The sequence below is a fragment of the Halosimplex carlsbadense 2-9-1 genome (assembly GCF_000337455.1).
Classification (GTDB): Archaea; Halobacteriota; Halobacteria; order Halobacteriales; family Haloarculaceae; genus Halosimplex; species Halosimplex carlsbadense.
This window is the reverse complement of record NZ_AOIU01000031.1, coordinates 112,047-169,717: the sequence shown is the minus strand read 5'-3', so window position 1 is coordinate 169,717 and position 57,671 is coordinate 112,047. Positions and strand designations below refer to the sequence as shown.

The following is a 57,671-nucleotide window of genomic DNA, read 5'->3' as shown; positions in this document are numbered from 1 at the left end:
CCAGGGGTTGCGCGAACGTGAGCCGTCGAACGGGCTTTCTCTGAAGGGGGTTACGCCGGTCGCGGCGCACCACCTCGACGACCATCATCCGGTTGCAGTTCGGGCACGGTCGCGAAGCTTAGAGCGGAGTCGTAGCCGACCCGCCGCGCAAGTGACCAATAGTTCGACCATGGGATCCCCGTTCGGTCGTCGATCGTCGGTCTAGGTGCGGTCGATCTGGGCCGGAACGGTGCCCACTCACCATTTGGACGAATCCTGTCTCGGCCGGGCCGACCGGAACCCGCCGCCGTAGCGATTCACGGCGTGAGGAGAACCCCGGCACCGAGAGTCGCTCGGACCACTCGCCGGATGAACTCATCCAGACGGCGCGACTGCTGTCGGCGAAATTGACGAGAACGTATCGTGCTGGGCGAGGGCCAGGCCGAAATGGCTCCCGAACCAGAGGTCGTCAGACGCTGTACATCACATATCGATATAGGCAAAGGCAAGCGAGATGCGGTCGGACGGTGTCGTCTTTCCCGGCTAGACCGTCACGCCGGTCCTGCTTTCGTAGATTGGCCTCGTCGATAGAGTGGTTCGAGAGTAGGACGCCCTGACACCGCCGTTTCGGAGGGATATTGACGGTCCAGTCGAAGAACCGTGGATAATTGATCCGTGAGTGTGGGAGTAGATTGATTGTGGACGGGTGCAAGTAAGCAGGTAATGAGCGAGAGTGACGTAGATACCTCGCGGACGGCAGTCAGGACGTACGTCCCGGCCTACCAGCGCGAGGAGTGGGACGAACACGCCGACGAACTCGGGATGAGCCGCAGCGAGTTCGTCCGAACCATGGTTCAGGCGGGCCGTCGCGGCTTCGACGGTGACGAGGCGGGTAACGCTGGTCCCGCTGGAACCGAGACGCCGTCGGAGACAGATTCCGAAGGGGCGTCTTCGAGCGCCGACTCCGGGGGTTCGGACCTCGAAGACAGGGTCGTCGAGGCGTTGCGGTCGGGCGACTACCTGTCGTGGGACGAGCTACTCGAAGCGGTAACCGACGATATCGAAGCGGGACTGGAGGACGCACTCCAGACGCTTCAGTCGGACGGCCGAGTCGCCTACAGCGGCCGCAACGGCGGGTACACCATCGATGAGTAGGGCCGAACGCGGGGCGACCGATACCGACGACCCCGTGGCGTACTTCCTCGACGATATCACGTTCCAGGGCAAGAGTCAGCGGACGAGAGACGCCTACGAGCGCGTCCTCAGAGAGTTCGAAGCGTACCTGACCGAACGGGGGCTGGGTCTCGACGAAGCGAACCACCGGGACTGCATGGCGTGGATCCACCAGCTCCGCGGGTCGGTCGGCGAGAGCACCGTCGCGACGTACGCTTCCTATCTCCACCGCTTCTACGGCTACATGACCGAAGTCGGGACGTTCGAGGAGAACCCGATGGCGCTCGTCCTGGAGGAGATCGACGAGTCGATCAACGTCGACCCGGAGCGACGCGACATCACCGTCCCCGCGATGCGGTCGTTCGTGGCCGACGTGACCCATCCACTGGACAGAGCGATCATCGTGACGCTGCTGAAGACGGGCGTTCGAGCCGGTGAACTGTGCAACCTCGACCGACGGGACCTGGCACTGTCGGAGAGCCCGTTCGAGTGGTCGCATCGGCCACAGCTCGACGGCAAGCCCGACTCCATCTACGTCGACGACGCACCGAGCGCGGGCCAGGAGTACAACGGACAGCCGCGGACCGCCTCGAACAAGCGCAAGCGGGCGACGACGATTCCCGTCGACGAGGAACTCGCCACCGTCCTCGTGGAGTGGCTGGCCGTGCGACCGGACCCGCGGTCCGGCGCCGACCCGCTGTTCGTCAGCACGACCGACGAGTGGGGCAAGCGGCTCACCCCGGACATGGTCCACCACATCGTCGAGACGCACGCCCGCGACCAGGGCTGGTACCGGGACGGTGGCGGCGCCGAAGAGAACGTCACACCCCACTACTTCCGTCACTTCTTCACGACACATCTCCGCGACCGCACCGGCGACCGCGGTATCGTCAAGTACCTCCGCGGCGACGTCGCTCAGGACATCATCGACACCTACACCCACGACTGGGGCGACCGCGTCCGCGAAGTGTACTCCGACCACATCTATCGGCTCCTCTGAGCCGTCATCGCCCCCGCGATCTTTCTATCTCGTACTGATCTCGTCACGTGTCCTTCACCGTCACCGTCCGATGCCGAACGAATAAATAGTATGTCGCTATACGAAAATGGCCGATCGACGGGGCGCGTTCCGCCGCTCGTCGGCGCCTCGAACGGGGGTCGTAGACCGGTGTCTGGTCCGTTTCGAACTGCGGGCCCGTGGCTTTCCTGGCCCCGGTGAGGCCGACACCCGATCGCTCGGTCCGATCGGAATTACACGCGTAGTACTGTCATGCCTGCTAGTCCGGACCGTCCATCCCAGATGATTCGAACTGCCGTTCCGTTTAGACGAACGCTGGTTACTCCTACGAAGACGTTCGTAACGATGTGTATTGTCTCGGCCTGAGCGACGATACCCGGTCTGTCCGCGCTCTGCCGGGCGCGTTAGGTCACCGAAGTGTCGAGTTTCCGTTCACCTGAACAGAACGGGTTCGAAACCGGATCGGCGGTGGTCGGGTGATCGGGCGGCTACGAGGGGATCGGCGTTTCGATGACGGCGACGGAAAGAGAGAGAGTCCGGCGATCCCGGACAGAAGTCCGCACTCAGCTACGAAGCGAACGCCGGGGAGCGGGTCTACGTGTTCATGTAGACCGTCTTGATCTCGGTGAAGAAGTCGAGACCGGCGTCGCCCTGCTCGCGGTAGGTGTTGGTCGAGGAGTCCTTCACGCCGCCGAAGGGCACGTGGAGTTCGAGACCGGTCGTCTTCTCGTTGACCTTCGCGACACCGGCTTCGGTGCGCTCGATGAACTCGTGTGCCTCGTTCAGGTCGTCGGTGACGACCGAGGAGGACAGACCGAAGTCGCTGTCGTTGCTGGCCTCGATGGCCGCCTCGAAGTCGTCGACCTCGGTGACGGCGAGGACCGGACCGAAGACCTCCTCCTGGAAGATGCGCATGTCGCGCTCGACGTCGCTGAAGACGGCGGGAGTCACGTAGTACCCGTCGTCGTACTCGTCACCCTCGAGACGCTCGCCGCCGGTCTCGTGGGTCGCGCCCTCGTTTGCGGCCACGTCGACGTATTCGAGCGTGGATTCGAGTTCGCTCTGGGTCACGTGGGGGCCCATGCCGGGGTCCTCGACACCGGGACCGATGTCGATGGACTCGGCGTACTCGACGATGCCCTCGACGAACTCGTCGTAGACGTCCGTGTGGACGATGGCGCGGGAACAGGCGGTACAGGCCTGGCCGGTCACGCCGAACGCGCCGGCGCCGACGATGTCGACCGCTTCCTCGACGTCCGCGCTGTCCGTGATGATGGCGGGGTTCTTGCCGCCCATCTCGGCCTGCGCACGGGCCATGTTGTCGGTGGCCGCGTCGTAGACGTGGTGGCCGACCTCGGAGCTCCCGGTGAAGGAGACGGCGTCGATGCCGTCGTTGGAGGTCAGCTCGGCGCCGACGTCGCTGCCGGAGCCGGGGACGAAGTTGATAACGCCGTCGGGCAGGCCCGCGTCTTCGAGCGCGCGGACGATACCGCCGGCCGGGCCGGGCGCCGCGGAGGCGGGCTTGATGACGATGGAGTTGCCCGTCGCCAGGGCCGGCGCGATCTTCCAGGCCGGGATGGCGATGGGGTAGTTCCACGGCGTGATGAGACCGGCGACCCCCAGCGGCTCGCGCTTCGTGTAGACGGAGGTGCGACCGCCGCTCGGGCCCTTGCGCTTGCCGGCGTTGTCGGCCGCCTTCGAGGCGTAGTAGTAGAAGATATCGATGGCGCGCTGGACCTCACCGCCGGACTCCGAGAGCGTCTTGCCCTCTTCGCGGCTCAGCAGTTCGGTCAGCTCTTCCTTCCGCTCTTCGAGGATCTGACCGGTCTCGCGGAGGATGGCGCCGCGGTCGGGCGCGGGCATCGCTTCCCACTCGCCCTGGGCCTCGCTGGCCGCGGCGATGGCCTTCTCGGCGTCCTCGGTGGACCCCTTCGCGTACTCGTTGACCGTCTCGGTCGTGTCGGCGGGATTCTCGACCGCGAAGGTGGACCCGTCCTCGGCCGGGACCCACTCGCCGTCGATGTATAGGTCGGTCGTGTCTGTCATGCACGCTAACGGTCGGCTGGCGCCCACTTACGAGTTTCCATACAGGACACGGCCTGCCACTATCTCGATCGGCTCGGTCGCCCGAACGACCGGCGTGACCGGTCCCGGGCGGATGTGGGAAACTTTAAGCGAGTTACGTCTGGACCTATACTCGTCATGGTCGACTTCGACAAGATCAGCGATCCGAACGCTGAATACACGATGCGGGACCTCTCCGCCGAGACGATGGGCGTCGAGAACGAGCGCGGCGGCACACGCGACGCCGAGATCACCGACGTACAGACCACCATGGTCGACGGCAACTACCCGTGGATCCTCGTGCGCGTCTACACCGACGCCGGCCCGGTCGGCAACGGTGAGTGTTACTGGGGCGGCGGCGACACCGCCATCATCGAGCGGATGAAGCCGTTCCTCATCGGCGAGAACCCCCTCGACATCGACCGCCTCTACGAGCACATGATCCAGAAGATGTCGGGCGAGGGCTCTATCTCCGGGAAGGTCATCTCCGCCATCTCCGGCGTCGAGATCGCGCTGCACGACGTGGCGGGCAAGCTCACCGACCTGCCGGCCTACCAGCTGCTCGGCGGCAAGTACCGCGACGAGGCTCGCATCTACTGCGACCTCCACACCGAGGACGAGGCCGACCCGCAGGCCTGCGCCGAGGAGGCCGACCGCGTCGTCTCCGACCTGGGCTACGACGCCATCAAGTTCGACCTCGACGTGCCCTCCGGTCACGAGAAGGACCGCGCCAACCGCCACCTCCGCCCGGGCGAGATCGAGCACAAGGCCGAGATCGTCGAGGCGACCACGGAAGCCGTCGGCGACCGCGCCGACGTGGCCTTCGACTGCCACTGGTCGTACGCCACCGGCAGCGCCAAGCGCCTCGCCAAGCGCCTCGAAGAGTACGACGTCTGGTGGCTCGAGGACGTCGTTCCGCCCGAGAACCACGACGCCCAGCGCGAGGTCACGCAGTCGACCGCCACGCCGACCGCGACCGGCGAGAACGTCTACCGCACCCACGGCAACCGCGACCTCATCGAGAACGAGGCTATCGACATCATCGCCCCCGACATCCCGCGCGTCGGCGGCATGCGCGAGGGTCGCAAGATCGCAGCCATGGCCGACATGTACTACATCCCCGTCGCCATGCACAACGTCTCCTCGCCCATCGGGACGATGGCCTCTGCGCAGCTCGCGGCCGCCATCCCGAACTCCCTCGCCGTCGAGTACCACTCCTACGAGCTCGGCTGGTGGGAGGACCTGGTCGAAGAGGACAACCTCATCGAGGAGGGCCGCATGGAGATCCCCGAAGAGCCCGGCCTCGGCCTGACCTTCGACTTCGACACCGTCGAGGCGAACATGGTCGAAGGCGAGACCCTGTTCGACGAAGCGTAAGCTTCGGCGAGCACGCTGAGCCAAGCTCAGCGGAGTTCGACGAGGCATAAGCCTCGTCGAGCCGAGAATCTTCGATTCGACTCGTTCGACGAAGCGTACGCTTCGCCGAAATCGCAGCGTCCGATTTACCGGCCGATCCGAACGCCGGCCGAGTCGTGCTTTACGTCTCGACGCGCTCGCGCCTTCGAGCGACTGCACACGAGCGCGTTTCACTCGGTCGAACGCCGCCGCCGCGAAACGGCCGCATTTCCCGTTCGCGAACGAAGCGAACGGAACGATACAGAACGGAGTTCGTCCGAACAGAACAAGTAAGTACGACGCCGCGAATCGTCGAGTATGGACGAGCCGAAACATCCGGTCACGACGGTCGACAGGACCTTACAGATCGTCGAGATCATCCAGGAGCTCGACGGCGCGGGCGTCTCGGAGGTCGCCGACCGGGTCGACGTGGGCAAGAGCGCGGTTCACAACCACCTCAACACGCTCGCCAACCGCGAGTACGTCGTCAAGGAGGGCGAGGAGTACCACATCGGGCTCGCGTTCCTGGGGCTGGGCGCCTACGCTCGCAAGCGCAACGAGATCTTCGACGCCGCTCACGCCGAGGTCGACAAGCTCGCCGACGAGACGGGCGAACTCGTCAACCTCCTCGTCGAGAAGAGCGGCCAGGGCATCTACCTCTACCAGGCCCAGGGCGACAACGCCGTCGAACTCGACACCTACGAGGGCAAGCGCGTCAACCTCCACTGCACCGGCCTCGGCAAGGCCATCCTGGGGTTTCGCCCCGAGGACGAAGTCGAGGTGATCCTCGACGAACACGGCATGCCCGCCGAGACCGAACACACCATCACCGACCCCGACGCCTTCTTCGAGGAACTCGCCGAGGTCCGCGAGCAGGGCTACGCCGTCGACGAGGAGGAACGACTCAACGGCCTGCGCTGCGTCGCCGCGCCCATCACCGACGACGACGACCGCGCTATCGCCGCCATCAGCGTCTCCTGCCCCGTCCACCGCGTCGACGATGACCGCTTCTACGAGGACCTCCGACAGGCCGTCCTCGGCGCCGCAAACGTCGTCGAACTCGAACACAACTACTCCTAGAACCCATCTTTTTCCGCGCGGGGTTTCCTCGCGCGCCGACGGCGCGCTGTGGGAACCCCGCACGCAAAAACATGGGTGAAAAAGGCCGATCTCGCGCTCCGCGCGAGTTCGGGGAACCGGCGCCTGCGGCGCCGGATGCTGAGACCGCAACCAAGAGAATACTTCGCCACAGCGAACGACAGAGAATAGAAAGAGAACGTCCGCGCGCCGCAGGCGCGCGGTTCACCGGTCACAAGGGAGCGAAGCGACCGCAGTGACCGGCCTTTTTCACCCATGTTTTTCGCGGGTGGGTTCCCCGCAGGCGCGCGGAGCGCGCCGAGGAAACCCGCCCGCGAAAAAGATGGTCTTACATCATGCCGCCCATGCCGCCGCCCATCCCGCCCATGCCGCCGGGCGGGCCGCCCGCACCGCCTTCCTCTTCGTCCTCGCCACCGACCGAGAGGTCCCCGGCGGAGACAACGTCGTCGATGCGGAGGATCATCGTTGAGGCGTCGACCGCGGAGTTGACGGCCGTGGTCTTCACGCGCAGCGGCTCGACGACGCCGTCCTCGAACATCTCGACGAGTTCGCCCGTGTCGGCGTCGATGCCGACGTTCACGTCGCCCGCGTCGTGGCGCGCGGTCATGTCGACCAGCGCGTCGATGGCGTCGTGACCGGCGTTCTCGGCGAGGGTGCGCGGTCCGTCCTCGAAGGCCTCGGCGAAGGCCTCGACGGCCAGCTGCTCGCGGCCCTCGACGGAGTCGGCCTCCTCGCGGAGCGCGAGCGACGCCTCGATCTCCGGGGCGCCGCCGCCCGGCAGGACGTTGCCGTCCTCGATGGCGGCGGAGACGACGCCGATACTGTCGACGACGGCCCGCTCGACCTCGTCGAGGACGTGCTCGGTGCCGCCGCGCAGGAGGATCGTGCCGACGCCCTCCTCGGGGAGGTCACCGAAGACGACCGTCGACTCGTGGTCGGCCTGCCGGCGGACGGTCACGTCGCGGATGACCCGCTCGTGGACGCTGCCGGCGTGGCCGAGATGCTCGGAGGTGAGCAGCTTCAGGTCGCCGACGCGCTCGGCGCCCGTCGCGGCCGCGACGCGCTGGCGCTTGTCGTCGTCGACGCGGCGGAAGGCCGTGATGCCGTTCTCGACGAGCAGCTCGGCGGCGTACTCGTCGATGCCGCCGTCGGCGAGGACCACGTCGGCGCCCGCCTCGACGATCTTGTCGACCTTGTCGGCCAGCTCGGACTGCTCGCGCTCGACGAAGCCCTGCAGGTCGGTCATGTCGCCGACCGACGCTTCCGCGCCGACCTCGCTCTCGGAGACCTCGATGTCGCCCTCGTAGACGAGGACGTTCGCGTCCTCGAGGTTGCGGCTCATGTTCTGGTGGACCGGTTCGATGTCGAAGAGGATGCCGTCGACGAACTCGGAGTCGTCGATCGAGGCGCCGTAGAACTGGCGCACGTCGACGGCGTCCTGGTCGACGGTGCCGTCCTCGCGGACGGCCGCTCGCACGGCGCTGACGACCATCGACGAGAGCAGGTCCTTGGCGGTCTCGGCGCCCTTTCCGGTCATCGCGGTGCCGGCGACCTGTTCGAGTACCTCGGTGTCGTCGGGGTCGACCTCGGTCGCGATGTCCTCGAACACCTCGGTGACCGTCTCGGCCGCGTGGCGGTAGCCCGCGACGATCGAGGTCGGGTGGATGTCCTGTTCGAGCAGTTCCTCCGCGTTCGCGAGCAGGGCGCCGGCGAGGATGACGGCGGAGGTAGTACCGTCGCCGACCTCCTCCTCCTGGGTCGTCGCGACGTCGACGATCATGTCCGCAGCGGGATGGTCGACGTCCATCTCCTCCAGGAGTGTCACGCCGTCGTTCGTGATGACGACGTTGCCGCCCTGGTCGACGAGCATCTTGTCCATCCCTCGGGGGCCGAGGGTCGTTCGGATCGTCTCCGCGACTGCACGCCCTGCCTCGAGGTTCATCGACCGGGCGTCCTCGCCCGACGTGCGCTGGCTTTCGTCGGAGAGGACCACCATCGGTCCGTCGGCCATCTGTCGTGCCATGTGTACGCACAACCGCGTCTGGCGGAAATAAGATTTGCTTTCCGTGCGAGCGCGGCGACGGTCGACGGCGAACCGCCGAAAAAAGCGAACGTCCGACTCAGTCGCTGAACGTCGAGGAGTTCTGGGCGTCGTACTCGTCCTGGTCGGCGTCGGCCAGTTCCGCGCTGTTCCAGTACTCGTGGGTCTCCAGGGCGCGGAAGCAGGCGGCGTCGCTCTCGCCGGCAGTGTCGAACCGCTCGGGTTCTTCCTGCGTACAGACCTCGCGGGCCTCCGGGCAGCGGGTGTGGAACTTGCAGCCCGAGGGCGGGTCCTCGGGGTCCGGCACGTCCACCTCGCGGACCGGCGGGTCCTCCTGGATCCGCTGTTTCGCCAGGTCCGGGTCGACCGTCGGCGTCGACCACTTCAACACCTTGGTGTAGGGATGGGTCGGGTTCTGGAGGATCTCCTCGGGCGGTCCGATCTCGACGATTTCGCCGAGGTACATGATCGCGATCCGCCCGCCGGCGCGCTTGGCGAGGTACCGGGCGTTCGCCAGGTCGTGGCTGATGAAGACGTAGGAGGTGTCGAACGTCTCCTGCAGGTCGAGGATGAGGTCCATCATCCCGACGCGCAGGCTCACGTCCAGCGCCGAGATGGCCTCGTCGGCCAGGATCACGTCCGGGTTCATCAACAGGGCGCGCCCGAGCGCGACGCGCTGTTTCTCCCCGCCCGACAGCTGGTGGGGATAGCGCTCGGCGTAGTCCTCGGGCGGCATCATGTCCACGAACTCCAGGAAGCGGTAGATGGTGTCCTCGCGCTCCTTGGGACCCAGCTCGGTCCGGTACTTCTTGAGCGGGTCCGAGAGGATCGCCTTGACGCGCCGCGAGGAGTTCAGGGCGTTGGCGGGGTCCTGGTGGATGATCTGCATCGAACGCCGGATCTCGGTGAACTCGATGTCGGCGTCGCGGGGGTTATTCTTGGCGTCCCAGATATCCTGCCCGCGGTAGGAGATCGACCCGCTGGTCGGCTGTTCGAGGCCGATCGCGGTCTTGCCGAGCGTGGTCTTGCCACAGCCCGACTCGCCGACCAGCACGACGATGTCGTTGTCGTAGAGGTCGAAGCTGACGCCGTCGACCGCGCGGACCTTCTTGTCGGTCAGCGCCCGCTTGACGATCCCACCGGGCGTGTAGTGGACGTTCACGTCGTCGAGCGACAGGATCGGTTCGTCGTCCGGTACGTCGGTAGTCGTCTCGTCGACGGCCGCGTCGTCGGCCGTCAGGTCGTCGGCCGTGGGTTCGTCTGTACTCATCGGTTAGTCCTCCGTGGTCCCGTGGTCGAGGCTGTACTTCAGCTCGTTGCGGGCCTGGTCCGAGTAGAAACACGCCGCCTCGTGGTCCTCGTCGACGGTCACGAGGTCGGGGTCCTCGATCTCACAGCGGTCGTCGGCGACCGGACACCGCGGGTGGAACGAACACCCTGTCGGGATGTTCACCGGGTCCGGGCGCGCGCCCTCGATGGGCTCCATCTCGTCGATGTCCGAGTCGATGCTCGGCACCGAACGCAACAGCGATCGGGTGTAGGGGTGGGCCGCGTCCTTCAGAAGGGAGCGCGTGTCGCCCACTTCGATGAACTCGAAGGAGTACATCACGCCGATGCGGTCCGACAGCCCGGCGACCAGCGGCAGGTCGTGGGTGATGAAGACGATCGTCAGTTCGAACTCGTCGCGCAGCTCCCGCAGCATCGAGATGATCGACCGCTGCATGAGCAGGTCGAGCGCCGCGGTCGGCTCGTCCATCACGAGCACCTCCGGTTCGAGCACCAGCGCGAGCGCGATGAGCGCGCGCTGTTTCATCCCGCCCGAGAGCTCGTGCGGGTAGGAGTTCATCACCCGGTCGGGGTCGAGGTGCAGCGCCTCGAACAGGTCCCGGACGTGGTCCATCCGCTCGTCGAGGACGGCGTTGTGGGCCTGGATGGTCTCGTGGAAGTGGCCCTTGATCTTCATCGTGGGGTTGAACGAGTTCATCGCCCCCTGGAACACCATCGACACCTCCTCCCAGCGGAAGTTGCTGAGTTCGCCCTCGGTCATCCCGAGCACGTCGACGGAGTCGTCCCCGACGGTGTCGTACGAGCCGATCTGGTCGGCGCTCGGAGCGTCGTCGGTCTCGTCTTCTCTCGGGTAGTAGGTCACGTCGCCCGAGAGGTGGCCCGGGTCCTCGACGGCGTCCATCAGCGCGGCGGCGAACATCGACTTGCCCGAGCCGCTCTCGCCGACGACGGCGAGGATCTCCTCCCGCCGGACGTCCAGGCTCACGTCGTTGAGCACCCACGCCTGCCCGCGGGACATCCCGAACTGCACTCGGGCGTCCTCCACGCTCATGACGATGTCGTCGTCCGGGTCCTCGCCCTCCGTCGCCTCTTCCTCGGTCGATTGATTCGGTTGTCCGATTGCCATGTCAGCGTCCCTCCGGTCGTCGAGTCGGTTCGCGAGCGGTCATCACAGGTCACCCGCTCCGTCCTGTTCGTCCTCTGGGATCGTCTCGGAGTGGCGCGCCAGCAGCCGCGGGTTGAACACTCGGTCGAGCCCCTGCGAGAAGAGGATCAGCGAGAAGCTCACGCCCGAGATGGCCAGCAGCGGGAACAGCATCCAGTGGCCCGCGCGGCCCGGCGCCGAGATCGCGTTCCCCTGCTCGTAGGCCAGCTGCATCATCACGCCCCAGTTGAACGAGTTGAACGGGAGCACGCCGATGAAGTACAGCGCGACTGACTGGAAGATGACCGCGACCGCGGCGCTCGCCGCCGAGACGAGCACGAACGGCGCGACCTTCGGGACGAGCTCTTGGCCGACGATAGTCGGCGTCGAGAGCCCGATCGACCGGGCCGCCTCGACGAAGTCCTCCTCGCGCAACGACAGTACCTGCGAGCGCAGCATCCGGGCCAGTCCCGGCCACTGGTCGATCGCGATGATGGTCCCGACGATGAAGGGGTCCTGGGGCGAGAAGATCGCCGCGAGGACGATGATCAGCGGGAGCCCCGGCAGCGTGATGAACACGTCGGCGATCGTCATCAGGATCGTGTCGACGACGCCGCCCTTGTAGCCCGCGATCATCCCGACGAGCACCGCGATACCGATCGAGAAGACGATCCCGGCCAGCGCCATCTTCATCATCGCCGGCGTCGAGTGGACGAGCGTCTTGAACACGCCCCGGCCGAGGTTGTCAGTCCCCAGGGGCATCGACCAGTCGACGAACGGCTGGAGGTAGTACGGCCCCTCGTTGATCTGTGGCGGCGGAACCAGCCAGACGCCCAGCGTCCCCATCAGGAGGTAAAACAGCACGCCCACGCCCCCGATGCGCGTCCGCCAGTCCGACCACGCGACCCGGAACGGGGTCGCGATATAGAAGTCGAAGGCGCGACGGGCCCGCTCGGCCGGCGGCGTCCGTCGCCGCTCGGTGTCGTCGTCGGTGCCGAAGATGCTTTCCTGCGTGACGCCCCCGTCGCTCCGTGGTTCGTTATTGGACATCGTTAGAAGCTCTCCCTGGACGCACCGGTTCCGGCCCGCGGGTCGATGAGGCCGTAGGTGAAGTCGGCGATCATGATCGCCGTCACCGTGATGGTCGAGAAGAAGACGAACGCGGCCATCACGAGCGGGTAGTCCTGACTGACCGCCGCCTCCAGCATGAACCAGCCGACGCCGTGGTACTGGAAGATGACTTCGGTGATGACGCTCGAACTGAACATCCCCGCGATGCCGAGCATGAATCCGGTGTAGATCGGGAGGATGGAGTTACGGGTCAGGTACCGCGTCAGGATGCGATTCGTGCCGAGACCGCGCAGACGCGCCGAGCGCAGGTAGTCCTCCCCGATGACTCGCACGGACAGCGCCCGCATCCCGATCGCCCCGCCGGCGAAGCCGACGATGAACTGCGAGAGGATGGGGAGCGCCGCGTGTCTGGCGATCCCGACCATGTACTCGATGTTGAAGCCGGGCGTCGCCGCCGGCGGCGCGCGGCCGCCGGTCGGGAACAGCCCCCACTGGAACGCGAGCACCGACAGCATCAGGATCGCGGCCACGTAGTAGGGGATCGACCGCATGACGAGCACGAACACCGTCAGCCCGGAGTCGATCTTGGTTCCCTCGTGCCAGGCCATGAACACGCCCACCGCGATGGTCGCCGTGAAGCCCAGCAGCAGTCCGTAGACGCTCAGGAAGATCGACCACGGCATCCCCCGAAAGAGGATGTCGAAGACGGGGTCCTGGAACAGGATCGACTCACCGAAGTCCTGGTAGAGGATGATGTCCCGGAGCCACTCGTAGAAGGCGATCGGGATCGGCGTGTCGGGGTTGATCCCCGTCAGCTGTTCGGCCATCTGGGCCACTTCCTGTGTGTCGACGGGCTGACCCCGCTGTTGCATCGTCTGGACCCGGTCGGCGATGATCGCCTCGACCGGCCCACCCGGAACGAGTCTGTACAGTGCGAACGTGATGAACATCCCCACGACGAACGTCACGATCGCTTGCGCGAATCGGCGTATGTAATAGTTCATACTGTGTGTTGGAGTGTCACAACTTCTTAATACTTCTGTCAGAGCGCAGTGAATACGCTGTAGACGATGTAGAGGACGTACCCGACGGTCGGGACGGCTGCGACCTTGTACGCCTCGCTCGTGGTCAGATCCCGCACGTCCTTGATCGCGTAGGCGCCGATGTAGCCGGTCCACAGCGCGAAGACGATCCCGACGGCCGTCGCCGCGAGGACGACCGTCTCACCGCTGGCCTGGGACCAGACGAACGACGACACCTCGTCGGCGAGACTCGTCGAGATCGTGATGTCCTCCTCGGTGACGTCGAGCGTCGTCGACGCGTAGGCCATCGCCGCGGTGTGGATGACGTTCCCGATCAGGAGCGGGAACAGCGCCCACGCGGTCCGCTTCATCGTCACGTAAGTCGTGCCGATCGTCGTGTAGAGCCAGGCGACGTAGTACATCCCGACCCCGAACCAGACCCACAGCAGGAACGCGCCCAGCAGCGGCTCGATGACTCGCTGCTGGAGCTGGAAGCGGACCTGGTCGTTGATGACGACCGATTCGAAGGCCTCGAACTCGAAGGTCAGCGTGTCGAGCATGAGGTAGTTGCCCACGAGACCGACCAGGCCGACGACCAGCACGAGCGCGAACTCCGATTTGACGCGGCGACTCCCGATGTACTCGTCGTAGAACCGCTCCGGGTCGGTCAGCAGCGTACGGTACAGACCCAGCGTTCTGCTGATGTACGAGCCCGGATTCCGAACTGCGTTTGAAACACCCATGATGTATCCTCCAGTCGGTCGTTACGCGGGGGCCTCGATGGTCGGGACGGGGATCTCTTCGAGCACTTCGTCGACGATCTCCGACTTGTCCACGTCGTTGACCTGCGACTCGGCCGTCAGCCCGAGACGGTGGGCGATGACCGGCTGGGAGACCGTCTTGACGTCGTCGGGCGTGACGTAGTTGCGGCCCTCGATGACCGCCTGTGCGCGGGCGGTCTCGTAGAGGCGCTGGGTCCCGCGCGGGCTCATCCCGGTCTCGACGCGGTGGTCGTCGCGGGTGGCCCGCGAGACCGCGGCGATGTACTCCAGCATGTCCTCGGTGACGGTGACGGTGTCCGGGACCGCCTGCAGGTTCATCACGGAGTCGTGGTCGAGCACCTGGCCGACCGACGGCGTCGTCGACGTGCGGTCGTTGCGGCGGCGGAGCAGTTCGACCTCGCCGTCCACGTCGGGGTAGCCGATCGAGGACTTGACGTTGAAACGGTCGATCTGCGCTTCGGGCAGCGGGAAGGTACCTTCCTGCTCGACGGGGTTCTGCGTCGCGATGACGAAGAAGGGCTCGGGCAGCTGGCGGGTGTCACCCTCGGTGGTGACCTGCCCCTCGCCCATCGCCTCCAGCAGCGCGGCCTGGGTCTTCGGCGGCGCGCGGTTGATCTCGTCTGCGAGGACGATGTTGGCGAAGATCGGCCCCTTGTTGAACTCGAACTCGCCCTCCTGCTCGTTGTAGATGTAGGTCCCTGTCACGTCGTTGGGCAGCAGGTCCGGCGTGAACTGGATACGGGAGAACGACAGGCCCAGCGCCGTCGCGAAACTGTTCGCGGTCAGCGTCTTGCCCGTCCCGGGCACGTCCTCGAGCAGGACGTGGCCCTTCGAGAGCAGTCCCACGAGCACGGTCTCGAGGAACTCCTCCTCGATAATGACCGACGACTGGATCTCGTCGACCACTGCGTCCAACTGGTCACTGGCCTCCTGAATGGATAGGTCGCTCTGTGCCATGGTAAGATAGCCCGTGCTATGCCTCTTAACCCTGACGGTGTGGGACGGTTTTCCGTGATGAAATGCTGACTGACACGGCAGTCAGCCGGGCGGTATTGGCGGAAGCGGCCGAACGGGAGCGGCGGCAAAAATCGACGAAAATTCGAACGGGAGACCGAGGGGGGCCGACCGGCCTACTGCCGGATCGACCAGATGAAAAAGAGCGCCGACAGCAGCAACAGGGTGAGCGCCGGCACCGTCAGCGACCCCCACGGCACGATGAAGAGGCCGTAGGAGAGGCCGGCCGCCATGACGCCGACGAAGACGGTGGCGGCGACGTGGACGGCCTCGCCGCGTTGCGTGTCCGTCTGGTCGGTCATCTGGCGCCCGACGCTGAAGGCGTTCGAACCGAGGTCGAACGAGATTATCGTCGCCAGCGCCGCGAACAGCAGGAACTCCGGCACGTCGCCGAAGAAGCCGGCAGCGATGATGCCGACGAAGACGATCGCCGTACCGGCGATGGTCAGCCGCTCGGACTCGAAGACGAACAGCCCGGCGGCGACGCCGGCGAGTCCGAACAGCCCGACCGGCGCCGACAGGGGCGCGACCAGTGCCGTCGTCACGACCGCCAACAGTGCCGCGGCGACCGCGATGATACTACTGAACTGTGCGGGCGAGTGGGTGACCTCGACCGCGCTGAACTCCTCGTCCTGAATGTCGAAACTCATTATGCCCACCTCGTCTGTGCTTTCTCGACCTCGAGCGAGAGCTGCTCGTCGGGGTCCCAGTCCATGACGCGGATCCCCCGCTCGCGGAGGTACCGGACCCGCGCGGTCCGTTCGATGCGCGTGAGCCGCTGGCCGACCGTCTCGTCGACGGTCACGTCGGGACTGATGACGGTGACCAGGTGGCCCTCGGAGTCGAGCCGGCGGGCGACTTCGGCCGCGTAGTCGTCCGCCAGCGGCGAGAACAGGAACACCTGCGACGTGCTCGGCAGCCGCCGACGCACGTGGGTCATCGGGTCGATGTACTGGCTCTCGTGGTCCTGTCGTTCCGGCGGTCGCGGCGACAGCGCCGGGTGCTGGGCGAACAGCACGCGGGCGTTCTCGAGGTGTTCGCTCCCCGCGCCGGGGGCGTACCAGCACGGCACCGTGTCGAAGGCGGCGAGCCCGACCAGGTTCCCCTGGTCGTACAGCGCGCCGAACATGTCGCTGGCCGCGTGGACCGAGTGGTCGACCGCGTGGGGTTCGTCGACGCCCGCCGAGATGTACGCGCTCTGGCGGGTGTCGAACAGGATGGTGACCGTCGCGGCCTTCTCCTGGCGGAAGTCGATCGTCGCCAGCTCGCCCGTGCTGGCGACCTGCTTCCAGTTGATGCGGTTCATCGGGTCGCCCGGGCGGTACTCGCGGACGGAGTGGAACTCCAGCCCGGCGCCGCCCTGTTTGGTGTTGACGTCACCGGCGTACTGCGTGGTCTGGGCGCGCACCGGGATGTCGTTGGTGACCCGCAGCGGCGGGACGACTCGCATCCTCGCCTCGGGCGTGACGAGCGACGTGCGCTCGACGCCACCGCTGAAGTCACGGGCGACCACGAGCAGCGGCCAGTCGTACTCCCCGCGCTCGACGCGGACCGTGTACTCGAGCTGGGCCTGCGCGCCCGACTGCAGGGCCGTGTGCAGGCGCGGGACGCCCTCGGTGACGACGAACGCGTCCGGCACCACGTCGACCATCCGCAGGTCGGGCAGCATCGACCCGCTCTCGTTGCGCACCGTCAGCGTCACGTCGACGAGGTCGCCCGGTTCGGGGTCGTCGACGTCGTACTCGCGCTCGACGACCAGCCCCTCGGTCCGGGGCACCGCCGAGACCCGCGCGTAGATGGTGTAGGCGATGCCGACCGTCCCCGCGAGCATCAGGCCGGGGGTGAACGTGACCACGCCGGCGCCGACCGCGACCAGCGCGAACGCGGTCACGCCGAGCCAGCGGTTGGTGTGCTGTAGACTCACGTCCTCGAACGGCTCGCTCGTGTCGAACGTCGGGACCGAGGAGTTGGACTCGTTCCAGTTGGACTCGACCGCCTCGTCGTCGTCGCCGTCGTCGGCCGAGCGCCCGAGCAGGCGGTCGAAAAAGGAGCGGTCGGTCTCCTCCTCGACGTCGACGGAGCTGTTCACGTCCACGTCGCCGACCTCGATGAGCTCCTCGACGGTCACGCGGAAGCGGTTCTCGAAGGCGGCCACGTCGTCGGTGCCCGAGAGCAGCGACTCCGAGAGGCCCGCCTCCTGAGCGGCGGTCCGCTCGCTCTGGAAGAACTCGGCGGCCGTCTCGTTGTTCGTCCACTCGCCCGCTTCGAGGATGCGCCGGGCTTGCTCGACCGAGCAGTCCTCGCGGTTGCGGACGACCGCGACCGCGAGGTTCTCGAGGCGCTCTTCGAGGTGTTCGCGGTTCTCGTTAACCCCCTGGCGGAGGTGGGTCATCTCGTAGAGCATCCGGTCGACGTCCTCGCCGGGCATCGGGTTGCCGGCGGGCCGCTCGGGGTTCGGCGTGATCGTCTCCTCGACCTCGCCGCGGAGCCGTCGACGGACGACGCCCAGTCCGGTCACCACGGCGATGATCCCGACCAGGAACACGCCCTGTGTCGCGGAGGGGAGCGCGCTCGAGAGGTCCGGAACGACGATCATCGCCGCCGCGGCGGCGAACAGGATCGCCCCGATGGCGATCAGCAGACGGTTGAGGACCGTCTCAATATCCATCGTCGCCCTCCTGACCGACCGACGAGCGGGTCGACCCGCCGTACTCTTCCTCGATGTTGCGGAACACGTCGATAGCGAGGTCCTCGCGGCTCTCGGCGTCGCGCTTGCCGTAGCGGACCTCCTCGAACAGCCGCGTCAGTTCCTGTACGTCGTCCGCGCCCAGCCCCACGTCGACGGCCGCCTCGGCGAACTCGCCGGGCGTCGCGCTGTCGGGGTTAGGCACGTCGAGCATGCTCGTCATCTCCCACCACGCGCGGTAGACTTCGTTGTCGACGTCGGCGTTGTGTTCTTCGAGCCGGTCGGCGGCGCGGCCGGCGGCCTGGGCCAGGTCCATCACGTCGGCGCCCTCGCCCTCGTCGGCCGCTTCCTCTTCCATGGTGGTGATCCCCTGGTCGCCCGACGCGCGGAACAGGACCGCGGCCGTCGCGACGAGCACGACGCCGAAGACCCCGAGGATAGCCGCGGGCGGCACGTCCATCGACGCGACCGGCGACGAAGAGGCGTTGGCCGCGTTGGTGACGGAACTGTTACCCAGCCCGGGACCGCCGACGGTCGCGCAGTCGGTCCCGAGGAAGTACGCCAGCAGCACCGGCGGCGCGAGCGCGTACAGCCCGAGGAACGCTGCCCCGAAGGAGTACCGGCGCTTGATCAGGAAGACGAGCATCGCGGCGGCGCCGAAGTACGCCAGCCCGCCGTACCACGTCGTCAACGGTTCGACGCACGTGGTGAACTGGACCTGTTCCCCGCCACTGCTACTCCCGCTGCGGTTGAGCCCGTCACCCCCGCCCGGGCCGTCCCCGCTTCCGCCACCGCCCCGGTTCTGTTGTTGTTCGTTCGGGTCCTCCGCCGGCCCCTGCCCGCCACCGGTCGCCCCTGTGTCGACGGTCGCCGTGATGGTCGCGGCGCCCACGGCGATGGCCGCCATCGCCACGAGCCCGATCACGACGAACCGCAGGGCTTCCTGTGACACATAATCATCCATACTACGATTTGTACGATCGACCCTATATGTCTTTTCCGCTTGCCGGGGAGATCGTTCGCCGATCCGCTCGGTAGCGGTGACCTGCCCCCGCGCGGTCGGCGCGCGAGAGAACCGTTCGCACTCGGGCTCGTCGTCGGAGTCACACGGCGGCCCACACGGATGCGCCCGCCGAAGGTCCCGTCCCCGGAGGCCTTAAGGCGGGTCGTCCATAACCTCGCGCCGATGGATCCACGTTCCGAGGGACGGGCGGGCGACGACCCGGTCGACGGCACGACCCGGCGGGGGTACCTCGCGGCGGTCGCCGCCGGGGTCGCCGGGTCGATCGCCGGCTGTACCGGCCCGAACGAGATCGTCGACTCGCCGCAGGTGTTCGGGTTCCAGTTCCCCTACGTCCCCGAGAACGTCCACGTCGGCCCGTGGTCCTCCTCGGACCCGGCGGCGTTCTACTCGATCCTCTTCGAGGCCGAATCGTACACCACCCCGGGGGGCGAACGCCGACTCGGCGACGTCATCGAGTCAGTCGAGACCGACGGCGACACCGCGACGGTCGCGTACGCCGACGGGTACACGTGGTGGTCGGGCGACCCCGTCACGGCCCGGGACGCGTGGATCGAGGAGCGCATCGGGTCGTACGTGAGCGGCGACCGGAGCTACGAGGTCGAACGCCTCGACGACAGCAAGCTCCGCTATCGCTTCGACCGGCCGCTCGACCGACCGCTCGCGCTCTCGACGGCCGCGGGCGGCGCCGTCCGGACGCGGGCCGACCGGTACGAGCCGTGGCTCGACCGGCTCCGCGACGCCGGCACCGACGAGCGCCGCTCGGAGGTCGTCTCGGAACTCCGCACGGACAGTCCCGACCTGGAGACGGTCGCCGACGAGGGGCTGGGCTGTGGCCCCTTCGAGCTGGTCGAGGTGTCGATCAACCGGCTGATGCTGGAGCGCTACGAGGACCACCCTCGCGCCGACGAGGTCGCCGTCCCGCGCCTGTGGTTCCCGGTCGTCCAGTCCGTCTCGATCGAGAACCTCGTCAGCAAGGGGTGGCTCGACGGCGGCACCGGCCGGCTGGGCGACGAGCGCGGTACCCCGCCGGGGAACCTCGAACAGCTCGCCCGGTACCCGACGGACGCGGGGACGAAGCTCGTCCTCGACTGGCGGGACCCCCACCTCGGTCGCCGCCCGGTCCGGCGGGCCGTCCTGTCGGTGATCCCCGTCGACCAGGTGGTCGACGTGACCGACTGGGGCGACCCGACCGTCCGCCAGACCGGCCTCTCCGCGCCCGCCGCGCGTCGGTGGCTCCCCGACGAGGTCCGCGAACGGCTCCACCGCTACCCCGTCGAGGCCGACGAGGAGACCGCCGCCGAGTACATGCGCGAGGCGGGCTACAGCCGTGACGGAAACGGCGACTGGCGCGGCCCGGACGGGGAGCAGCCGTCGCCCCAGCTCGCGACGCCGGTGTGGTCCGACTTCGTCTCCGGGGCGGAGGTCGTCGCGTCGAGCCTCTCGCAGTTCGGCTTCGACGTGACGACCGACCGGCTCACGAACAGCAACGTCTACGCCGCGGTCTCGAACCACACCCACGACATCACCCTCTGGAACTTCGACGGCGACCCCTACAGCGCCTACGACGTGACCAGCGACGGCTCCACCTCGATCGGCTACGGCGTCTCCGACTCCGGCGCCGACGCTGGGAGCCGCGGCAAGCCCGTCGAGGTGTCCGTCCCCCAACAGCCGGGCGCCGTCGACGCCCCGGCCAGCGAGCGCCGGACGGTCGACCTCCTCGAAACCTGGCGGACGATCGAGGGGCCGAGCGACCGGGCGGCGACCGTCGACGCCATCGCCACGTTCGCCACCTGGTGGAACGACGCCCTCCCCGACATCTACCTCGGCACCACCGTCGACGGCCTCTGGGGCAACACCCGCGACTTCGAGTGGCCGTCCTACGACGCCGAGCCCGAATACGGGACCGCCGGCCCCGCCGGCCAGCCCGTATTTCACATGTTGAAACACGGCGCGATCCGTCCGGTCACCGAGGAGTAGCACCGGCCCGACCGGGACCGTTCTCGACGGCGACGAGACGTCACGAGCGTCGCAGCCAGACTGGCTCGGGCGAGTCGCGAGGAGTACGGCCGTCCGACGAGACGCGACGATGCGTGGGGAGTCCCGCGGCTCGTCGGAGCGCGAGAGGCGACGAAAAGCGCCGACCCGGACGACCCGGGCGTTCGGTGGTCGATACGGTGAGTCAGCCGCTTACTGGGGCGGCTCGAACTCCTCGTCCGTGCTGGCCTGTGCGATGCCGCCGAGCACGAGCACGTCCTCGATACCGAACGAGCGCTCGTAGTCGAACGCTCGGGCCGACGGGTCCGGCCAGTCGAAGTCGCGCACGTCGCCGTACGAGCCCATCAGGTACTGATGGAACACGAAGTGCGGGACGTAGAAGTTGTAGTAGCGCGCGCAGGTCCGGTAGAGCTCCTGCTGTTCTTCCTCGGAGTTGCCGGGCTGGCGGATCGCGTTGACCGTCTCGACGAGGTTGACCTCGGTCGCGTTGTCCAGGTCCGGCGACACGCCGGCCTCGTCGGGGGCCTCGAAGGCGCCCGGCTCGTCGGGCACCTGCTGGACGATCGGCTTGCCCTGGGTGTCCACCTCGTCCTCGGGGTCGGCGTTGTACGGGCTGCCGGTCGGACTGCCGCCGACCAGGCCCAGGTCCCACCACGCGCCGCGGTCGTGGTAGTACTGGAACACGTACGGGTCGCCGTGCCAGAACATCGTGGAGTCGTAGTTGAGCCCCTCGTTCGGGTCGAGCGAGGTCGACCAGTTGTTCCAGCCCATCGTGGTGAAGTTCACGCCGAAGCCCCACTCCGCGAGGTTGGCGCGGATGGTCTGGGCGCCCTGGACGTTCGCGGGACTGCCCGAGCGCGAGGAGAGGTCGATCGAGGCGGGGTTGCCGTTGGGGTCGACCCACTGGCCGCCCTGCTTGCTGTAGCCCGCCCGCTGCATGTAGCGGTTCGCGTTCTCGACGTTCGAGGAGCGCGAGTAGTGGTGAAGCTGGTCGAGGAAGTCCTCGGAGAACGTGCTCTCGGACTGGGCGTCCAGCAGGAACGTGTCGTGCTGGGTGACCTGCGAGGCGTCCTCGCCCCACCCGTTGGCGGAGACGGCGTTCCAGTCGATGGCCTCGATGAGCGCGCGGCGCACCCAGAGGTTCTGGAGGTGTTCGTTCTGCCAGTTGAGCTGCCAGACGTCGCCGCCCGTGGCGCGCAGCCAGCGGGTGAACTCCTGGACGTGGTCCGGCAGCGTCTCGCGGGTGGTCGCCCCGCTAGAGGTGACAGCACCGGAGTCGACGTCGAGGACGCCCTCGTTGATGAGCGTCTGGCGCCGGTCGCCCTCGGCCCAGTACAGCGCGAGCCGCTCGATGTTCGTGTTCTCGGCGTTGGGGTGGTCCTCGTTGAGCCGGAGGATCACCCGCTCGGAGCCCACGTCGTCCATCGATTTCAGCATGTAGGGACCGGACCCGGCGAGCATCTCGTCGGTGCCGCCCTCCTCGGCCATGCGGTCGAGGCTGATGCGGTCGCTGACGAGCTCGTCCGTGACCGAGCTGACCGCGTCCGCGTTCGCCGCGTCGCGGTACTGCTCTCGATACGGCGTGGTGTAGTCCGGGTGGATCGGCGGGTCCCCGTCGACGGGCCCGGCGTTCGAGCGCAGCACGACCCGTGCCGTCGGGTCCGGGTCCTGTTCGGGGACATCGCCTTTGTTCGTCCAGTAGTGGAGCGTCCACTGGTCCTCGGCCTGCTGGTTGAACGTCGTGCCCTCGGCGAACTTGTTGCCCTGCTGGAAGAAGTTCACGTGGTTGTGCGCCTCGCGGGCCTCCGCGTCGTAGGGGTCGCCGTTCCAGTAGCGGGCGCGGTCGTCGTGGTGGTCGTACCAGTCGTAGGGGGGCTCGACATCGAAGCCCGAGATCCACGTCATGATCTCGACCTCGTCGTGGTCGGGCTTGTGCGGGGTCGGCACCGTCGTCCCGCTGTAGGAACTCTGGGTCGTGTGGACGTTCCGGAGCCCGTGGAGGTCCGACATCCACAGGTCACCGATGGTGTTGTCCTGGGGCGTCCAGGGGTTCCAGTTGAACACGTCCGGCGAGTTGGCCACGGCGTAGTTGATCTGGCGGGTCACCGGCTCCGCAGCCGTCGCGGTGGCGCTGTCGGTCTCGCCGTCGCCACCGTCGCCACCGTCACCGCTGGGCGTCGGCGTCGGCGTGCTCCCCGAACCCGGCGTGTCGGTGGATCCACCGTTGCTCCCACAACCCGCCATGCCCGCGGCTCCCATTCCAGCCAGTATCTGCGCGTACTGGCGTCGCGATAACTCCTTGTCACGGATGCTGTCAGGCTTCCGCATACCTCTACCTTCTGCCAGCTCTATATAAAACTTCCTGATTATTTCATACCGAGTGGGCGACGTATCTGATAGCGGGGTCCACCGAGGGCGCTCCCGCAAGCGCAACCTTCAAATAGGTGTGTGAAACAGTCTATCGCAATGAGGCAGGAACTCGAACGAGCCGGGCAGGAAGCGGACGGCGTCCGGGCGTACGCGCTGGCGCTGTACTACTTCATGGTCGGGAACATCTCGCTGATGATCATGGTGATAGGCGGGGTCTGTATCGCCCTCGGGGCCACCCTCGTCAACGGGACGCCCGCGATCGTTATCGCCGGCGACGCCGGCCCGATCTCGCTGATGAACGGGATTCCCGAATCGGTCCAGACCTTCGGACAGGTCTCCGGGATCGTCCTGGCGCACAAGGTGTTCGCCGCGATGCTGGGCATCTTCGGCGTAACGCTCATCGTCCTCGGGGCGACGGTCTACGGGTTCCTGCTCGCGAACAAGCTGTACGCCCGCGCGACGACGTCAGCCTGACCGTCTTCGCGACGTTTTCCTCGTCAGTAACTCGACTCCCAGCCGCCGGATTCGCGAGTCTCGGAACGGACACCGACCCGACCGCACGTCGCCGACCGATCAGACCGCGCGCTGTCGGCAGAACCAGAGGACGCTCCCGCTGAGGAGGACGAACGCGCCGCTCCCGACGACGTTCAACACGGACACGACGAACAGCGACGAGTCCGAGTCGGTGACGACCAGGTAGGGGAGCTGGATGAGCAGAAACACGAGCGCGATCGTGAACACGCCCAGCACCTTCCGGTTCTCCTCGCACAGCGCCTCGGCGGCCGCCTCGCGGCCCGTCTGCTCGTCGCCCTGCTCGCTCACGACCGGATCCCTCCGTCGACGACCGGCGCCCAAACCATGCTCCCCCGTTGTCGGGCGGTCCCGAAAAGGGTTACCACACCGGCGAAGGCGCCGGCTCGTGGGACTCTCGCTCGGGCTCCCCGGGTCGGGACGGGGCGAGTCTCCCCTGTGAGACCCGGTCGGTCGCTCTCCCGGGGGCTGCTTTCCGATATCACCCATGAGAACACGAAACACGGATCGGTCGCGAACCGCTGGTCCGGCGGAACTGCCTCGATGCGTCGCATGTAGTCACATGCGTACGCGCGCGACGAACAGGCTGAACTTTCCGAACCGGATTCGCAGGGCGTTATCGAGGGCGCTATATCACGTACGATACTGAAAGACCACAGGGGACGCCCGGACGGTCAGGCCTGGTCGAGGCTCGTCTCGGTGAAGTAGCGGCGGCTCGTCCGCGGGACCTGTTTCGTATCGGTCACGGACAGGCGTGCGGACTCGGCGATCTCCTCGGAGGAGTGGCCGACGCGGAGCTCGTAGTCGCCCGCCTCGACGGCGAGGTTCGCGTTGCGGTCGTGGTAGGCGAGCTGGCTCGCGGCCAGGTCGAAGGTGATCTCGGTCGACTCGCCGGCGTCGAGTTCGACGCGGCGGAAGCCGACCAGTTCCTGAACCGGCCGGGCCAGGTCCGGGTTCTCGGCGGAGACGTACAGCTGGACCACGTCGCTGCCGTCGCGCTCGGCCGTGTTCTCGACGGTGACGCTCGCGGAGAACGTCCCCGAGGGGTCGACGTCCACGTCCGACAGATCCAGGTCCGAGTACTCGAACTCGGCGTAGCTCAGCCCGTGACCGAACGGATACACCGGCTGGGCGTCGTCGTAGACGTAGTCCTCGCTGTAGGTGTTGGGCTTGCGGCTGTAGTGGACCGGCAGCTGGCCGACGGACTTGGGCATCGAGACCGGGAGGTGGCCGCCCGAGTCGTGGCCCTCGAAGACCACGTCGACGATGGCGTTGCCGGCCTCCTCGCCGGGGAGCCACGCCTGGACGACCGCGTCGGCGCCCGCGTCGATCTCCGGGATCGCGTGGGGCTTGCCGCTGACGAGGACGATCACGACCGGCGTGTCGGTCTCCTCGACTTGCGCGACGAGCTCGTTCTGCACGCCGGGCAGGCCCAGGTCGGTCACGTCACAGCCCTCGCCGCTGGTCGGGACCATCGGCTGCTCGGCTTTCACGCCGTCGGCGTCGGAGAAGTCGACCGCCGAGCGGGCGCCGACGAACGCCAGCGCCACGTCGGCGTTTTCGGCGGCCTCGACCGCGCGGCCGATCTTGTCGGTGGAGTTGCCCGTGGCCGTACAGCCCTGGGCGTAGTTCACGTCCGCGCCGACGCGGTTCTCGATGGCCGAAAGCGGCGTGTCGGCCTCGAACTCGTACTCCTCCTCGGGGTAGTGGGCGGCGTAGGCGTAGTCGCCGAGCATCCCCTTCTTGTCGTCGGCCTTCGGACCGACCACGGCGACCGAATCGGCGTCGTCAAGGGGCAGCAGGTCGCTCTCGTTTTTCAGGACGACCAGCGAGTCGCGGGCGGCCTCGCGGGCCAACCCGACGGCGGCCTCGTCCTCGTAGGGGTCGGTCGCCGCGTCGACGTCGACGGTGTACTCCTCGAACAGCCCCTTCTCGAACTTCGCGCGCAGCACGCGGCGGACCGACTCGTCGAGGCTCTCCTCGGCCAGGTCGCCGTCGCGGACGGCCTCGGCGAGGTACTCGTAGCAGTCGGTGTTGGGTAGCTCCACGTCGACGCCGGCCTCGACGGCCGAGACGGCCGCCTCCTGCTGGGTCGCGGCGACGCCGTGCTCCTCTTTGAGGAAGTCGACGCTGAAGTAGTCGGAAACGACGGTGCCGTCGAAGCCCCACTCACCGCGGAGCACGTCGGTCAGCAGCCACTCGTCTTTCGCGCAGGGGACGCCGTCGATGTCGTGGTAGGCGTTCATGACCGACTCCGCGTTCCCTTCCTGGATCGCCGCCTCGAACGGGAACATGTGGACCTCCCGCAGCGTGCGTCGACTCACGTCGACCGACGAGCGGTTCTTCCCGCCGGCGCCGACGGCGTGGCCGACGAAGTGCTTGAGCGTGGCGGAGATGCCGTCGGCGGGGGAGTCGCCCTGCAGCCCGTCGACGTAGGCGGTCGCCATCTCGGCGACGAGATAGGGGTCCTCGCCGTAGGTCTCCTCGACGCGACCCCAGCGGAGGTCCCGGGCCACGTCGAGCACCGGCGAGAGCGCGTGGGCGGTGCCGATGGCTTCGAGCTGGTCGCCGATGGTGTCGGTGACCGCCGCCATCAGGTCCGGGTCCCAGGTGCTGGCCATCCCGATTCCCTGGGGGAAGGTGGTACCCTCGGGGCCCATGTAGCCGCTGAGACACTCCTCGTGGGGGATCGCGGGGACGCCAAGCCGCGTCTCCTCGGCGAGGTACTCCTGGATCTCGTTGGTGACCGAGGCGGCCTGTTCGGGGGGAAGGCTCCCCTCGCCGCCGATACGGGTGAGGTGGCCGATCCCCGCTTCGAGCAGTTCCGCTGCGACCTCGCGGTTGAGTTCGCCGTCCTCGACGAGCTCCTGACCCTCGTCGACTTCGCCGGCGTTGTCCGCGACGCCGCGACTCGGGCTGACCGAACCGAGCTGGGCGGCCTTCTCTTCGACCGTCATTCGGGAGAGCAGATCCTCGATACGCCGCGATGTCGGTACCGTCGGGTCGCGGTAAGTCGCGTCAGAGTCGGCTGTCATTACGCATATCCGGTCGGGGACGCGGATATTAATGGTTCCGACGACAGTCTCAGATCCGGTACCGGGCGGGCGGATCGACGGGCGCCGAACCGACGGCGGACGCGGCGCAACACGAAGCGTCGAAACGAGAAAGTGAGGTGCGAACGCGGCGGAACGCGAAGCGAGACCCCCGCCGGGCGAACCGAGCGCGAGGTCAGGTCTGACAGTGTCGGACGGGAGAAGGGGTCCTCAGGCGTCCTCGTCCCCGTCGTCGGCGAGGTACTTCGCGAGGCTCGCGAACCCACCGAGCGTCGCGACCGTCGAGACGATGCCCAGCCCCGGGCCGCTCCCGGTCGTCGTCGGCGCGGGGTCGTCCTCCTCGGCCGGCGCCGCCGTCGTCATCGGACTCGGCGCGGACTCGGTCGGCGTGTCCGTGGCCGTCACGGTCGGCGACGCGGTCGGCGTCGGGGTCGGGGTCGGCGCGTCCGTCTCCGTCGGCGTCGGGGTCGGCGCGTCCGTGGCCGTCGGAGTCGGCGTCGCGGTCGGAGTGTCCGTGGCCGTCGGCGTCGGCGTCGCGGTCGGTGCGTCCGTCTCCGTCGGGGTCGGCGTCGCAGTGTCCGTCTCTGTCGGGGTCGGCGTCGGCGTCGCCGTGTCGGCCGGCTCGACCACCACGTCGACGGTGTCCTGTGCGGAATTGCCGTTTGAGTCGGTGACTTCCAGCCGGAAGTCCAGCGCGCGCGTCTCCTCGACGTCGGGCGCCGTGAACGACGCGTTCGCCGTGCCCGCTCCGGTGAGCGACACCGCCGGGTCGGCCGTCGTCGACTCGTACATCTGCGACCACTGGAACGACAGGCCCTGCCCGTCCGACCCGCCGCCGTTCAGCGTGACCTCTTCGCCGGGACTGGCCCGCTGGTCAGAGCCGGCATCGGCGCTCAGGCCGCCGCCGTCTCCTTCCTCGCTCTCGCCCTCCCCGTCGTAGTCGCCGTCGAGGGAGACTTCCAGCGTCGTCCCGCCCTCGGACAGCGTCGTCCTCGTGGAGACGGCCCTGTCGTCGTATCTCACTCTGACGGAGTACTCGCCCTTGAAGCCCTGGACCGCCCAGGCGCCCGAGGCGTCGGTGGTGCCCGACTCCTCGGTCCACCACTGGCCGAAGACGAGGTCCCGGTACCGGTCGAGCGCGGGTTTCTCCTCCCAGCCCGCGGCGTAGAACGGCGCGTCGTCGCGCCAGTGCAGCGTGTCGATCAGCCCCCAGACGATGAACTCGTCGACCGCGGAGTGACTGAACGTCGTCTTCAGGAACTGGTAGAAGAAGTCGGCTTTCTCCACTTCGGGCCAGTTCTCGTCGGACATGTCGAACTCGGTGATCCGCAGGCCGACGTCGTCGGCCGTCGTCTCGTCGTAGCTGTCGAGCGCCGACATCGTCTGCGACGGCAACAGCGACGAGCTCTCGCTGAAGTGGGCCTGCAGGCCGACGAAGTCCAGCCCCGCGTCGGTGTTCTGGATCGTCTCGATCTGGGTCTGGTACTGGGTGCGGCGCCCGCTGTAGGGTCCCTCGATGGTATTGTAGTCGTTGATACCCAGCGGCTGGCCGTCCGGACCGGCCTCGCGGGCCGTCTCGAACCAGTCGGCGAAGACGGGCGCCTCCTCGGGAGTCACGTCGGCCCCGTGGATCGCCCGGACGAAGCCGGACTCGGGGATGACCTCGTTGACGACCTCCCACTCGTCGATGCGGTCGCCGTAGTAGCTGATGATGTCCTCGACGTGGCTGGTCGTCTGCTCGCGGACGTACTGCGAGTCGGCCTCGCTGGGCGTGGCCGCGCCGGCTTCGCTGTCCCAGGCCATCGCCTCGACGACGTCGTCGGGGACGGCCGCCGAGTCGACGCTGGCCCACAGCGCGACGTGCCCGCGAATATACCAGTCCTGGGCCTCCATCCACTCGACGCCCGCGTCCGAGATGTCCTTGCCGCCCTCCCAGAAGTCCCACTTGTGGTAGTTCTCGAGGACGCCCGTGTTGAACAGCTCCTTGCGGTTCTCACGGTAGGGGTCGCCCGGCTCCGTGCTCTGGATCTGGGGGGCGTTGGTCATGATGCCGAAGTTGAACTCGTGTTCGAGCATCGAGACGGACACGTCGGCCCCCTCGACCGCGTTGCCGTTCTCGTCGACGACGTCGACCTGCATCTCGGCGGTGCGGTGCTCGGTGATCCGCTCGTCGGCCGCGTCCTCCCAGCCGGGGTCCGCCGAGCGCTCCCACTCGGGCAGCGCCTCGACCGAGTTGTTCCCCTCGAAGTTGAGGAGCGCGAGGCCGCCGATGTCGACGGTCTGGACCTGCGCGCCGAGCCAGATCTCGGTCCACCAGTTGCCGGCGTCGTAGCCGCTGTCGAAGGTGACGGGGAAGAAGTACCGCTGCCACTCCCCGGTGACCGGCGGCCGCGGGTTCGTGACGTAGTTGCCGAAGGTGCTGTTCTCGCTGACCTTGTACGTCACCTGCGCGTTCTCCTCGTCGGGCGTGCGCAGGTACGCGACGCCCAGCAACACGTCGCCGCTGGAGACGCCCTCGTCGTTGACGAAGCCTTTGAAGTTGACGCTGTAGGAGTTGGTACCGGCCTCCGTGACGTCGATGCGCGTCGCCTCCGAGAACGGCACGTCGTCGCCGACGTCCAGCGCGGAAGGCTCGCCCTTGTCCGCCTCGCCGCCGGCGACTTCGAAGACGTCGAACGCGTCGGCCTCGTTGTTCGCGTAGATGAACCGGCCCGGGTCGAGGTTGCGCTCCTGGAGGTAGTCGATCAGTCCCGAGTAGTACGGGTCGTCGGTCTGGGGCCACTCTTCGGGCCCGCCGCCACCGGTGTCGATCTGGCTGGCCGCACCCGCGGGCAGGTCGTCGACCGCCACGTCGGTGTCGGAGAAGTCCAGCAGCGCGAGACCGCCGACGTCGACCGTCTGTTCGTTGTACGCCAGCCAGAACTCGGTCCACCAGTTGCCGGCGTCGGAGCCGGTGCCGTACCTGACCGGGAAGTAGAACCGCTCCCACTCCGAACCGATCGAGGGGTCGGTGAACTCCGCCCAGTTGTTGTAGTTCTCGCTGGCGCTCTCCTGTGCGGAGTAGGTGACCTGTGCGTCCCCGTCGGGACCGCGCAGATACGCCACGCCGAGGAACACGTCGCCCTGTTCGACGGCCATCCCCCCCACGTCGCCCCGGAGGTTCGCGTTGAAGCCGCTGTCCTGGGAGCCGTTGATCGACACGCGCGAGGCCTCCGAGAACGGGACGGAGTCACCGCTCACGTCCAGGTCCGAGACGGTGCCGTAGTCGTCGACACCGAAGTCGTAGGAACTCCACGTCCCCGACTCGGTGTTGGCGTAGACGAACCCGGGTTCGGGGAGGTCGAGCGCCGACAGGTCGCTGGTCAGCGTCCGGTAGTACGGACCGACGGTGCTCGCTACGCCGGAGGGGAGGTCGCCGATCGCGGCGTCCGTCCCGGAGAAGTCCAGTAGCGCGAACCCGCCCACGTCGACGGTCTGCTGTTTGAATCCGAGCTGGAGCTGGACGTAGCGGTTCTGGTCGCCCGAGGAGTTCGACTGGAACTGGATCGGGAAGTAGTGGCGCTGCCACTCGCTCCCTATCGTCGGCGACTGGTTGCCCGTCGTCCGGTTTGCGTACGAGGAGTCGTCGACCGCGTGGAACTCCACCTCGGGGCTGTCGGACGACGAACGCAGGTACAGCACTCCGAGCATCACGTCGCCCGAGGAGACCGGCTCGGAGAGGTTGGCCTTGTACTGGACGCTGAAGTTCTCCCCGGGATCGGACGTGGTGTCGAACCGCGTCGCTTCGGAGAACGGCACCGAGTCGTCGCTCACGTTCAGCGAGTCCGCCGTCCCCGAAGGGTTCTCAGCGAACACGCCGCTCGACGAGCGGACCGAGGACTCGTTCGAGCCGATCCGGAACGTCGGACTCGGGAGCCCCATCCCGGTCAGGTCGCTCTGCAGCGCGTCGTAGTACGGACTCGACGACGGGCTGGACTCGACGACCCCGGACGGCAGCGATCCGAAGTCGGCGTTGGTCCCGAAGTCCAGCAGCGCGACGCCGCCGATATCGACGGTCTGCTGGCTGAAGCCGAGCTGAAGCTGGATGTACAGATTCTGGTCCGACGCGCTCGTGTCGGCGCCGATCTCGATCGGGAAGTAGTGGCGCTCCCACTCGGTGCCGATCGTCGGCGACTGGTTCCCGACCGAGGGGTTCCCGAATCCGCCGCTGTCGACGGCGAAAAACTGCGCCTGTGGGCTGTCGCTCGACGACTTGAGATACGCGACGGCGAGCATCGTGTCCCCCGCGGACACGTCCCGGTTGAGGTCACCGCGAACCTGGACCGGAAAGTTCGAGTCCGGCGCGTCGGTGACCTCTATCCGCCGGGCCTCCGAGAACGGGACGCCGTCGCTGCTGACGTCCAGCGTCGTGACCGTCCCGTACTGGCCGCTCTCCCCGGCCTGTGCAAAGACGTTACTCCCGCTCCAGGTGTCCGACTCCGTGTTCGCGAACTCGAAGGCGGCCGGCGGTAGTCCCCGCCCGTTCTGCAGGTCATCGACGAGCGCCGAATAGTACGCGTCGCCACCCGACGCCCACGAATCCGGCGTATCCGCGCGAACCTCGTTCGGTGCTACGCTGGCGATACCACCCGCGGCGCCCGCCGCCCCGATCGACTGCAGGAACGGTCGGCGCCCCACCCGGAAGCGATCGTCCCCACGATCGCCACTGTCAGAGTCTCGCATAGTGCAGCCGAACCTCTGCGATTTATCGGCCATAAATATTCCCAAATCATACTGATAATTGGAGATACTTCCGAATCCGTTGTCAGAACTTCCGGAGACAGTTGCCGGATCCCCGCGTTCGGGGCAGTTCACGAGGCGTCGAATCCGATCCGAGCGGGGGCTCGACGGGTGATTTCGGTCGAAATTCACCGCGCGCGGACGGCGCGCGAACGTCGGATCGGGCCGCGCGAACGCCCGATCGGTTCGGACGAACGGCGCGTCCGATGGCGGGAACGTCGGGTCGGGTCGAGTCGAGCGAGTCCCGGGGGTCTACTCGCCGGGCGAGAGCTCGACGGTGGTGTCGCCGGAGAGAGTGACCGTCTGGGTGACCTCGGTGCCGTCGACCGTGGCGGTGACCTCGTACTCGCCGTCGAACCCGGTCGTCGAGAACGTCCCGTCGCCGTCGGTATCGCCGTCGGTGTCGGTCCACCACTCGTCGAACACCAGGCTGCGGTACTCGCCGAGCGGCGCTTTCTCGGCCCAGCTCGCGGTGAAGAAGGGCGCGTCGCCCTGCCAGTGGTTGGCGTCGTTGATACCCCAGACGAGGAACTCCTCGACGGCGGGGTGGCTGAAGACGGTCTTGAGGAACCGCCGGAAGAAATCGCTCTTGTTCGACTCGTTCCAGCCCTCGTCGGCCATGTCGAACTCCGTGATCCGCAGCGACACGTCGTGCTGGGCGTACCGGTCCAGCCCGTCCATTATCTCCCCGGGCGTGAGCGTCTCGTCCTGGCTGAAGTGACACTCCATGCCGACGGCGTCCAGACCGGCCTCCGAGTCGGCGAGGAACTGGACCTGCCGCTCGTAGCGCGCCCGGTCCTCCTCGTAGGGGCCGGCGAGGACGTTGAAGTCGTTGATCGCCAGCGGCATCCCCTCGGGCGCGGCGTCGCGGGCGGCCGCGAACCACTCCCGCAGGATCGGCGCCTCGACGGGGTCCACGTCTTCGAGCGAGGCGTCGTCGGTCGCCGCGACGCCGTTGACCGCCTGGACGAACCCGGGCGAGTGCATGACCTCGTTGACGACCTCCCACTCGAGGATGTCATCGCCGTAGTAGTCGACGATGTCGGAAACGTGGCTCAGCGTCTGCTCGCGGACGTACTCGGGGTCGAGGTCGGTCTCGGTGACGCCGCCCTCCTCCCACGTCCGACCCATCGCCTCGACGATGTCCGGCGGGACGGCGAAAGAGGACACGTCGGCGTAGAGGCAGACGTGGCCGCGCACGTCGAGGCCCTCGCCGAGGAGCCACTGGGTCACGCCGTCGGAGATGTGTTTCTCCTGCTCCCAGAAGCGCCACTTGTGGTGGTTGGTCAGCGTCGCGGTGTTGAACAGCTCCGAGATGTACTCCCGGTACGGATCGCCCTGGCTCGTCTCGTTGAGGAGGTAAGCTCCGTCGACGCCGGCGCCGAAGCCGAAGTCGTGTTCCTGCATGGTCACGTCGACCGAGGCGGCCTCGACGGGCTGGCCGTCGGCGTCGGTCACCTCGACGGTCAGCTCGCTCGTGCGGTGTTCGGCGATGCGCTCGTCGGCCGCGGCCTCCCAGTCGCCGTCGGCGCCGTCGTCGCTACTCGGCTGGCTCGCCGGGCCGCTGGGGAGGTTGCTGACGGAGATGTTCTGGTCGAAGTCGATCAGCGCGACGCCGCCGATGTCGACGGTCTGGGGACCGAACCCGAGGAACAGCTCGGTCCACCAGGTGCCGGCCTCGGCGTCGTAGTCGAACTGTATCGGGACGTAGTAGCGGATCCACTCGTCGGCGGGTTCGGCCTGCTGGACCCCGCGAACCATGTTCGTGCTCGAGTTGTCCTCGTCCTTGGCGACGAACTGCAGCGTCGGCGTGGATTCGCTCTCCTCGGGGCCCCGGAGGTAGAACACGCCCAGGAGCACGTCGCCGCTCTCGACCGCGCGGTCCTCGACGGTCCCCTTCAGCGTCACGTTCCAGGGGTTCTCGGTCGACTCCTCGACGGTCACTCGCCGGGCCGAGGCGAACGGCTGGTCGTCGCCGACCGACAGCGGTTCGATCGTCCCGATGTTCGACTGCACCGCAAACGCCGACATCGCCGCCGCCTCGCTGGTGCCGTAGCAGAACTCCCCGCCCGGCAGGCCCTGGTCCCCGAGCGTCGACGCGAGTTCCCCGTAGTAGGGGTCCCGCACCGTCGGCCACCCCGGCGGCACGTCCGCCGGCGTCCCGTCCGGATGGGGCGTTCCCGTCGGCGTCGGCTCCGGCGTCTCGGTATCCGTCGGCGTCGAATCGCCACCGCCGATCGACGAACATCCCGCGATTCCGGCCGCAGCGAGCGTCCCCAGCAGCGAGCGGCGCGCGAACGCGCCGTTCTCGTCGTCGTTCCCGTCGTCCGGCCCGTCGTTGGATCCTGGCATGTATCTGGCTCATACCAGACCGATACCTGTTGAAAAACGTTTGTTTTCGAGCCAGGTATTGCGAATAGCTACCAACGATCACGACAGAATGCGGCGGACGTAAACGATTCTCACGGTCGGTCCGACCGCACGACTACTCCCCGGCCGAGAGTTCGACCGTGGCGCCGTCGTCGGAGAGGGTGACCGTCTCGGTGACCTCGGTGCCGTCGACGGTCGCGGTGACCTCGTACTCGCCGTCGAACCCGNGGGTGACCGTCTCGGTGACCTCGGTGCCGTCGACGGTCGCGGTGACCTCGTACTCGCCGTCGAACCCGGTCGTCGCGAACGTCCCGTCGTCGGTGGTCGCTCCCGTCTCCTCGGTCCACCACTCGTCGAACACCAGGCTGCGGTACTGCTCGAGGGCGGGCTTCTCTTCCCAGCCCTCGGCGAAGAAGGGCGCGTCGTCGCGCCAGTGATTGGGGCTGTAGATGCCCCAGACGAGGAAGTCGTCGACCGCGGGGTGGCTGAACGCGACCTTCAGGAACTGCCGGAAGAAGACGGCCTTGTCTTCCTCGGCCCAGGTCTCGTCGGCCATGTCGAACTCCGTGATCCGCAGGCGTACGCCCGTCTCGGCGTACCTGTCGAGCCCGGCTTTCACCTGTTCGGGCGACAGCGACGACCCCTGGTTGAAGTGGCACTGGAGCCCGGCGAAGTCCAGTCCCCCCTCGGCGTCGGCGAGGAACTCGATCTGCCGTTCGTAGTCGTCGCGGGTCGACTCGTACGGTCCCGAGAGCGTGTTGTAGTCGTTGACCCCCAGCGGCGTCCCCTCGGGGGCGGCCTCGCGGGCGGCCGCGTACCACTCCGCCAGGATGGGGGCCTCGACCGGGTCCACGCCGTCCAGGGAGGTGTCCTCGGTGGCGGCCACGCCGTTGACGGCCTCGATCAGCCCCGGCTTGTGGACGATCTCGTTGGCGACCTCCCACTCGGTGATCCGGTCGCCGTAGTAGTCGATGATCGCGGGGACGTGCTCCAGCGTCCGCTCGCGGACGTACTCGGGGTCGAGGTCGGGGTCGGTGACGCCGTTGTCCTCCCACTCGACCCCCATCGCCCGCACCACGTCGGGCGGGACGGACCACGCGGACACGTCGGACCACAGGCAGACGTGCCCGCGGATGTCCAGCCCCCGGCCCTCGAGCCAGTCGGTCGCCGCGTCGGACAGCTCCCGGTTCTCCTCCCAGAAGCGCCACTTGTGGTGGTTGCCCAGTACCGCGAGGTTGAACAGGTCGGTGACGTGTTCGCGGTAGGTGTCGGCGTCGTCGGACTCCTCGGTCAGGAAGCCGGCGCTGACCGCGGTGCCGAAGCCGAAGTCGTGTTCCCGCATGGCGACCTCGACCTCGGCGTCGGCCACCGCCTCGCCGTCGGCGTCGGTCACCTCGACGGTCAGATCGCTCGTGCGGTGTTCGGCGATGCGCTCGTCGGCCGCGGCCTCCCAGTCGCCGGCGGCGGTCCCACCGTCGTCCGCCCCGCCGCCCGACTCCTCGGCGGGGCCGCTGGGGAGGTCCTCGACCGCGACCTGCTGATCGAAGTCGACGAGCGCGACGCCGCCGACATCGACGGTCTGGGGTCCGTATCCGAGGAACAGCTCGGTCCGCCAGGTCCCGGCCTCGGCGTCGTAGTCGAACTGGACCGGGACGTAGTAGCGAGTCCACTCGGCGGGCGGCTGGACCTCCGGCGTCGAGCGCACCATGTTCGTGCTGAGGTTGTCCTCGTCCTTGGCGACGAACTGGACGGTCGGCTCCGACTCGCTCGACTCCGGGCCGCGAAGGGCGGCGACCGCCAGCAGCACGTCGCCGCTCTCGACCGCGGTGTCGGTCGCGGTCCCCATCATCGTCACGTCCCAGGCGTTCTCGGTCTCCTCGGTAACTTCGACGCGAACGGCCGAGCCGAACGGCTGGTCGTCACCGACTTCGATCTCGGCGGTTTCGGCCGCCTCCGACGCGACGCCGAAGGCGGCCAGCGCACCCGCTTCGTGGTTCGCGTAGACGAACTCGCCGGCGGGGAGCCCCATCTCGCCACCTAGCGCGCTCGCGAGGGTCCCGTAGTAGGGGTCCCGCGTCTCGGGCCAGCCCGGGGGGACGGCCGCGGGCGTCCCCGACGGTGTCGCCGGGGCGCCCCCGACCTCGGCGCCACCATCCGGCGCCTCCGTCACCGGATTCTCGCCGCCGCTGGGACACCCCGCCAGTCCCGCCGCGGCGAGCGCGCCCAGCAGCGACCGCCGACCGAGCGCCGGATCGGTACCCCTCTCGGAATCGCGTTTGTGATCGTCTGCCATCGACGTGACTCCCACCAGCGCGACGACCGATAAAAGGATTCACATTCGACGACCCCCGTCGGAGCGGCGAGCCCGCGAGGCGGAGAGCCGCCCGATACCGACCGCCTCAGCGGGTCGCGGCGTTACGACCCGGCCGAGAGTTCGACCGTGGCGCCGCCGTCGGAGAGGGTGACCGTCTCGGTGACCTCGGTGCCGTCGACGGTCGCGGTGACCTCGTACTCGCCGTCGAACCCGGTCGTCGAGAACGCGCCCGACTCGTCGGTGGTGCCGGACTCCTCGGTCCACCACTCGTCGTAGACGAGGCCGGTCCACACGTCGTAGGCTGGTTTCTCCGACCAATCTTCGTAAAACAGCGGCGCCTCGTCCTCCCAGTGGCGGCCGTCCCAGAAGCCCCACATGATGAAGTCCTCCACGTCGGGGTGGGAGAAGGAGCCTCGGAGGTAGTTCTCCAGTGCCTGCGCGCGCTCGTCGTCGTCCTCCCAGTCGTCGCCGGCGTAGGTGTCGAACTCGGTGATCTTCACGCTCGCCCCGTAGCCGGCCCACTTGTCGATCTCCTCGGCGACGCGGCTCGCGCTGACCCGTTCGTCCGGGTTGGAGTTGCTGTTGAACTCGCCGGTGCGGGCGCCCACGTGAGCCTGCAGCCCGACGGTGTCGAGCTGGACGGCGTTGTCGTTGAGGTGTTCGATCTGGGACTGGTAGCGCCCGTCCGTGTAGCTGTAGCCGAACTGGTTGAAGTCGTTGACTCCCAGCCCGATGTCCAGGCCGTTCTCCAGACGGACCTCGTCGGCCCTGGCGTACCACTCGGCCAGAAGCGGCGACCGCCAGGGGACGACTTCGCCGTTCCACGGTTCCGCCTGGTCGATATCGTCGCCGTAGACGCCGAGCTGGAGCTGGTAGGCGTGCATCGCCTCGTTGACGACCTCCCACTCGGTCACGTCGTCGCCGAAGTGCGTGATGACGTCCTCGATATGGGCCATCGAGCGCTCGCGGATCGTCTCGGCGTCGCGCTCCTCGACCGCGGTGAGGACGTCCGAGGGGATGGCGCCCACGTCGGACCGTCCCCAGATACAGACGTGTCCGCGCACGTCGAGGCCCTGTTCGAGCAGCCAGTCGACGGCCGCGTCGGCCAGTTCGGGATCCGACTCCCAGAATCGCCACTTCATCTGGTTCTCGATCACGGCCTTGTTGAACAGTTCCGGAATGTACTCGCGGTACTCGTCGCCCTCGCTCGACTCCTCGATCAGCGTCCCCGCGTTGACCGCGGTGCCGAAGCCGAACTCGTGGGCCTGCATCGCGACCTCGACGTCGGCGTCGGCGACGGGCTCGCCCGACCCGTCGGTTACCTCGACCGTCAGCTCGCTCGTCCGGTGTTCGCGAATGCGGCGGTCGACGGCCGGGTCCGGCTCGGTCGGAGTCTCCGTCCCCGTCTCGGTCTCGGTCGCCGCGGTCGTCGCGTCGGTGCCGTCGTCGGGGGCTGGCGTCGCCGTCCCCGTCGCGGCGTCGTCTCCCTCGTCGGTCGCCGTGTCAGCGCTCTTGCCGCTCGGACAGCCCGCGAGCCCCGCGGCCGCGAGCGCACCGAGCAGCGGCCGTCGACCGACCGACCGCGTCTCGTCGCCCGAACCGGATGTGTCCTCAGGTGGCATACGCGTAAATCCTCCAAGGGGAATTGCTGTCAAAAGCCTTCGGTGTCGCTGCGAACGCCACCGCGGAGCCGTCGGCGTGTCGGTAGTCGCTTCGCATCCGCGCTCACTCCCCGTCGGTGACGGCTCCTCGCGGGAGGTCCTCGACCTTCACCGACCGGTCGAAGTCGACGAGCGCGATGCCGCCCACGTCGGTCGTCTGCACGCCGAAGCCGTGGAATAGCTCCCACCACCAGGTGCCCGCCTCGGAGTCGTAGCCCCACTGCATCGGCACGTAGTAGCGGGTCCACTCAGTCGGCGGCGTGATCGTCGCCTGCGTCGTGATGTTGTTCGTACTCTGGTTGTCCTGGTCTTTCGCGACGAACTGGACCGTCGAGTCAGTCGGACTCGACACCGGAGTTCGCAGATGGACGACGCCGAGCAACACGTCCCCCTCCGCCACCGACCGGTTGTTGACCGTCCCGTTCATCGTCACGCTCCACGGGTTGTCCGGCTCCTCGGTCACCTCGACGCGGCGCGCCGCCGAGAAGGACCGGTCGTCGGTCACCGAGACCGACGAAGTCTGGGCGATATCCGACCAGACCTGGAACGTCGACAGCGCGCCCGCCTCGTCGTCGGCATAGACGAACTCCCCGGGCGGCAGTCCCATCGCCGCGAGGTCGTCCTGAAGCGCGCTGTAGTAGGGGTCCTCGACCGACGGCCACTCGGCGCCCGCCTCGGTCGCTGGCGCGGCGGTAGCCGTCGAGGAGTCGTCGTCGGGCGTCTCGATCGCGGTCCGTCCTCCTGAGTCGGCAGTCGTCGGTGTCGGCGCCGGCGTCTGCGTCGGCTCCGGCGTCTCCGTCGGCTCCGGACCGCCGTCGGGTCCCACGGTCTGGAACCCGCTCCCGGACGGCTCCTCGCTCGTTCCGTCGCTCCCGAGACCGAGACAGCCCGCTACCCCCGCGACCCCCAGCGACCCGAGCAGCGCACGACGCGTCGTCGCGGGGGGGTCGTCGCGTCCGAGTTCGTCTTCCGTCTCCTCGTTCATATGCGTAGGTATCGGCGTATTCGTACCAAAAGCGTTGGTCCTCGTTTCTCAACGGTGAGAACGAACGTCCGGGAGGACGTAATTACTTCCGAGCCTACATATAAGTGTTGTCGAAAAGACACACAAATTCTTTGTATGTGGTGACGAACGTCTCACGTGCTGTTGCACACATGGATAGCAACGAGACCCGCGAGAGCGGAAGCGACCGGCGGACATTCCTGCAGTCGCTGGCTGCGGCCAGCGCGGCGGGGGTCCTCGGCACAGGCGCGGCATCGGGTGGACAGACAGCGGCGGACGCGTATCACCAGGGGTTGCAGTCGCGGTTGATGGACGAGGAAGGGCTCCCGGAGGGGACGTTCGTCTACAGCGACACGGAGCAGGCCACGCTGGATGCGTTCACCCTCCAGGGCGGTGACCAGGGAACGGAGACGCAGTTCGACGTGGGCGCCGACGGCGTACCGATCACGCTCGGCGACCGCGTCGCGATCGAAGAGGACGCGAGCAACGGCTACTCCTACACGTACAAGTCCAACATCACCGACCGGGAGTTCTCGGAGGGAGACGTGCTGCTCGCGGTGGCGTACATGCGCGGCGCGAACGCGGCCGCCGCCGAGGAGGCCGTCGAGGTCCAGGCGCAGTTCAAGTACCAGTTCACCGACCCCGACGGCGAGACGGGCTACTCGGACTCGTTCATCGAGGGCACCGAGCGGGTCAGCCTGGGCAGCGAGTGGCAGCGCTACTACTTCCCGATCGAAGTGGGCGCCAAGCCCGACGGATCCGAGTTCATCCCGTACGTGGAGTTCTGGACCGGGTTCGGCCAGCAGACCGTCGAGTTCGGCGGCGTCGCCCTGCTCGACTACGGCACGCAGGTCGGCGTCGGCGACCTCCCGACGACCGCCTTCGACTACGAGTACCCCGGTCGCGCCGAGGACGCCGAGTGGCGCTCGGCGGCCCGCGAGCGGATCGACGAACTGCGGAAGACGGACTTCGAGGTCACGGTCCTCGACGCGGACGGCGACCCGGTCCCCGACGCCGACGTGTCCGTCGAGATGCAGGCCCACGAGTACGACTGGGGGTCGGCCATCGCGGTCAACCAGTGGCCCGACGGCTCGGAGACCTACCGCGAACGGTTCCTCGACAACTTCAACAAGGCCGTCCCGGAGAACGGGCTGAAAGTGCCCGCCTGGGAGGGTCGCTACGGCGACGGCCTCGACCAGGACAACACCCGCGCGGCCATCGACTGGATGCTCGAACGGGACATCCCAACCCGCGGGCACGCCCTGGTCTGGTCGACCTACGACTGGATGGGCATCGACGACTCGCTGTCGGCGACGGAGGTAAACGAGGAGGTGAAACGACTCATCCGCGAGCGAGCCGAGGAGTTCGAGGGCGAACTCCCCGAGTGGGACATGCACAACCACCCGCTGTTCTATCCGGAGATCTGGCAGGATATCGGCCAGGAGTACGTCCTCGACTGGTGGGAGACGGCCAACGAGGCCGACCCGTCCTCGCAGATGTACATCAACGAGCTGAACATCATCGCGGGGGACCAGCTCACCGACGACTACTACGACCACATCGGGTGGCTCACCGACAACGACGCCGGCGTCGAGGGGATCGGCTTCATGGCCCACTTCGGCCTGGGGAGTCTCACGCCGCCGACCGAGTTGCTCGACCGGTTCGACCGGTTCGCCGAGTTCGGCGTCCCGCTCCAGCTCACCGAGTTCGACATCCAGATCAACGACCGCTCGAACGAGAACGAGGTCCAGGCCCAGCGGGACTACCTCCGGGACGCCCTGACGGCGGCGTTCAGCCACGAGGCCGTCGAGGGCGTCGTGTCGTGGGGCTTCTGGGAAGACGAGCACTGGCGGCCGACCGGCGCCTACTACGACAGCGACTGGACGCTCCGGCCCCACGGGGAGGAGTACCGCCGGCTGCTGTTCGAGGAGTGGTGGACGGAGGAGTCCGGCACGGCCGACGGCGACGGCGTCTACAGCGGTCGCGGCTTCGAGGGGACCTACGAGGTCGTCGCCCGCGACGGCGAGCGGATCGGCGCCGAGACCGTCGAGTTCACCGACGACGGCGCGTCCGCCGAGGTCCAGATCCGTCCGGGTTCGATCGGCGATATCGACCTGAACGTGGACAGCCACACGCTCGTCGGTGACGACACCGTCGACCTCGGCCTGGCGCTCACGTCCGAGGACGGCTACGACCTGCCGGTTCCCGAGGGGGCGCTGTCCTTCGAGAGCGCCGACAAGGACGTGCTCATGGTCGACGAGGACGGCGTCGTCTCGGTCGCCGGCGAGGGGACCGCGACGGTCACGGTCACGGTGACGGCCTACGGCGACACCGCGGCGGCGAGCGCGCGCTTCGCGGCACGCGAGAGCGCGGATCTGGGCGACCCCGCGCTGTCCGACGACGCCAGCGACCTGTCGGTGGCCGACTCGAACGACAACGTCTTCGCGGCGGGCTACGCCTCGCGCCAGGGCGACGATAGCTTCTTCCAGAAGTCCGAGGGCGGCCAGGCGGGGTCGGTCACCTACCGCGTCCCCGACGGCGTGGCCGCGTTCGAGGTCGACGCCTACGTGAACAACAACGCCACTGATTCGGACCTGGCGTTCGCCGTCTCCAGCGACGGCGAGACCTTCGAGCCCGTCGCGGTCGACCCGACCGTCGTCGAGGCGCCAAACGACTCGAACGGCTACTACGCCTTCTGGACCTACTCGCAGGTCGGGGGGCTGCCCGACGACGCGAGCTACCTCCGGGTCACTATCCCGGAGGGCCCGGAGGGCTACGCGATGGTCGTCGGCGCGGTCGACATCTGGTCGGAGGCCGTCTCGCTCGACGCCGCCGACCCGACCGGTCCGGGGGTCGTGGTCGACGACCTGCAGGCCGGCGCGACCTACGAGGCGCCCCGCGCCGCCGGCGTGACGATCGCCGACGACGAGTCGGGCGTCTCCTCGCAGTCGGTCACGCTCAACGGCGACGCCTTCGACGGCGGGGAGATCGTCTCCCGGGGGCGGAACACCCTCGACGTGTCGGCGACCAACGCCTCGGGAGTGACGACGGCGACCGACTTCAGCTTCGAGGTCACCCGGAGCGACGAGGACCTGATCGCGCGCCTGCAACCCAGCGCGACCCAGGGAACCGTCGGCGAGCGGCTGACGTTCCAGGTGATCGACACCAGCGGGTCGGGCGCCCACATCGACGAGCTGGAGTGGACGTTCGACGACGGCACGACCGCCAGCGGCTACTGGAACGCCCATCGCTACGAGGAGCCGGGAATCTACACGGTCGAGTTGACCGCCACGAACAGCGAGGGCGAGACCACGACCGACGAACTCACCGTCTGGATCGCCGAGTTGGAGGGCGTCCTCGCCGAGGCGAAACCGAGCGCCACCGAGGCGGGCGTCGACGAGCGGCTGACCTTCGCCGTCGAGGACCTGTCGGGGCAGAACCGCTGGATCACCGACTTGCAGTGGGAGTTCGGCGACGGCGAGAGCGCCGAGGGCTGGTGGACCGAACACCGCTACGACTCGGCCGGCACCTACACCGTCTCGCTGACCGCGACGGACAACCTCGGTTACTCGACCACCGACGAGGTCGAGATAACCGTCTCCTGACCGGCGGCGTCCGCCCTTGCCCGTCTTTTCGAAGGCGGTCGTCAGCGTTTTAATAGCCGCCGCGGATCGGAGTAGCGTATGCAACCGGATTACGACGACTGCTGGCTCCGGTACGACGAGGTTCCCGACGGGGACCTTCGCGAGTCGTACCGGCGACTCTGCACCCACGCGTACGTCGCCGAGGAGTCGCGCGAACTCGGGGCCGTCCGCGAGGAACTGCGGCGCGGCCTCGGCGGGATGCTCGGCCGGGACCCGCACCTCTGGCAACACCCGCCTCGCACCGTCGACGGCTTCCTCGCCGTCGGCACGCCCGGGGATATGGACGTAGTGGCCCAGGCCGTCGACGAGGACGAGATCGCCGACCTCGACGAGGGCGGCTACGTCATCACGACCAGCGAGTGGGAGGGCATCGACACGCTCGTCGTCACAGCCTCCTCGGACAGCGGGCTCGTCTACGGCACCTTCCACCTCCTGCGACTGATGGCCGCCCGCGAACCCGTCGCGGACGTCGATATCGTCGAAGAACCGGCCTCGCCGGACCGGCTGATCAACCACTGGGACAACCCCTTCCGCGGGTCGATGGAACGGGGCTACGCCGGCCAGTCTATCTTCGACTTCGAGCGTCTGCCGGACTTGCGCGAGCGCTACCGCGACTACGCGCGCCTACTCGCCTCCGTCGGGATCAACGGGGTCATCCTCAACAACGTCAACACGCAGATCCCCGGCCGCGAGGAAGGCAACGAGGCGATGGAGGAGCTGGAGGGGTGGCGTCTGCTCGAAACCAGGTATCTGGAGAAGCTCACCGGACTGGCCTCGCTGTTCCGCCGCTACGGCATCCAGACCTACCTCTCGGTCAACTTCGGTGCGCCCGAGAAGGTCGGCGATCTGGACACCTCCGACCCCAACGACTCCGAAGTCGAGCAGTGGTGGGCCCAGAAGGCCGACGAGGTGTACGACCTGATCCCGGACTTCGGCGGGTTCCTCGTCAAGGCCGACTCGGAGGGCCAGCCCGGCCCGTACAACTACGACGCCGACCACGTCGACGGCGCGAACGTCCTCGCGCGGGCGCTCGAACCCCACGGCGGCCGCGTCTGGTGGCGCGCGTTCGTCTACGGGTCGCACAAGGACCGAGCCGTCCAGCAGTACGACACCTTCGAACCCCTCGACGGCGAGTTCCACGACAACGTCACCGTCCAGGTCAAGAACGGCCCGATCGACTTCCAGCCGCGCGAGCCCATCTCGCCCGTCTTCGGCCAGATGCCCGAGACCGATCTGGGACTCGAGCTCCAGATCACCGGCGAGTACACCGGTCAGCACGTCCACGCCTGCTACCACGTCCCGATGTGGAAGGAAGTCCTGGAGTTCGACACCGACCCCGAGGGCCACGGCAAACGAGTCAAGGATCTCTTTACCGACGAGGGCACCGGCATGGCTGGCGTCGGCGGTCCCGGCGAGGACAGGAACTGGACCGGTCACTACCTCGCGCAGGCGAACCTCTACGGCTACGCCCGGCTGGCGTGGGACCCCGACCTCACAACGGCGGAGATCACCGACGAGTGGGTCAAACAGACGTTCGGCACCGACCCCGACGTGGTCGAGACGGTCACGGAGATCATGCACGGCACGTGGCCGGCGGTCATCGACTACTCGACCGGCGGGATCGGCCTGATGCACATGATGTACAACGGGAGCGCCTACCTCGAAAATCACTACGACCCCGGCCCCGAGGAGTGGCCCGGCTACACCGGTATCACCGAGGACGGCATCGGCAAGGATCGGAACTCGAAGGGGAACGGCTACGCCCAGCAGTACCCCGAGGCCCTGGCCGAGATGTACGACGACCCCGAGTCCTGCCCCGAGGAGCTGCTCCTCTTCTTCCATCACCTCCCGTGGGACCACGAGCTGGACGACGGCCGCACCGTCGTCCAGACGCTGTACGACAACCTGTACGCCGGGGTCGAGGAGACCCAGCGCCTGCGCGACGAGTGGCGCACGCTCGAAGGCGAGATCGACGACGAGCGCTGGCGCCACGTCGCCGAACGGTTCGACGAGCAGGTCGAACACGCGGGCGTCTGGCGCGACCGGCTGAGCGAGTACTTCTACGAACACGCCGAGATCCCCGACGAGCAGGGTCGGGTCCCGACTGACGACTGAGCGGCGAAGCGCTCGCTCGGCCGTCGGCGTTTTTCGTTCGTCGAAAGAAGAGAGTCGGTGTGTGGAGGACGTACCGGGGTGAGAGGCGCCAGTCAGGAGATCTGGACGGTCACCTCGTCGGTGGTCGTGGTGCCTTCGTTGTTGGTCGCGTCGAGCTCGACCGTGTACGAGCCGGCGGAGTCGTAGGTGGTGTCGACGTACCAGCCCGACCCAGTTTCACCGTTACCCAGCGTCCACGACAGCGAGTCGATCCAGTTGCCCGAGCCCGTCGTGTCGGTGACGCGGAACGCGACGCGTTCACCGACAGACGCCGAGGTCGTGTCCGGGTCGATCTCGGCGACCAGGTCGGCGCTCGGCCCGCTGCCGTCGCCGCTCTCTCCGTCGCCCCCGCCATCACCACTGCTGCCGTCGCCACTCCCGTCACTGCCGTCGCTTCCATCACTGCCGTCACCGCCGTCGCTTCCGCTCCCGTCACCGCCGGAGCCCTCGAGTGAGAAGTCGAGGTAGTTCAGGTCCCACCAGCTCTCGTCCATCGAGACGCGGATGACCTGCTGTCCGGCCTCCAGGGAGACCCCCGAGGTCGAGACCGTCTCCCAGGTGTCCCAGCCACCGGTTCCGGGGACGTTCACGGCGCCGGACACGTCCGTCCCGTTGACCTCGACGTGGAACGAGCCACCGCCGGCGTTCGACGCCACGAGCGCGTCCACGGTGTACTCGCCGGACTGTTCGACGTCGACGGTGTACTCGACCCACTCGCCGGATTCGATGTACCCGATCGAGTAGCCCGAGCCCGCCGAGTTCGAGGAGATATCGACGGCTTCGCCGGTCCGGAAGGACGCGCCCTCGTTCTCGGCGGTGTTGTCGCTGTAGGCGACACCGGAGCCGCCCTGGTCGTACTCTTCGGCCTGGATCCGNGACGCGCCCTCGTTCTCGGCGGTGTTGTCGCTGTAGGCGACACCGGAGCCGCCCTGGTCGTACTCTTCGGCCTGGATCCGACCCGGCACGGCGTGGGGCGTCCCGTTGTAGGGCTGCTGGGTGCCACCACCCCCACCGTCACCGCTTCCGTCGTCGCCGCTCCCGCCGTCACCACTTCCGTCGCCCCCACCGTCACCGCTTCCGTCGTCGCCGCTCCCGCCACCGAGGTCAACGTGGTCGAGCATCTCGTTCGCGTAGCGGCGGCCGAGTTCCCGGTAGGCTTCCGTCGTGAAGTGGGCGTAGTCCTGGCCCGCCAGTCCCTCCGCGGAGACGACGTGGGCGTTCTCGATCACGTCGGGCAACTCGTTGACTTCGGAGTTGTGCGAGGCGCAACAGCCGCCCTCGGAGTCGTAGAGCATCTCGCCCGCGAGGAACGGAACCGTCCCGATTCCCAGGTCCGAGCGGAGGTTCTCGACGATGCCCTGTACCTCCGACGTCCACTCCTGCTGGCCGGTGTTCGTCTCGCCCTGGTGGAAGAGGATACCCTTGATCGTCCCGACCTCCTGGGCCTGTTCGGCGAGGTCGAGCAACCACTGGTACCCCCCGTCGAACTGCGAGGGGATGTTGCGGTCGTTTCGGCCGATCGGCGCGCCCTTCTGAAAGAGGGCGATGTCGGCCCCGCTGACGGCCGCGGGGACGAGCCCGACCCCTCTGTCGTCGGGCGTCTCTTCGATCATCGTCTTCGCGAAGGAAGTCCCGGGCCCGAGTCCCTGGCTGCACCGGTTCAGCGGCGGTTCGGCGAGGTACCACTCGCCGTACTCGCGTTCGAGGGTCGGACAGTCCAGATCCGCGAGGAGGTGGATCCGCTCGTTGGTCTCGCGGTCCTGCGCTCCGATCGTTCCCTGGCCCTCCATGTTCGACTGCCCGAACAGGAGATACAGGTCGAGGTTCGACGGGTCCGTCGGCGTGGTCGCCGAGACCTGGTCGGCCAGCCCGGCCACTACTCCACCGGCGCCGAGCGTCGCCCCGGCCTTCAGGACGCCACGCCGGGTGAGCGCTCCCCCGTCGTCGTTCGTTCTCTCGTTGCCGTCGCTCGCCGGTCGGCCATCGTTCGTTCGGCGTTGTCGGTCGTCTGTTCCCCCAGTCGTGTCGTGCGTGTCGTCGGTAGTAGTCATGCTTGGAACTCCCCCCAGCCGACGGCCGTTCGCGCTCTGCCGTCGGCTATCGAAGGTAGGTCGGTCAGCTATCGTAGAATTCGAAGGCGATCGCACGACCGGTCGTACGTGGTCGTGCGAGCATCCGAATTATCTCCGTCAGATTCCACGATAGTGTCGGTTCGGGTCGCGCTTCGAACGCGAGCGGCCGGCCACCGAGGCGGGGCGGCCGGTGACCGTCGTCAGTGCAGGTCCCCTACGAGACTGTGATCGTCACCTCGTCGGTGGTGGTCGTCCCCTCGTTGTTGGTCGCGTCGAGTTGGACGGTGTAGGAGCCGGCGGAGTCGTAGGTGGTGTCGACGTACCAGCCGGTGCCGGTCTCGCCGTTCCCCAGTGTCCACGACAGCGAGGTGATCCAGTTGCCGTCCGCGCTGGTGTCGGTGATGCGGAAGGCGACGCGCTCACCCACCGATGCCGAGGTCGTGTCCGGGTCGATCTCGGCGACCAGGTCGGCGCTGGAATCGCCATCGCCGTCACTACCGTCGCTTCCGTCACTGCCGTCACTGCCGTCGCTACCGTCGCTGCCATCAGTTCCGTCGCTTCCGTCGCCGCCGGAGCCCTCGAGTGAGAAGTCGAGGTAGTTCAGGTCCCACCAGCTCTCGTCCATGGCGACGCGGATCACCTGCTGGCCGGCATCCAGGGAGACCCCCGACGTCGAGACCGTCTCCCAGGTGTCCCAGCCGCCGGTCGCGGGAACGTCGACGGTGCCGGACACGTCCGTCCCGTTCACTTCGACGTGGAACGAGCCGCCGCCGGAGTCGGAAGCGACCAGCGCGTCCACGGTGTAGTCGCCGGCCTGGTCGACGTCGACGGTGTACTCGACCCACTCGCCGGACTCGATGTAGCCGATCGAGTAGCCCGACCCTGCCGAGTTCGAGGAGACGTCGACCGCTTCGTCCGTCCGGAAGGACGCGCCCTCGTTCTCGGCGGTGTTGTCGCTGTAGGCGACACCGGAGCCGCCCTGGTCGTACTCTTCGGCCTGGATCCGNGACGCGCCCTCGTTCTCGGCGGTGTTGTCGCTGTAGGCGACACCGGAGCCGCCCTGGTCGTACTCTTCGGCCTGGATCCGACCCGGCACGGCGTGGGGCGTCCCGCCGTAGGGTTGCTGGGTGCCGTCCGTCCCGTCCCCGTCGTCGGTTCCGTCTCCGGTGCCGTCGCCGGCCACGGTGACGGTCACGGTCGTGGTCCCGTCGGGGTTCGTGACCGCTCGGGAGACGGTCTGGGAATCGGAATCGGTGGACACCGTGATCTCGTGTTCGCCGAGGAAGGCGCTGGTCGCGAAGGCGCCCTCGCCGTCGGTGGTGCCGCTTTCCTCGGTCCACCACTCGCCGTAGACCAGGTCCATCCACACGTCGTAGCTGGGCTTGGTGGACCAGTCGTCGTTGAAGAACGGCGCGTCGTCTTCCCAGTGGCGGCCGTCCCAGAAGCCCCAGACGAGGAACGACTCGACGCCGGGGTGGCTGAAAGTCACGCGGAGGAATCGCTCGAACCAGTCGGCCTTCTCGGACTCGGGCCACCCGGAGCCGGCCTGGTCGTACTCCGTGATCTTCAGCGTGTCCGTCAGCTGGCCGTACTCGTTCAGCGTGGCGAGGATCTGGTCGGTCGACAGCGTCTCGTTCTGCCCGAAGTGACACTGGAGGCCGATCGTCTCCAGGTCGATCCCGTTGTCGAGGAGGTGGTTGATGTGGGTCTGGTATCCCTGCTGGTCACTGCCGTAGTTGCCGGCGATCGCGTTGTAGTCGTTGACCGCGAGCGTGGTCCCGTCGGGCCGTACCTGTTCGGCCCGCTCGTACCAGTCGGCGACGATCTGGGCGGTCTCGGGCGTCGAGGTGAACGGGTCGATGATCGTCGTCGAGTGCTGCACTTCGTTGACGACCTCCCACTCGTGGATGTCACTCCCGTAGTGGTTCACGATCTCGTCGATGTGGGCCATCGACAGCTCGCGAATCGTCGCCGTGTCGCCGTTGTCGATGGCGGTCTGGACGTCGCTCGGCACCGCGTAGTCGACGCCGTAGACGCAGACGTGTCCCCGCAGATCCAGCCCCTGGCCGAGGATCCAGTCGACGGCGTCGTCCGTGAGCTGCGTGTTCTGCTCCCAGAGCGCCCACTTCATCTGGTTCTCGATCACCGCGTTGTTGAACAGCTCCGGGATGTACTCCCGATAGTTGTCGCCGGCGCTCGACTGGTTGATCAGCGTGTCGGCGTGGACCGCGGTGCCCCATCTGAAGTCGTGTGACTGCTGGGTGATGGAGACTTCGGCGCCGGAGACCGCCGAGCCGTCCTCGTTCTCCACGGTGACCTGCAGGTCGCCGGTGCGGTGCTCCTGGATGCGCTGGTCGACCGTCTTGGAGGTGTCGGCCGTCTCGCCGGCGGCGGCGCCGGACGTGGCCGCGCCGGCGCCCCCGGCGAGCATCGCCGCGCCGAGCGTTCGCATCCAGTCCCGGCGGCTCATGCCGAAGCCGTCCGACGCGTCGGCGGGCGCCATGTCGTTCCTGTCGCGTTTCTCGACTCGTCGTTCGGGACCCCCCTCCGCGGGTGCGTCTTCGGCCCGCTGTTCGTCGTCTAACTCTGTCTCGTCCGTCGATGGTGTGTCGTCTGTCATCGTAGTTGATGCCGCAAACTGCGCCGGTCGCATCGATGCTCGCCCCACGAGCGTCGTCGCCGTCGTTCGGGAGACGCTCGATGGGAGAGGATACTGCACGTCGCGCCGCGGCCCGCGGTCGGCGAAGCCGCGGCGGTGGAAGTGAACGCCGTCGGGCGGGCGGGCCCGCTCCCGCGCCCGATCAGGAGATCGTGACCGTCACCTCGTCGGTGGTGGTCGTCCCCTCGTTGTTGGTCGCGTCGAGCGCGACCGTGTAGGTGCCCGCCGAGTCGTAGGTGGTGTCGACGTACCAGCCCGACCCCGTGTCGCCGTTGCCGAGGCTCCAGGACAGCGAGTCGATCCAGTTGCCCGAGCCCGTCGTGTCGGTGACGCGGAACGCGACGCGTTCACCGACCGACGCCGAGGTCGTGTCCGGGTCGATCTCGGCGACCAGGTCGGCGTCGCCGTCACCGCCACCGCTGTCGCCCCCACCATCGTTTCCGCCACCGTCGTTGCCACCGCTGTCGCCGCCGCCGTCGCCTCCGCCCCCGCCACCGCTGGAGCCGTCGAGCGAGAGGTCGAGGTAGTTGAGGTCCCACCAGCTCTCGTCCATGGCGACGCGGACGACCTGTTCGCCCGCATCCAGCGAGACGCCCGAGGTCGAGACCGTCTCCCAGGAGTCCCACCCGCCGGTGGCACCGAAGCTGACGTCGCCGGAGACGTTCTGTCCGTTCACCTCGACGTGGAAGGCGCCGCCGCCGGAGTCCGAGGCGACCAGGGCGTCGAGGGTGTAGTCGCCGGACTGTTCGACGTCGACGGTGTACTCGACCCACTCGCCGGATTCGATGTACCCGATCGAGTAGCCCGAACCGGCCGAGTTCGAGGAGACGTCGACGCCCTCGCCGGTGCGCATCGCACCGCCCTCGTTCTCGGCGGTGTTATCGCTGTAAGCGACGCCCGAACCGCCCTGGTCGTACTCTTCGGCCTGGATCCGACCGGGGATCGCGTGGGGCGTCCCGTTGTAGGGCTGCTGGGTGCCACCACTCCCGCCGTCTCCGCCGCCGCCGGAGCCATCGTCCCCACCACCGCCGCCACCGCCGCCGCTGCCATCGTCCCCACCGCCGCCACCGCCGGCGGTCCCGACGTAGACGTCGGAGCTCCCGGTGGACTGGTAGGCCTCGGTGGCCATGATCTGGTAGTCGTGGCTGCCCATGTCCATGCCGTTGTCGGCCCACGCGTCGAAGTGGTTGCCGGTCGTGATGGTTCCGCTCGTCCGGCCCGACTGCCGGATGCTCCAGTACTGCGTGAACGTCGCCGTCCCCTCGATCGAGGGCTTCTCGACCCGCTCGGAGGTGTAGATGTCGTAGGTGCCGCCGTCGGTGTCGACCGTGCCCTGGAAGGAGTCACCGGGCTGGTATGGACCGTGGTCCTCGATGATGTAGTACTCGACGAGCGGGTCCGTCGTCCACCCGTAGAGGCAGAGGTAGCCGTTGCTTCCCGGATCGAACGTGGACGCCTCGTACTCGACGTTCCGACGCGCGCCGGTCTCCCACCCCAGGCCGCAGACCGTGCTGTTCGTGTCGGTCCAGTCCAGTTCGTAGTTCCCCGTGGTCCCGAGCGTCATCTCGACCGTCCCCTCGGCGTCGGTCCAGAACGAGTAGAAGTGCCCGTCGTGGGTCCCGGTCTGGTTCGACGTGATCGTCTCGCCGTGCGCCGCGGCCGGGCTCGACGCCGCCCCCACACCGAGCCCAGTCGCCACGGAGGCCCCCACTGCCTTCATGTAGTCGCGCCGGTCCATGTCCAGAACGCCGGCGCTGTCTGTCGGTCGCGATTCGCCACTGCCGTCGTCGCCAGTATCGTGTGCCATTGTAACGCACCACCAGCGTTCCTATCCTCGCCCGGTTGTTGTATAAACATTGTCAATTATAACTAACGTTAAAACAAATTCAGGATCGGGACGGCCGATCGCACTCGTCACTTGGTATCGACATGGTCCCGTCCGGTGGCTCACAGCCGTCGGGGCGGAGTCGACCGAAAACGGAAGGAGTGGATGCGAGACCGGGTTTCGGACTGGTCGGATCCCGGCGGATTCAGACCGATTCGAACGTCCAGAGCTGCTGGTCGCCGCCGTTCCAGTCGTACTGCTGGACGTTGGCGCCGTCGCTAGTCGACGAGTTCTCCACCTCGACCGCTTTTTCGCTGTGGACGGGCTGGATGTGGTACTGGCCGCCGCCCTGGTCGTGGATGTGGAACCGCTGGTTGTCGTTGCCGTAGTCCGTGTACTGCTGGACGTTGGCGCCGTTGTCAGTCGACGAGTTGGACACGTCGAGCACCTTGCCGCTGTTGACGTTCTCGATCGTGTACCCGTTGCCCGTGTCGGTGACGTTCCACTGCTGGTTGGAGCCGCCCCAGTAGCTGTACTGCTGGACGTTGGCGCCGTCGTCGGTGGACTCGCCGGTCACGTCCATCCCCTTGCCGCTGTTGACGTTCTGGATGCTGTAGGTGCCGCTGGCGAGCGAGCCGGTGGAACCGCCCGATCCACCGTCCGAGCCGCCATCACCACCACCGCCACCACCACCGCCACCGCCGCCGCTCCCGTCGGCGCCGACCCAGACCTCGGAGGAGCCGCTGCTCTGGTAGCCCTCGGTGGCCATGATCATGTAGTCGTGGTTGCCCATGGGCAGCCCGTTGTTCTCCCAGGCGTCGAAGTGGTTGCCCGTCGTGATGGTCCCCTCCGTTCGGGAGTTCTGTCGGATGCTCCAGTACTGCGTGAACGTCGCCGTCCCCTCGATAGAGGGCTTCTCGACTCGCTCGGAGGTGTAGATTTCGTACGTCGACCCGTTGGTCGTGTGCGTCCCCACGTAGGAGTCGCCCGGCTTGTAGCTGCCGTAGTCCTCGATGATGTAGTACTCGACGAGCGGGTCCGTCGTCCACCCGTACAGACACAGGTAGGAGTTACCGGACGGGCTGTAGTTGGCCGTGTAGTCGACGTCCCGGCGGCCGCCGGTCTCCCAGCCCTTGCCGCAGACGAAGTTGCCCGTGTCGGACCAGTCGACGCTGTAGTTGCCGCCGTCCCCGAGGTTCATCGTGACCGTCCCCTCGGCGTTCGTCCAGAAGGAGTAGTAGTAGCCGCTGTCGGTACCCGTCTGGTTCGACGTGATATCGGCGGCCGCCGGACTCGCCGTCGCGCCGATCCCGATACCGGTCGCCGCGGCGGCGCCCGCCGCCTTCATGAACGCGCGTCGGTCGAAGTTCCCCGATCCGTCGGGTGTCGATTCGCCACTGCCGTTGTCGCCAGTATCGCGTGCCATGTTACCACTGCCGCACTCGCTCCGACACTCGGTAAATACATAAACATTAGCAATTATAATCAACATTAAAATAAAATACAACCAAATTACATGTTATGGATGTAACTACTTCGGCCACGGGTTCGGAAACCGCCGAACCCGACCGGGCGTCGGGAGCGGACGGGCGGGTGTGCACCAGTCCGTCGGTCCGCACACCGCTCCGGAGTTACTCCCGCTGCGGTCGAGCGTCGCGGTTCTTCCCACCCCGTGTCACGGTACCAACCCTCGCAACACGGTGGTGTAGTGTGGCAGTCTTAAATCTTATTTCGAGCAATTATGTTTTCCAATCTTCAATAATACATTGTACCAACGACTAGCTGGTAGAGGGCCGACGGCCGAACGACGAAACGTGACGCGAGCGAGCGGCTACGGGCCGTCGGACAGGCAGCGGAGAGAAGGGGGACGCCGTCCGCTAGGCGTCGAAGGTGTCGGCCTTCGCGAGCACCTCGGAGTCGTCGGTGTTCCAGTCGTCGAGGAACTCGGTCTCGGCGGCGAACAGTTCGCCGAACAGGTCGCGGGACTCGTCGGGAGTCAGCGTCTGAACCTGGTCGTCGATGGAGAAGCCCTGGAAGGCCAGGTCGACGTCACCGGTACGGGCGGCCTCGATGATCGTCTCGATGGTGTCGACGTGGCCCTGGACCATGCTGCGGACGGGTCGGGGGAAGCCGCCGGCGTTGACCGGCTTGACCTGATTGTCCCGGACGACCGCGTTGGTCTCGACGACGGGCCCCTGCTCGATGTCCGAGATCTGCCCGGAGTTGGGCAGGTTGACGTTCGTCACGTACGGGCCGTCGCCGGTCAGGCCTTCGAGGATGTCGAGGAATTCCTCGCCCGAGGACTCCAATTCGAACTCGCGTTCGCCCTCCATCCAGCCCTCGACGTTGGTGGTCTGTTTGGACTCGGCGGGCGTCCAGTGTTTCGCGCGGTAGTCGGCGTCAGTGCGACGGACGCCCCAGTGGTTGAGCGAGTCCTGACCGTCGGCGATGAAGGAAGTGGCGTATTCGATGAGGTGGCGGTCGCCCGCGGCCGGGAGGACGCCGAACCGGCGGAACAGCTCCCAGGTGACCTGCCAGTTGTCGCTGAAGACGCTGTCGTCTTTCAGGTCATCGTAGGTGAACCGTTTGCTCCCGCGCTCGCCGTCTTTCAGCTCGTGCAGCAGCGGCCACAGATCGACGCCCTTGCAGCGGGCCTCGTCGACCCAGGTGAAGTGGTTGATCCCCTTGACGTTGACCTCCACGTCGGCCCGTTCGGCGTCCATGCCCAGTTCCTCCTCGGCGAGCATCGCGAGGTGCCAGCGCGTGCCCAGCACCTCGTGACACAGCCCCAGCGCGTTGATGTCGGGGTACTCGTCGTACAGCGCGCGCGTGACGAAGTGGACGGGGTTGGTGTAGTTGAACACCCAGGCGTCGGGGCAGTTCTCGCGGATCGCCGCGGCGAACCGGCGGAAGACCGGGATCGTCCGCATCGCGCGGAAGATACCCCCGGGACCAATGGTGGCCCCGACGGCCCCGTAGATGCCGTACTCCTTCGGGATGCGCAGGTCGTGGACGAACGTGTCCCTCGGGTCGTACTGCGTCGACAGGATGACCGCGTCCGCACCGTCGAGCGCGTCGTCGAGGTCATCGACGGCCTCGTATGACCACTCGGCGGTGGCGTCGGGGTCGTCCTGAACCCAGTTACCGAACTCGGCGTTGGTCTCGGCGGCGTCCTGGTTGGTGTCGTACAGTCGGACGTGGCCGTCGAACTCCGAGAGCGCGAGGTCCTGGATCAGATTGGGGGCCCACTGGCGGCTGCCACCGCCGATGTAGGCAATCTCCAGGTCGTCCGAGTCTATCGGCTGCTCCGCGTGTGTCGCGTCGGGTGCCATCGCCTGACGGTTCGCACGCCCACGGTTAAGGGCTGGGGTCGCGGAGAGCGCGGCCGACTCGCGAGCGAGCGCACGCGACCCGACCGACCCGAGACTGTGACGCAGGGACCGCTACTCCTCGCCGACCGCGAGGTCGTACGACTCGCCCGCCGACGCCTCGAACGCCATCGTTCCGTCCGAGCGCGAACACGCCACCGGTTCGCCGTCCTCGGTCTCGACGGCGTCGATACCGGCGGCGGCCGAGACCCGACAGGTCCCCTCTCGTCCGGCGTGGATCGTCGCCGCGTCGAGGGTCCCGCCGCTCCACGCGAGGTCGACCTCGAAGCCGCCGCGTGCCCGCAACCCCGAGACGGACCCCTCGGCCCACTCGTCGGGCAGTGCGGGGAGCAGTCGGATCGTCCCGCCGTGGCTCCCGACGAGCGCCTCGGCGATCCCGGCCGTGCCCCCGAAGTTGCCGTCGATCTGGAAGGGTGGATGGGCGTCGAGCAGCGAGTCGTAGGTCGAATCGGCCAGGAGTTTGCGGACGTGTGCGCCCACCCGGTCGCCGTCGCCGAGCCGGGCGAACAGCGCGATCGTCCAGGCACAGGACCAGCCCGTGTGCCCGCCCCCGTTGTCGAGGCGCCGCTCCAGCGAGGCACGGACCGCCGCGTCGACTTCGTCGGGACTCAGCGCGAGGTCGCGAGCACCGCCGCGGTCGCCGCTGGACTCGGCCTCGTGCAGCACGTCCGCCGGGTAGTAGCCGAACAGATGCGAGACGTGGCGGTGGCCCGGGTTCACCTCCTCGTAGTCGCGGAGCCACTCGCGGAGCGCACCGCGGTCGTCGACGCCCATCGGCGGCAGCCGCTCCAGCGCCTCGGCCAGTTCGGCCGCGAAGTCGGCGTCCCGGTCCAGGGTCTCGGCGGCCTCGACGCAGTGGCCGAAGAGGTCGCGAGTGAGCTGGATGTCCATCGCCGGCATCACGCAGGTGGTCGCTTCCTGGCCGTCGGCGGTCCGGAACTGGTTCTCCGGCGAGGCCGACGGCGCGGTGACGAGCCACTCCTCCTCGGGGTGTTCGACGAGGTAGTCCAGCAGGAACTCGGCCGCTTCGCGGAGGATCGGATAGATCCGCTCCAGATCTTCGCGGTCTCCCGAGAAGGCGTAGCGTTCCCAGAGATTCTGACAGAGCCAGGCGGCCCCCATCGGCCAGTGACCCCAGTGGGCGTCGGCCGTCTGGGCGGTCGTGTGCCACCGGTCGCTGTGGAGGTGGGTCGTGAAGCCCTCGCAGCCGTAGCGCTCGCGGGCCGTCTCGCGGCCGGGTTCCCGACTCTCGTCGACGAACTCGACGAGCGGGTCGGCGCACTCCCGGAGATTCGCCACCTCCGCGTGCCAGTAGTTCATCTCCAGATTGACGTCCTGCGTGTAGTCGGAGTCCCACGGCGGGTGGAACTCCTCGTTCCAGATCCCCTGGAGGTTCGCCGGGAGCGTCCCCGGACGGGAGGAGCCGAGGAGGAGATACCGTCCGTACTGGACGTACAACTGCGCGAGGTGGGGGTCCCGCTCGCCGTCGCGCACGCGGTCGAGGCGTTCGTCGACCGGCGCGTCGACCGGTTCCCCGAGGTCGAGGTCGACCCGGTCCATGTGTTCGCGGTGGTCGGCGACGTGGCGCTCGCGGATGGCGGCGTAGTCGTCGTCGGCGACGCCAGCCAGTGCTTCGCGGCACTCGTCGCGGGGGTCGCCGTCCGACGGCGCGACCCCGGCTGTGAGGACCACCGTCACCGCGTCGGCCCCCGCGACGACGATACCGTCGGTTCCGTACGCGGCGCCCTCTCGTTCACCGTCGCCATCACCGATCGACGGCGCGGCCTCGTCGGCTGCGGCCGCGACGATCCCGCCCTCGGCGCGGACCCGCGCTCTCGCCTCGAATCTCTGACCCCAGCCGCCGGGGTCGACCGACTCGTCGTCGCCTGGGAGGTCGATCACCTGTCCGCGGAGGACGACGGTGTCGTCGACGACGGTCGTCCGGGCCGAGCGGTCGCGGTCCAGTCTGACCCGCGCGTCGACGGCTCCCGACTCGTCGGCCTCGATCCGCATCGCGAGCACGCCGTCCGGTTCGCTCGCGAAACACTCGCGCTCGAAGCGCGTTCCACCGACAGTGTATTCGACCCGTGAGACCCCGGCGCGGAGGTCGAGGCTCCGTCGGTACTCGTCGGGGTCGTCGTGGGCCGGACAGTCGATCAGGAGATCGCCCAGCGGCTGGTACGGCGCGACGCCCGTGAGATCGCCGACGAACAACTCGTTACAGAGGCGCTGAGCGCGCTCGAACTCGCCGTCCCACAGGCACTCGCGGACGGCGTCGAGGTCGTCGGGACCGCCGTCGGCGGTCCGGTCGGCGTGGTCGCCGACCCACAGCCGGTCGTCGTTCAGCGCCACGCGCTCGCGGGCGGGACGACCGTGCACCATCCCCCCGAGGCGACCGTTGCCGACCGGGAGCGCCTCGACCCACTCGGTCGCCGGCGCGTCGTACCACAGCCGGTCGTCGTGGGTCGGTCGGCCGTGGGTCGTCGGGTCGCGGGCCGGCGGAAGGGCGGTCTCACCCGACATCCGTCAGTCCAACTCCAGCGTGCCGCGGATCCCCTCGGCCATACTGGTGCCCTCGCTGGTGGCGAAGAACTCCATCCCGACGTAGCCGCCGTAGCCCGCCTCGTCGAGCGCGTCGAAGATGTTGCCGTAGGCCATCTCGCCGCTCCCCGGCTCGGTCCGTCCCGGGTTATCAGCGACGTGGACGTGTCCGACCTGGTCGACGTTCCCCGTGAGATTCCGGATCACGTCGCCCTCGGTGATCTGCTGGTGGTAGGCGTCGAAGAGGACCTTCACGCGGTCGCTTCCCACCGCGCGGACGATGTCGAACGCCTCGCGCGACGATTCGAGGAAGTAGCCAGGGTGGTCGACGACGGTGTTGAGCGGTTCCACGACGACGGTGACGCCGGCGTCCTCGGCGGTGGGGGCCACGTCGCCGAGGACGCGTTCGAGCGCCCGGCGCTGGGTGTCGCGGGCGAACCCGCCCTGGTCTGGTCCCACCGTGACGATCAGGCAGTCGGCACCGACCTCGGCCGCGGCGTCGAGCGACCGCTC

General features: G+C 67.7%; 34 protein-coding genes (1 of these 34 only partly in view). 8 read left to right on the top strand and 26 right to left on the bottom strand.

Going from position 1 to position 57,671, the window contains the following annotated elements; genetic code table 11:
* Nucleotides 1–702: 702 nt before the first annotated feature.
* Nucleotides 703–1,134: a DUF5805 domain-containing protein gene (locus tag C475_RS13070; protein WP_006884317.1), complete on the top strand. Its 432-nt coding sequence runs from the start codon at nt 703–705 to the stop codon at nt 1,132–1,134.
* Nucleotides 1,127–2,152: a tyrosine-type recombinase/integrase gene (locus C475_RS13065; protein ID WP_006884316.1), complete on the top strand. Its 1,026-nt coding sequence runs from the start codon at nt 1,127–1,129 to the stop codon at nt 2,150–2,152. Before C475_RS13070 ends, C475_RS13065 begins: the two co-directional genes overlap by 8 nt.
* 612 nt (nt 2,153–2,764) lie before the next feature.
* Here C475_RS13065 and xacF read toward each other — a convergent pair.
* Nucleotides 2,765–4,216 carry a 2,5-dioxovalerate dehydrogenase gene (gene xacF, locus C475_RS13060; protein WP_006884315.1) on the bottom strand — a complete coding sequence of 484 codons (1,452 nt, stop codon included), beginning with the start codon at nt 4,214–4,216 and terminating at the stop codon, nt 2,765–2,767.
* Nucleotides 4,217–4,372: 156 nt separating this feature from the next.
* Here xacF and C475_RS13055 point away from each other — a divergent pair, with 156 nt between their 5' ends.
* Complete coding sequence (locus C475_RS13055) at nt 4,373–5,611, top strand: mandelate racemase/muconate lactonizing enzyme family protein (RefSeq protein ID WP_006884314.1); 1,239 nt, start codon at nt 4,373–4,375, stop codon at nt 5,609–5,611.
* A 336-nt stretch (nt 5,612–5,947) separates the two neighbouring features.
* On the top strand, nt 5,948–6,709 hold the full coding sequence (locus C475_RS13050; RefSeq protein WP_006884313.1) for an IclR family transcriptional regulator: 762 nt from the start codon (nt 5,948–5,950) through the stop codon (nt 6,707–6,709).
* A gap of 346 nt (nt 6,710–7,055) precedes the next feature.
* Here the strand turns inward: C475_RS13050 and thsA are convergent, their stop codons facing one another.
* The 10 genes from thsA to C475_RS13000 all read right to left on the bottom strand — a co-directional run bounded on the left by thsA (nt 7,056) and on the right by C475_RS13000 (nt 18,738).
* Nucleotides 7,056–8,738, bottom strand: coding sequence for a thermosome subunit alpha (gene thsA / locus C475_RS13045; RefSeq protein WP_006884312.1), 1,683 nt, complete (start codon nt 8,736–8,738; stop codon nt 7,056–7,058).
* Nucleotides 8,739–8,847: 109 nt separating this feature from the next.
* Nucleotides 8,848–10,038, bottom strand: coding sequence for an oligopeptide/dipeptide ABC transporter ATP-binding protein (locus C475_RS13040; protein WP_006884311.1), 1,191 nt, complete (start codon nt 10,036–10,038; stop codon nt 8,848–8,850).
* 3 nt (nt 10,039–10,041) lie between these two features.
* Nucleotides 10,042–11,181: an ABC transporter ATP-binding protein gene (locus C475_RS13035; RefSeq protein WP_006884310.1), complete on the bottom strand. Its 1,140-nt coding sequence runs from the start codon at nt 11,179–11,181 to the stop codon at nt 10,042–10,044.
* Between the two features lie 42 nt (nt 11,182–11,223).
* A complete protein-coding gene (locus tag C475_RS13030; RefSeq protein WP_006884309.1) occupies nt 11,224–12,249 on the bottom strand; it encodes an ABC transporter permease in 1,026 nt (341 codons plus the stop codon).
* A gap of 2 nt (nt 12,250–12,251) precedes the next feature.
* A complete protein-coding gene (locus C475_RS13025; RefSeq protein WP_006884308.1) occupies nt 12,252–13,274 on the bottom strand; it encodes an ABC transporter permease in 1,023 nt (340 codons plus the stop codon).
* 38 nt (nt 13,275–13,312) lie between these two features.
* The gene (locus C475_RS13020; protein WP_006884307.1) at nt 13,313–14,035 is read right to left on the bottom strand and encodes a YIP1 family protein; all 723 of its coding nucleotides are present in this window, start codon (nt 14,033–14,035) and stop codon (nt 13,313–13,315) included.
* Nucleotides 14,036–14,056: 21 nt separating this feature from the next.
* A complete protein-coding gene (locus tag C475_RS13015; RefSeq protein ID WP_049930563.1) occupies nt 14,057–15,031 on the bottom strand; it encodes an AAA family ATPase in 975 nt (324 codons plus the stop codon).
* A gap of 173 nt (nt 15,032–15,204) precedes the next feature.
* Nucleotides 15,205–15,738 carry a DUF7519 family protein gene (locus C475_RS13010; protein WP_006884305.1) on the bottom strand — a complete coding sequence of 178 codons (534 nt, stop codon included), beginning with the start codon at nt 15,736–15,738 and terminating at the stop codon, nt 15,205–15,207.
* Nucleotides 15,738–17,756, bottom strand: coding sequence for a DUF58 domain-containing protein (locus C475_RS13005; RefSeq protein ID WP_006884304.1), 2,019 nt, complete (start codon nt 17,754–17,756; stop codon nt 15,738–15,740). Before C475_RS13005 ends, C475_RS13010 begins: the two co-directional genes overlap by 1 nt.
* Nucleotides 17,746–18,738, bottom strand: coding sequence for a DUF4129 domain-containing protein (locus C475_RS13000; RefSeq protein ID WP_152436411.1), 993 nt, complete (start codon nt 18,736–18,738; stop codon nt 17,746–17,748). The genes C475_RS13005 and C475_RS13000 overlap by 11 nt, the downstream gene beginning before the upstream one ends.
* 222 nt (nt 18,739–18,960) lie before the next feature.
* Here C475_RS13000 and C475_RS12995 point away from each other — a divergent pair, with 222 nt between their 5' ends.
* On the top strand, nt 18,961–20,775 hold the full coding sequence (locus C475_RS12995) for an ABC transporter substrate-binding protein (RefSeq protein ID WP_006884302.1): 1,815 nt from the start codon (nt 18,961–18,963) through the stop codon (nt 20,773–20,775).
* A 210-nt stretch (nt 20,776–20,985) separates the two neighbouring features.
* Here C475_RS12995 and C475_RS12990 read toward each other — a convergent pair whose 3' ends face one another.
* Nucleotides 20,986–23,121: an ABC transporter substrate-binding protein gene (locus C475_RS12990; RefSeq protein ID WP_152436410.1), complete on the bottom strand. Its 2,136-nt coding sequence runs from the start codon at nt 23,119–23,121 to the stop codon at nt 20,986–20,988.
* A gap of 138 nt (nt 23,122–23,259) precedes the next feature.
* Here C475_RS12990 and C475_RS12985 point away from each other — a divergent pair, with 138 nt between their 5' ends.
* Nucleotides 23,260–23,637 carry a hypothetical protein gene (locus C475_RS12985; protein WP_006884300.1) on the top strand — a complete coding sequence of 126 codons (378 nt, stop codon included), beginning with the start codon at nt 23,260–23,262 and terminating at the stop codon, nt 23,635–23,637.
* Nucleotides 23,638–23,736: 99 nt separating this feature from the next.
* On the opposite strand, the gene C475_RS12980 is transcribed toward C475_RS12985, so the two are convergent.
* The 7 genes from C475_RS12980 to C475_RS12950 form a co-directional block, all read right to left on the bottom strand.
* Entirely contained in the window at nt 23,737–23,985 is a 249-nt protein-coding gene (locus C475_RS12980; RefSeq protein ID WP_006884299.1) for a hypothetical protein, read from the bottom strand.
* Between the two features lie 383 nt (nt 23,986–24,368).
* Complete coding sequence (locus C475_RS12975) at nt 24,369–26,651, bottom strand: glycoside hydrolase family 3 N-terminal domain-containing protein (protein ID WP_006884298.1); 2,283 nt, start codon at nt 26,649–26,651, stop codon at nt 24,369–24,371.
* A gap of 306 nt (nt 26,652–26,957) precedes the next feature.
* Nucleotides 26,958–31,469, bottom strand: a complete 4,512-nt coding sequence (locus C475_RS12970; protein ID WP_049930562.1) for an endo-1,4-beta-xylanase — start codon at nt 31,467–31,469, stop codon at nt 26,958–26,960.
* A 309-nt stretch (nt 31,470–31,778) separates the two neighbouring features.
* Nucleotides 31,779–33,878: an endo-1,4-beta-xylanase gene (locus tag C475_RS12965; RefSeq protein ID WP_006884296.1), complete on the bottom strand. Its 2,100-nt coding sequence runs from the start codon at nt 33,876–33,878 to the stop codon at nt 31,779–31,781.
* A gap of 133 nt (nt 33,879–34,011) precedes the next feature.
* A complete protein-coding gene (locus C475_RS25435) occupies nt 34,012–35,238 on the bottom strand; it encodes an endo-1,4-beta-xylanase (RefSeq protein WP_449404417.1) in 1,227 nt (408 codons plus the stop codon).
* Nucleotides 35,239–36,311: 1,073 nt separating this feature from the next.
* Complete coding sequence (locus C475_RS12955) at nt 36,312–37,832, bottom strand: endo-1,4-beta-xylanase (RefSeq protein ID WP_006884294.1); 1,521 nt, start codon at nt 37,830–37,832, stop codon at nt 36,312–36,314.
* Between the two features lie 103 nt (nt 37,833–37,935).
* Nucleotides 37,936–38,856, bottom strand: coding sequence for a hypothetical protein (locus C475_RS12950; RefSeq protein WP_006884293.1), 921 nt, complete (start codon nt 38,854–38,856; stop codon nt 37,936–37,938).
* 170 nt (nt 38,857–39,026) lie between these two features.
* Here C475_RS12950 and C475_RS12945 point away from each other — a divergent pair, with 170 nt between their 5' ends.
* Both C475_RS12945 and C475_RS12940 read left to right on the top strand, forming a co-directional pair.
* Nucleotides 39,027–42,479, top strand: a complete 3,453-nt coding sequence (locus C475_RS12945; protein ID WP_082223308.1) for an endo-1,4-beta-xylanase — start codon at nt 39,027–39,029, stop codon at nt 42,477–42,479.
* 78 nt (nt 42,480–42,557) lie between these two features.
* Entirely contained in the window at nt 42,558–44,633 is a 2,076-nt protein-coding gene (locus tag C475_RS12940; protein ID WP_006884291.1) for an alpha-glucuronidase family glycosyl hydrolase, read from the top strand.
* Between the two features lie 92 nt (nt 44,634–44,725).
* On the opposite strand, the gene C475_RS22375 is transcribed toward C475_RS12940, so the two are convergent.
* The 7 genes from C475_RS22375 to C475_RS12905 form a co-directional block, all read right to left on the bottom strand.
* On the bottom strand, nt 44,726–46,723 hold the full coding sequence (locus C475_RS22375; protein ID WP_006884290.1) for a sialate O-acetylesterase: 1,998 nt from the start codon (nt 46,721–46,723) through the stop codon (nt 44,726–44,728).
* A 235-nt stretch (nt 46,724–46,958) separates the two neighbouring features.
* Nucleotides 46,959–49,364, bottom strand: a complete 2,406-nt coding sequence (locus C475_RS12930) for an endo-1,4-beta-xylanase (protein WP_006884289.1) — start codon at nt 49,362–49,364, stop codon at nt 46,959–46,961.
* A 181-nt stretch (nt 49,365–49,545) separates the two neighbouring features.
* Nucleotides 49,546–51,210, bottom strand: coding sequence for a glycoside hydrolase family 11 protein (locus C475_RS12925; RefSeq protein ID WP_006884288.1), 1,665 nt, complete (start codon nt 51,208–51,210; stop codon nt 49,546–49,548).
* A 223-nt stretch (nt 51,211–51,433) separates the two neighbouring features.
* On the bottom strand, nt 51,434–52,654 hold the full coding sequence (locus tag C475_RS12920; protein ID WP_006884287.1) for a glycoside hydrolase family 11 protein: 1,221 nt from the start codon (nt 52,652–52,654) through the stop codon (nt 51,434–51,436).
* A 451-nt stretch (nt 52,655–53,105) separates the two neighbouring features.
* Nucleotides 53,106–54,560, bottom strand: coding sequence for a family 4 glycosyl hydrolase (locus C475_RS12915; protein WP_006884286.1), 1,455 nt, complete (start codon nt 54,558–54,560; stop codon nt 53,106–53,108).
* A 111-nt stretch (nt 54,561–54,671) separates the two neighbouring features.
* Nucleotides 54,672–57,140 carry a glycoside hydrolase family 95 protein gene (locus C475_RS12910; RefSeq protein WP_006884285.1) on the bottom strand — a complete coding sequence of 823 codons (2,469 nt, stop codon included), beginning with the start codon at nt 57,138–57,140 and terminating at the stop codon, nt 54,672–54,674.
* 3 nt (nt 57,141–57,143) lie between these two features.
* Nucleotides 57,144–57,671: the 3' portion of a hydroxypyruvate isomerase family protein gene (locus C475_RS12905; RefSeq protein WP_006884284.1), read on the bottom strand. Its footprint extends 270 nt past the window's final position; 528 of the gene's 798 nt are visible here — the last part of the coding sequence; its start codon lies off the right edge, out of view — the gene reads right to left on this strand; the stop codon is at nt 57,144–57,146.

What these genes read in the sequence shown, in the direction of transcription:
- C475_RS13055 (WP_006884314.1), top strand. Translation starts at nt 4,373, where the DNA reads ATGGTCGACTTCGACAAGATCAGCGATCCGAACGCTGAATACACGATG.
- thsA (WP_006884312.1), bottom strand. Translation starts at nt 8,738, where the DNA reads ATGGCCGACGGACCGATGGTGGTCCTCTCCGACGAAAGCCAGCGCACG.
- C475_RS12945 (WP_082223308.1), top strand. Translation starts at nt 39,027, where the DNA reads ATGGATAGCAACGAGACCCGCGAGAGCGGAAGCGACCGGCGGACATTC.
- C475_RS12925 (WP_006884288.1), bottom strand. Translation starts at nt 51,210, where the DNA reads ATGGCACACGATACTGGCGACGACGGCAGTGGCGAATCGCGACCGACA.
- C475_RS12975 (WP_006884298.1), bottom strand. Translation starts at nt 26,651, where the DNA reads ATGACGGTCGAAGAGAAGGCCGCCCAGCTCGGTTCGGTCAGCCCGAGT.
- C475_RS12985 (WP_006884300.1), top strand. Translation starts at nt 23,260, where the DNA reads ATGAGGCAGGAACTCGAACGAGCCGGGCAGGAAGCGGACGGCGTCCGG.
- C475_RS13065 (WP_006884316.1), top strand. Translation starts at nt 1,127, where the DNA reads ATGAGTAGGGCCGAACGCGGGGCGACCGATACCGACGACCCCGTGGCG.
- C475_RS13025 (WP_006884308.1), bottom strand. Translation starts at nt 13,274, where the DNA reads ATGAACTATTACATACGCCGATTCGCGCAAGCGATCGTGACGTTCGTC.
- C475_RS13020 (WP_006884307.1), bottom strand. Translation starts at nt 14,035, where the DNA reads ATGGGTGTTTCAAACGCAGTTCGGAATCCGGGCTCGTACATCAGCAGA.
- C475_RS13030 (WP_006884309.1), bottom strand. Translation starts at nt 12,249, where the DNA reads ATGTCCAATAACGAACCACGGAGCGACGGGGGCGTCACGCAGGAAAGC.
- C475_RS13035 (WP_006884310.1), bottom strand. Translation starts at nt 11,181, where the DNA reads ATGGCAATCGGACAACCGAATCAATCGACCGAGGAAGAGGCGACGGAG.
- C475_RS13005 (WP_006884304.1), bottom strand. Translation starts at nt 17,756, where the DNA reads ATGGATATTGAGACGGTCCTCAACCGTCTGCTGATCGCCATCGGGGCG.
- C475_RS12910 (WP_006884285.1), bottom strand. Translation starts at nt 57,140, where the DNA reads ATGTCGGGTGAGACCGCCCTTCCGCCGGCCCGCGACCCGACGACCCAC.
- C475_RS12970 (WP_049930562.1), bottom strand. Translation starts at nt 31,469, where the DNA reads ATGCGAGACTCTGACAGTGGCGATCGTGGGGACGATCGCTTCCGGGTG.
- C475_RS13000 (WP_152436411.1), bottom strand. Translation starts at nt 18,738, where the DNA reads ATGGATGATTATGTGTCACAGGAAGCCCTGCGGTTCGTCGTGATCGGG.
- C475_RS12920 (WP_006884287.1), bottom strand. Translation starts at nt 52,654, where the DNA reads ATGGCACGCGATACTGGCGACAACGGCAGTGGCGAATCGACACCCGAC.
- C475_RS13070 (WP_006884317.1), top strand. Translation starts at nt 703, where the DNA reads ATGAGCGAGAGTGACGTAGATACCTCGCGGACGGCAGTCAGGACGTAC.
- C475_RS13010 (WP_006884305.1), bottom strand. Translation starts at nt 15,738, where the DNA reads ATGAGTTTCGACATTCAGGACGAGGAGTTCAGCGCGGTCGAGGTCACC.
- C475_RS12940 (WP_006884291.1), top strand. Translation starts at nt 42,558, where the DNA reads ATGCAACCGGATTACGACGACTGCTGGCTCCGGTACGACGAGGTTCCC.
- C475_RS12990 (WP_152436410.1), bottom strand. Translation starts at nt 23,121, where the DNA reads ATGCGGAAGCCTGACAGCATCCGTGACAAGGAGTTATCGCGACGCCAG.
- C475_RS12995 (WP_006884302.1), top strand. Translation starts at nt 18,961, where the DNA reads ATGGATCCACGTTCCGAGGGACGGGCGGGCGACGACCCGGTCGACGGC.
- xacF (WP_006884315.1), bottom strand. Translation starts at nt 4,216, where the DNA reads ATGACAGACACGACCGACCTATACATCGACGGCGAGTGGGTCCCGGCC.
- C475_RS12915 (WP_006884286.1), bottom strand. Translation starts at nt 54,560, where the DNA reads ATGGCACCCGACGCGACACACGCGGAGCAGCCGATAGACTCGGACGAC.
- C475_RS12965 (WP_006884296.1), bottom strand. Translation starts at nt 33,878, where the DNA reads ATGCCAGGATCCAACGACGGGCCGGACGACGGGAACGACGACGAGAAC.
- C475_RS12955 (WP_006884294.1), bottom strand. Translation starts at nt 37,832, where the DNA reads ATGCCACCTGAGGACACATCCGGTTCGGGCGACGAGACGCGGTCGGTC.
- C475_RS12950 (WP_006884293.1), bottom strand. Translation starts at nt 38,856, where the DNA reads ATGAACGAGGAGACGGAAGACGAACTCGGACGCGACGACCCCCCCGCG.
- C475_RS13015 (WP_049930563.1), bottom strand. Translation starts at nt 15,031, where the DNA reads ATGGCACAGAGCGACCTATCCATTCAGGAGGCCAGTGACCAGTTGGAC.
- C475_RS13040 (WP_006884311.1), bottom strand. Translation starts at nt 10,038, where the DNA reads ATGAGTACAGACGAACCCACGGCCGACGACCTGACGGCCGACGACGCG.
- C475_RS13050 (WP_006884313.1), top strand. Translation starts at nt 5,948, where the DNA reads ATGGACGAGCCGAAACATCCGGTCACGACGGTCGACAGGACCTTACAG.